The sequence below is a fragment of the Bradyrhizobium sp. HKCCYLR20261 genome (genome assembly GCF_051168435.1).
Taxonomy (GTDB): Bacteria; Pseudomonadota; Alphaproteobacteria; order Rhizobiales; family Xanthobacteraceae; genus Bradyrhizobium.
In genome coordinates, this window is sequence record NZ_JBNPUZ010000026.1 from 1 (window position 1) to 57045 (window position 57045).

At 65.5% G+C, this 57045-nt stretch carries 51 protein-coding genes (1 of these 51 only partly in view); 33 read left to right on the forward strand and 18 right to left on the reverse strand.

Annotated features, from left to right (window positions below):
• Both ACQR1L_RS33080 and ACQR1L_RS33085 read left to right on the forward strand, forming a co-directional pair.
• Window positions 1–597: porin (locus tag ACQR1L_RS33080; RefSeq protein ID WP_434862099.1), on the forward strand; the 597-nt coding region annotated here is incomplete at its 5' end.
• A 632-nt stretch (window positions 598–1229) separates the two neighbouring features.
• A complete protein-coding gene (locus ACQR1L_RS33085; protein ID WP_434862100.1) occupies window positions 1230–2324 on the forward strand; it encodes an alpha/beta hydrolase family protein in 1095 nt (364 codons plus the stop codon).
• A gap of 67 nt (window positions 2325–2391) precedes the next feature.
• On the opposite strand, the gene ACQR1L_RS33090 is transcribed toward ACQR1L_RS33085, so the two are convergent.
• A complete protein-coding gene (locus ACQR1L_RS33090; RefSeq protein ID WP_434862101.1) occupies window positions 2392–2931 on the reverse strand; it encodes a MarR family winged helix-turn-helix transcriptional regulator in 540 nt (179 codons plus the stop codon).
• A 383-nt stretch (window positions 2932–3314) separates the two neighbouring features.
• Between ACQR1L_RS33090 and ACQR1L_RS33095 the strand changes: the two genes are divergently transcribed.
• Window positions 3315–4808 carry a porin gene (locus ACQR1L_RS33095; protein WP_434862102.1) on the forward strand — a complete coding sequence of 498 codons (1494 nt, stop codon included), beginning with the start codon at window positions 3315–3317 and terminating at the stop codon, window positions 4806–4808.
• A 666-nt stretch (window positions 4809–5474) separates the two neighbouring features.
• Window positions 5475–6965, forward strand: a complete 1491-nt coding sequence (locus ACQR1L_RS33100; RefSeq protein WP_434862103.1) for a porin — start codon at window positions 5475–5477, stop codon at window positions 6963–6965.
• A 72-nt stretch (window positions 6966–7037) separates the two neighbouring features.
• Here ACQR1L_RS33100 and ACQR1L_RS33105 read toward each other — a convergent pair whose 3' ends face one another.
• Window positions 7038–9368: a transglycosylase SLT domain-containing protein gene (locus ACQR1L_RS33105; RefSeq protein WP_434862104.1), complete on the reverse strand. Its 2331-nt coding sequence runs from the start codon at window positions 9366–9368 to the stop codon at window positions 7038–7040.
• Between the two features lie 321 nt (window positions 9369–9689).
• Here ACQR1L_RS33105 and dapA point away from each other — a divergent pair, with 321 nt between their 5' ends.
• The 4 genes from dapA to ACQR1L_RS33125 are packed head-to-tail and all read left to right on the forward strand — an operon-like array spanning window position 9690 to window position 12154.
• Window positions 9690–10580 carry a 4-hydroxy-tetrahydrodipicolinate synthase gene (dapA, locus tag ACQR1L_RS33110; RefSeq protein WP_434862105.1) on the forward strand — a complete coding sequence of 297 codons (891 nt, stop codon included), beginning with the start codon at window positions 9690–9692 and terminating at the stop codon, window positions 10578–10580.
• 37 nt (window positions 10581–10617) lie between these two features.
• Window positions 10618–11034: a large conductance mechanosensitive channel protein MscL gene (gene mscL, locus ACQR1L_RS33115; protein ID WP_434862106.1), complete on the forward strand. Its 417-nt coding sequence runs from the start codon at window positions 10618–10620 to the stop codon at window positions 11032–11034.
• A 1-nt stretch (window position 11035) separates the two neighbouring features.
• A complete protein-coding gene (gene smpB / locus ACQR1L_RS33120; RefSeq protein ID WP_434862107.1) occupies window positions 11036–11509 on the forward strand; it encodes an SsrA-binding protein SmpB in 474 nt (157 codons plus the stop codon).
• A gap of 60 nt (window positions 11510–11569) precedes the next feature.
• On the forward strand, window positions 11570–12154 hold the full coding sequence (locus tag ACQR1L_RS33125; protein WP_434862108.1) for a peroxiredoxin: 585 nt from the start codon (window positions 11570–11572) through the stop codon (window positions 12152–12154).
• Window positions 12155–12581: 427 nt separating this feature from the next.
• Here the strand turns inward: ACQR1L_RS33125 and ACQR1L_RS33130 are convergent, their stop codons facing one another.
• Together ACQR1L_RS33130 and ACQR1L_RS33135 are read right to left on the reverse strand one after the other, a co-directional pair.
• Window positions 12582–13268, reverse strand: coding sequence for a uracil-DNA glycosylase (locus tag ACQR1L_RS33130; protein ID WP_434862109.1), 687 nt, complete (start codon window positions 13266–13268; stop codon window positions 12582–12584).
• Window positions 13249–13902, reverse strand: a complete 654-nt coding sequence (locus ACQR1L_RS33135) for an NYN domain-containing protein (RefSeq protein ID WP_434862110.1) — start codon at window positions 13900–13902, stop codon at window positions 13249–13251. The genes ACQR1L_RS33130 and ACQR1L_RS33135 overlap by 20 nt, the downstream gene beginning before the upstream one ends.
• 350 nt (window positions 13903–14252) lie before the next feature.
• Between ACQR1L_RS33135 and rpoZ the strand changes: the two genes are divergently transcribed.
• The 13 genes from rpoZ (at window position 14253) to ACQR1L_RS33200 (ending at window position 27507) form a co-directional block, all read left to right on the forward strand.
• Window positions 14253–14645 carry a DNA-directed RNA polymerase subunit omega gene (gene rpoZ, locus ACQR1L_RS33140; RefSeq protein WP_006612728.1) on the forward strand — a complete coding sequence of 131 codons (393 nt, stop codon included), beginning with the start codon at window positions 14253–14255 and terminating at the stop codon, window positions 14643–14645.
• 168 nt (window positions 14646–14813) lie between these two features.
• Window positions 14814–17117 carry a RelA/SpoT family protein gene (locus tag ACQR1L_RS33145; RefSeq protein ID WP_434862111.1) on the forward strand — a complete coding sequence of 768 codons (2304 nt, stop codon included), beginning with the start codon at window positions 14814–14816 and terminating at the stop codon, window positions 17115–17117.
• A gap of 97 nt (window positions 17118–17214) precedes the next feature.
• Entirely contained in the window at window positions 17215–17982 is a 768-nt protein-coding gene (locus ACQR1L_RS33150; protein ID WP_434862112.1) for a pyridoxine 5'-phosphate synthase, read from the forward strand.
• Window positions 17979–18398, forward strand: a complete 420-nt coding sequence (gene acpS, locus ACQR1L_RS33155; protein WP_434862113.1) for a holo-ACP synthase — start codon at window positions 17979–17981, stop codon at window positions 18396–18398. The genes ACQR1L_RS33150 and acpS overlap by 4 nt, the downstream gene beginning before the upstream one ends.
• Window positions 18399–18687: 289 nt before the next feature.
• The gene (lepB, locus tag ACQR1L_RS33160; protein ID WP_434862114.1) at window positions 18688–19449 is read left to right on the forward strand and encodes a signal peptidase I; all 762 of its coding nucleotides are present in this window, start codon (window positions 18688–18690) and stop codon (window positions 19447–19449) included.
• Window positions 19446–20540, forward strand: coding sequence for a ribonuclease III (rnc, locus tag ACQR1L_RS33165; RefSeq protein ID WP_434862115.1), 1095 nt, complete (start codon window positions 19446–19448; stop codon window positions 20538–20540). Before lepB ends, rnc begins: the two co-directional genes overlap by 4 nt.
• Window positions 20530–21456 carry a GTPase Era gene (gene era / locus ACQR1L_RS33170; RefSeq protein ID WP_434862116.1) on the forward strand — a complete coding sequence of 309 codons (927 nt, stop codon included), beginning with the start codon at window positions 20530–20532 and terminating at the stop codon, window positions 21454–21456. Before rnc ends, era begins: the two co-directional genes overlap by 11 nt.
• Before the next feature lie 2 nt (window positions 21457–21458).
• Window positions 21459–21839, forward strand: coding sequence for a hypothetical protein (locus ACQR1L_RS33175; RefSeq protein ID WP_434862117.1), 381 nt, complete (start codon window positions 21459–21461; stop codon window positions 21837–21839).
• Between the two features lie 271 nt (window positions 21840–22110).
• Entirely contained in the window at window positions 22111–22851 is a 741-nt protein-coding gene (recO, locus tag ACQR1L_RS33180) for a DNA repair protein RecO (RefSeq protein WP_434862118.1), read from the forward strand.
• A 270-nt stretch (window positions 22852–23121) separates the two neighbouring features.
• Window positions 23122–24870: a phospholipase D-like domain-containing protein gene (locus ACQR1L_RS33185; protein ID WP_434862119.1), complete on the forward strand. Its 1749-nt coding sequence runs from the start codon at window positions 23122–23124 to the stop codon at window positions 24868–24870.
• A 31-nt stretch (window positions 24871–24901) separates the two neighbouring features.
• Complete coding sequence (locus ACQR1L_RS33190) at window positions 24902–25951, forward strand: DUF2278 family protein (protein WP_434862120.1); 1050 nt, start codon at window positions 24902–24904, stop codon at window positions 25949–25951.
• A 151-nt stretch (window positions 25952–26102) separates the two neighbouring features.
• On the forward strand, window positions 26103–27089 hold the full coding sequence (locus ACQR1L_RS33195) for a glutathione S-transferase family protein (RefSeq protein ID WP_434862121.1): 987 nt from the start codon (window positions 26103–26105) through the stop codon (window positions 27087–27089).
• Window positions 27090–27096: 7 nt separating this feature from the next.
• A complete protein-coding gene (locus ACQR1L_RS33200) occupies window positions 27097–27507 on the forward strand; it encodes an ACT domain-containing protein (RefSeq protein ID WP_434862122.1) in 411 nt (136 codons plus the stop codon).
• 39 nt (window positions 27508–27546) lie between these two features.
• Here ACQR1L_RS33200 and ACQR1L_RS33205 read toward each other — a convergent pair whose 3' ends face one another.
• Window positions 27547–28590 carry a LysR family transcriptional regulator gene (locus ACQR1L_RS33205; RefSeq protein WP_434862123.1) on the reverse strand — a complete coding sequence of 348 codons (1044 nt, stop codon included), beginning with the start codon at window positions 28588–28590 and terminating at the stop codon, window positions 27547–27549.
• A 151-nt stretch (window positions 28591–28741) separates the two neighbouring features.
• On the opposite strand from ACQR1L_RS33205, the gene ACQR1L_RS33210 reads away from it, so the two are divergent.
• From ACQR1L_RS33210 to ACQR1L_RS33220, 3 genes are all read left to right on the forward strand, one after another.
• A complete protein-coding gene (locus ACQR1L_RS33210; RefSeq protein WP_434862124.1) occupies window positions 28742–30403 on the forward strand; it encodes an acetolactate synthase large subunit in 1662 nt (553 codons plus the stop codon).
• Window position 30404: 1 nt separating this feature from the next.
• Complete coding sequence (locus ACQR1L_RS33215) at window positions 30405–32006, forward strand: FAD-binding protein (RefSeq protein ID WP_434862125.1); 1602 nt, start codon at window positions 30405–30407, stop codon at window positions 32004–32006.
• 322 nt (window positions 32007–32328) lie between these two features.
• The gene (locus ACQR1L_RS33220; RefSeq protein WP_434862126.1) at window positions 32329–32952 is read left to right on the forward strand and encodes a glutathione S-transferase family protein; all 624 of its coding nucleotides are present in this window, start codon (window positions 32329–32331) and stop codon (window positions 32950–32952) included.
• Window positions 32953–32956: 4 nt separating this feature from the next.
• Here the strand turns inward: ACQR1L_RS33220 and ACQR1L_RS33225 are convergent, their stop codons facing one another.
• The 6 genes from ACQR1L_RS33225 to ACQR1L_RS33250 form a co-directional block, all read right to left on the reverse strand.
• A complete protein-coding gene (locus ACQR1L_RS33225) occupies window positions 32957–33745 on the reverse strand; it encodes an IclR family transcriptional regulator (protein WP_434862127.1) in 789 nt (262 codons plus the stop codon).
• Window positions 33746–33776: 31 nt separating this feature from the next.
• Window positions 33777–34538 carry an SDR family NAD(P)-dependent oxidoreductase gene (locus ACQR1L_RS33230; protein ID WP_434862128.1) on the reverse strand — a complete coding sequence of 254 codons (762 nt, stop codon included), beginning with the start codon at window positions 34536–34538 and terminating at the stop codon, window positions 33777–33779.
• Window positions 34535–36268, reverse strand: a complete 1734-nt coding sequence (locus ACQR1L_RS33235) for an FAD-dependent oxidoreductase (protein ID WP_434862129.1) — start codon at window positions 36266–36268, stop codon at window positions 34535–34537. Before ACQR1L_RS33235 ends, ACQR1L_RS33230 begins: the two co-directional genes overlap by 4 nt.
• 10 nt (window positions 36269–36278) lie before the next feature.
• A complete protein-coding gene (locus ACQR1L_RS33240; protein WP_434862130.1) occupies window positions 36279–37490 on the reverse strand; it encodes an ABC transporter substrate-binding protein in 1212 nt (403 codons plus the stop codon).
• A gap of 325 nt (window positions 37491–37815) precedes the next feature.
• Window positions 37816–38034, reverse strand: a complete 219-nt coding sequence (locus tag ACQR1L_RS33245) for a hypothetical protein (RefSeq protein ID WP_434862131.1) — start codon at window positions 38032–38034, stop codon at window positions 37816–37818.
• An 859-nt stretch (window positions 38035–38893) separates the two neighbouring features.
• Complete coding sequence (locus ACQR1L_RS33250; RefSeq protein WP_434862132.1) at window positions 38894–39724, reverse strand: alpha/beta fold hydrolase; 831 nt, start codon at window positions 39722–39724, stop codon at window positions 38894–38896.
• Between the two features lie 371 nt (window positions 39725–40095).
• Between ACQR1L_RS33250 and parC the strand changes: the two genes are divergently transcribed.
• Window positions 40096–42348: a DNA topoisomerase IV subunit A gene (gene parC / locus ACQR1L_RS33255; protein ID WP_434862133.1), complete on the forward strand. Its 2253-nt coding sequence runs from the start codon at window positions 40096–40098 to the stop codon at window positions 42346–42348.
• Window positions 42349–42615: 267 nt separating this feature from the next.
• A complete protein-coding gene (locus ACQR1L_RS33260; RefSeq protein WP_434862134.1) occupies window positions 42616–43590 on the forward strand; it encodes a cation diffusion facilitator family transporter in 975 nt (324 codons plus the stop codon).
• A gap of 12 nt (window positions 43591–43602) precedes the next feature.
• Here ACQR1L_RS33260 and chrA read toward each other — a convergent pair whose 3' ends face one another.
• Window positions 43603–44994, reverse strand: a complete 1392-nt coding sequence (chrA, locus tag ACQR1L_RS33265; RefSeq protein ID WP_434862135.1) for a chromate efflux transporter — start codon at window positions 44992–44994, stop codon at window positions 43603–43605.
• Window positions 44991–45809 carry a chromate resistance protein ChrB domain-containing protein gene (locus ACQR1L_RS33270; protein WP_434862166.1) on the reverse strand — a complete coding sequence of 273 codons (819 nt, stop codon included), beginning with the start codon at window positions 45807–45809 and terminating at the stop codon, window positions 44991–44993. Before ACQR1L_RS33270 ends, chrA begins: the two co-directional genes overlap by 4 nt.
• A gap of 196 nt (window positions 45810–46005) precedes the next feature.
• Here ACQR1L_RS33270 and dmeF point away from each other — a divergent pair, with 196 nt between their 5' ends.
• The 4 genes from dmeF to ACQR1L_RS33290 all read left to right on the forward strand — a co-directional run bounded on the left by dmeF (window position 46006) and on the right by ACQR1L_RS33290 (window position 49244).
• Entirely contained in the window at window positions 46006–46977 is a 972-nt protein-coding gene (dmeF, locus tag ACQR1L_RS33275) for a CDF family Co(II)/Ni(II) efflux transporter DmeF (protein ID WP_434862136.1), read from the forward strand.
• 36 nt (window positions 46978–47013) lie between these two features.
• Entirely contained in the window at window positions 47014–47418 is a 405-nt protein-coding gene (gene arsC / locus ACQR1L_RS33280; RefSeq protein ID WP_434862137.1) for an arsenate reductase (glutaredoxin), read from the forward strand.
• A 43-nt stretch (window positions 47419–47461) separates the two neighbouring features.
• Complete coding sequence (locus tag ACQR1L_RS33285) at window positions 47462–48721, forward strand: adenylate/guanylate cyclase domain-containing protein (RefSeq protein ID WP_434862138.1); 1260 nt, start codon at window positions 47462–47464, stop codon at window positions 48719–48721.
• An 88-nt stretch (window positions 48722–48809) separates the two neighbouring features.
• A complete protein-coding gene (locus ACQR1L_RS33290; RefSeq protein WP_434862139.1) occupies window positions 48810–49244 on the forward strand; it encodes a universal stress protein in 435 nt (144 codons plus the stop codon).
• Here ACQR1L_RS33290 and ACQR1L_RS33295 read toward each other — a convergent pair.
• Complete coding sequence (locus tag ACQR1L_RS33295) at window positions 49241–50467, reverse strand: MFS transporter (protein ID WP_434862140.1); 1227 nt, start codon at window positions 50465–50467, stop codon at window positions 49241–49243. The genes ACQR1L_RS33290 and ACQR1L_RS33295 overlap by 4 nt on opposite strands.
• A gap of 102 nt (window positions 50468–50569) precedes the next feature.
• Complete coding sequence (locus ACQR1L_RS33300) at window positions 50570–51361, reverse strand: class I SAM-dependent methyltransferase (RefSeq protein WP_434862141.1); 792 nt, start codon at window positions 51359–51361, stop codon at window positions 50570–50572.
• A gap of 198 nt (window positions 51362–51559) precedes the next feature.
• On the opposite strand from ACQR1L_RS33300, the gene ACQR1L_RS33305 reads away from it, so the two are divergent.
• Window positions 51560–52942 carry an Nramp family divalent metal transporter gene (locus ACQR1L_RS33305; RefSeq protein WP_434862142.1) on the forward strand — a complete coding sequence of 461 codons (1383 nt, stop codon included), beginning with the start codon at window positions 51560–51562 and terminating at the stop codon, window positions 52940–52942.
• A gap of 78 nt (window positions 52943–53020) precedes the next feature.
• Here ACQR1L_RS33305 and ACQR1L_RS33310 read toward each other — a convergent pair whose 3' ends face one another.
• From ACQR1L_RS33310 to hemB, 3 genes are all read right to left on the reverse strand, one after another.
• A complete protein-coding gene (locus ACQR1L_RS33310) occupies window positions 53021–53797 on the reverse strand; it encodes an arginyltransferase (RefSeq protein WP_434862143.1) in 777 nt (258 codons plus the stop codon).
• A gap of 88 nt (window positions 53798–53885) precedes the next feature.
• Window positions 53886–54431, reverse strand: a complete 546-nt coding sequence (locus ACQR1L_RS33315; protein WP_434862144.1) for an RDD family protein — start codon at window positions 54429–54431, stop codon at window positions 53886–53888.
• A gap of 171 nt (window positions 54432–54602) precedes the next feature.
• Window positions 54603–55655, reverse strand: a complete 1053-nt coding sequence (gene hemB / locus ACQR1L_RS33320; RefSeq protein WP_434862145.1) for a porphobilinogen synthase — start codon at window positions 55653–55655, stop codon at window positions 54603–54605.
• Between the two features lie 229 nt (window positions 55656–55884).
• On the opposite strand from hemB, the gene ACQR1L_RS33325 reads away from it, so the two are divergent.
• Complete coding sequence (locus ACQR1L_RS33325; RefSeq protein ID WP_434862146.1) at window positions 55885–56352, forward strand: DUF6163 family protein; 468 nt, start codon at window positions 55885–55887, stop codon at window positions 56350–56352.
• 360 nt (window positions 56353–56712) lie between these two features.
• Window positions 56713–57045: the 5' portion of a transcriptional regulator LdtR gene (gene ldtR, locus ACQR1L_RS33330; RefSeq protein ID WP_008962376.1), read on the forward strand. It continues 180 nt past the right edge of the window; 333 of the gene's 513 nt are visible here — the first part of the coding sequence; it begins with the start codon at window positions 56713–56715; its stop codon lies beyond the right edge, outside the window.

Here is a 57045-nt window from a genome sequence, read left to right on the forward strand (position 1 = left end):
TCGATCAAGAACATCCCGACCGGCCCCGGCGACACCATCAACATCCAGGGCGTCTACACCAACGGTGCGAGCCGCTATAACGCTCAGAGCCTGGTGCCGACCTCCTACGCGATGTACGGCGGCAGCAGCACGGCTGGCGTCTACGGCACGCTCGGCTTCGCTGGCCTGGCCGACTCGGTCTACACGACCGGTGGCGACCAGCAACTGACCACGACCTACGGCTTCCGTGGTGCTTACACCCACAACTGGAGCCCGTCCTGGAACTCGGCGATCTACGGTTCGTGGGCTGCCGTGTCCTACAACAACACTGCCAAGGGCCTGATCTGCGGCAGCGCGGCGATGGCTGGTCTGGCGGGCGCGGGCTTCACCTGCAACCCCGACTTCAACATCTCCTCGCTGGGTGTGATCACCCGCTGGACCCCGGTCAAGAACCTGACCTTCTCGGCTGACGTGGCCTGGACCAACCTGGACCAGAAGTACTCGGGCAACATTGCTTACCCGGGTTCGGCCACCGTCGCGAAGCCGGCTGGCGTGACCTACCAGCTCAAGGACCAGAACTCGGTGTCCTTGCTGCTCCGCGCTCAGCGCAACTTCTGATCCTGATCATCTGATCCGGTTCAAGAGCCCCCGGCAGGCAACTGCCGGGGGTTTTTGCTATTTGTGCTGGGACCTCGACGAACGAAACCCGGCTTGACGAGCTGCATGGCGGGGAGGCGCGTTGCCCAACGCGGCAGCTTTGGCCCTGTTTGTGCGCTGCAAATTCGATAGTCGAACGGCTTGGCGAGGGACGGTATTTTTTTGAAAAATGATGTTGAAAACAGGTGAGTTGATAAGCTAATTTTTGCTCGCCTGATATCTATCAGTCCCCGCAAGGACGACACTGCAACTGTAAGACTGACGATCCGATGTTAAACCCCAGGAAGCCTCTGGCGATGCCCCGCCGGGGGCTTCTTCTTTTCTGAGCGCTTCGCTTCTGGGCGTTTTCATTTCAGAGCGTCCCCGTTGACGTGCGTCATCGCGTCCGTGCGCGCCATCCCGGAACGGCGCCGAAACCGGCGTCAGGCCCCCGTCGCGAGATGCGGCACTGAGCCGCTGGCGTTGCGGCAGGGCTGAGGTTCGCAAAGCGAAAAATCCTGACACATGTGCTTGACCGGAAAACCCCGGATGGTCACGATGACCGTAAGATGACGGGGACATACACCGTCGCGTGAGTGGGGAATCAGTCCAAGATGAGTTCGGAAGGCTCTCTGGAAGTTCTGCGTCCGTGGTCGGAGCAAGAAGATCTGGCTGGTGTGATCACGCGTCTGCTGGAGGCGCGGCCGGACGGCCGGGCGGACTTGGCGGAATGTCTCGCCACCGCGCAGCGGATCGACGCCAGCGATGACGAGTCCTGGTATTGCGAGTGGATGGCCTGCGCGGACGGGATGAAGTCTGCTGCAAGCGATGCTGCCACCACTGGTGATTTTCAACTCGCGTTTCGCAAATGGTCCCGGGCGGTCGATTGCTATGAGGCGGCGGCTTGTCCGTTCAGCAGTTCCCGGTCGCACCAATCGGCCGCGCTGGCGCGCATGCGCGAATGTGCCCGCGACTTCCTGCGCTCGACCGACCCGCAAGGCGAGGTCGTGACGATTCCCTGGCGCGCCGACTATCCGCTCGAAGCTTATTTTCTGCCGGCGCGCGGCGAGGCGGGCAGGGCGCCGACCGTCATCTGCATCGGGGAGCCCGGCCGTCGCAAGGAGACGTCGCTGTTCAAGCTCGCATATCACGCGGAACAGCGCGGCCTGGCCCTTCTCGTCGTCGATCTGCTCGGGAGCGGCCTGGAATGCCGATTCGATGAGATCGTCGGCCGCCCCGATCTTGAATCGGCGATTGCGAGCGTCACGGACTACGTCACGTCGCGCGATGATGTGGACGACAGCCGGATTGCGATCCTTGCCGACGATTGGAGCTCATCCTTCGTCGCGCGCGGCATCGCCCTCGACCCGCGTTATGCGGCCGCGGTGTGCGACGCCGGCCTGTGGGACATTCACGAACGGGTCTTCCTGTCGCGCCGACTCGCCGGCAGTGCGCGCGGCCGGATGCCGATCGCGAGCGATGGCCTCGCGGCACGGCAGATTACGTGCCCGCTGCTGGTGACAGTGCCGGAACGCGGCTGGCTGCGGGCGGACATCGCGACGCGGCTCGTCGCGCAGATCAGGCGCGAACACCCCGACATCACGCTCAAAATCGTGTCGGGAGAAGGCGCTGCTGCGCTGGAGGCGGATGCTTTCGTCTTCGACTGGCTCGCGCGCCGCCTGGTCGCGCGTCCCCGCGTGGTGGGCTGACCCCGGCGCCGGTCCGGCGGCGGGCCTGACGACAGTTCGGGATTGTCGGTCGTGATCCGATCGGTCGTCAGAGACCCATCGTGAGTCGGGCACTGGCCTTTTCGAAGCGGTCCTTGAGACCGGCGAGCTTGTCCGTGAAGGTCGCAAGCTCGTGCGCGTCGAATTCCTCGAAGATGAAGCCGAAGATCTGCAACTGCTGCGTTTCGAGCTCGGCAAATTGTTGCGAGGTCTTGTCCGTCAGCGACATCAGCACGACGCGCGCGTCGTTGGCGGCGGGCTTCCGCTCCATGAAGCCCTTCTTCTCGAGCAGCTTCGATTGCGTCGTGACGAAGGACGGATCGACGTGCAGTCGCTTGGCCGCCGCATTCACGGCGACGCCTTCGCCCTTATCCAGCTCGGAGATCGCCATCAGGATCATCCATTGCGGCCCGCTGATGCCGATTCTCTTGGCCCAGAAGTAACGCAGCTCTTCCAGATGGACGTTGATGGTCGAGATTTCGCGGGCGAAGCGGAGGATGGCGTCGCGATTCTTCGGCGGATTTTCAGCCGTCTGCGGTTGCGCGTCCGTTTCCACAGGTGCGGCAGACATGTTCTTCAAGGGCGCCATTGCTCAGGAGATCCAGTACGAGACTCGACCCTAAAGAAAAAAAATCCGCAACAAAATCACTTATCTAGGAGGTAATCCGCAGAGCCCCTTGCGTTGCACAACAAGCTGCCTCGGTGTTGCCCTCAAGACACATTTCGGCTTCATTCAATTACCTGACTGCATAAACTATTTTGCTTACCGAATGAGCGAAGGCATAGTTCCTGACGACGGTGGGGGGTTACTCGATCGTCCCGTAACAGGTGGTTTCGCTTAAGTCCCTCGCGTGATGCGGGTGTGTCCGATGGCGCGAAGCGACTGAAGCGGTTTTTCGGGAGCGGAGGAAGCGGATCGTCCTGGGGGATCCTGGTCCGGTTCTTTCTCAAAAGAGCAACTTGGAGGTTTAAATGAAGACGGTTAAGAGCCTTGTCCTCGGCTCGGCGGCAGTTCTGCTCGCCATGTCCGCGGCTCAGGCGGCCGACCTTCCGATCAAGGCCAAAGCGGTCGAGTATGTGAAGGTTTGCTCCCTGTATGGTGCGGGCTTCTACTACATCCCCGGCACCGACACCTGCATCAAGCTGGGCGGCTATCTGCGCGCTGAAACCGCGTTCAACACGAACAGCGACTTCAACGGCGCGTTCAACGGTTCGGGCGGTGCCCGCAACCGCCTCAGCAACTACTACACCTCTCGCGCTCGTCAGGACCTGAACATCGACACGCGCACCGCGACCGAATACGGCGTGGTCCGCACCTTCGCTGACCTGACCTTCTCCTGGACCACCGGTGGCTTCGCCGGCTCGGCCCCGTCGGCCTACGGCGCGACCGACAACGGCATCGCGGGCGGCTCGCTCGGCGTGTACTACGCCTTCATCCAGTTCGCCGGCTTCACCATGGGTAAGGCCGTGTCGCAGTTCGACACGCCCTGGACCAACTATCCGGGCAACAACTTCGACGGTCTCGCCGGCGGCGGCGGCACGGTCACGGGTGTGAATCAGTTCACCTACACGGCTGATTTCGGCTCGGGCATCACGGCGGCGATCTCGCTGCAGGATGCGACGGCCTACACCCAGAACAACCTCTGGAACACGACCGGCAACACGGTTGCGAACTTCGTGACCGGCGTCTACGGCGCCCAGAGCTACGGCGGCAACGTCGCTCCGGACATCGTCGGTATGGTCCGCGTCGACCAGGCTTGGGGTCTGTTCCAGGCTTCGTTCGCTGCGCATGACAACCACACCGCCTACTACGGCGCCACCGAAGTCACCGGTCACCCGGCTGACAAGTGGGGTTGGGCTGCTCAGCTGGCCTTGTCGATCAAGAACATCCCGACCGGCCCCGGCGACACCATCAACATCCAGGGCGTCTACACCAACGGTGCGAGCCGCTACAACTTCCACAGCCTGCTGCCGAACAACTACGCCATGTACGGCGGCACGGGTAACCCGCTCGCCTACCAGAGCATCGGCATTGCTGGCATCGCCGACTCCGTCTTCGCGACGGGCGGTGAGCAGCAGCTGACCACGACCTACGGCTTCCGTGGTGGCTACACCCACAACTGGAACCCGGCCTGGAACACTGCGGTGTACGGTTCTTGGGCTGCTGTTCGTTACAACGACACGGCTCGCGGCCTGATCTGCAGCGGCGCGGTGCTGGCGGCGTTCGGTGCGGGCTCGACCTGCAACCCGAACTTCGACCTCGCCACCGTCGGCGTGATCACCCGCTGGACCCCGGTCAAGAACCTGACGTTCTCGGCTGACTTCGCCTACACCTGGCTCGACCAGAAGAACTCGGGCGTGATCGCTTCGACCGGCAACGCTGCCGCTGCCAAGCCGGCCGCGGTGTACGAGCTTAAGGATCAGCAGTCGGCTGTGCTGCTGCTCCGCGCTCAGCGCAACTTCTGATCGTCTGACGACGGTCTGACGAACCCCCGGCGGGCAACCGCCGGGGGTTTTTCTTTGTTTCATGGTTCGCTTCGTTTCATCGATGTCTGCGCGATCGCTGCCATCTGTCGAACCCCTCCGTGCTGTCGTCGAGATCCCTGCCGACGCCTGACGAGCGTTTCGCTTTCCCAGAAGCAACCGGAAGGTGCGGCGGCATCAGGCTGGATCTTCGCGACGGCTGTGTGGCTGCTCTGCTCACACATGCGTGAGAGCGACGACCCTGTGCCGTTCGGCGATCGCACGATTTGCTCACTGGACAGATATCGAACACATGGCGTGGCCGGCAGCGGGGCGCTGAACTTGTGGGTCATGGCGCATGTCGGCCCGCGTTGAGATCAATGCCGCTGCATTGCCGCCACAACCGCGACATGCATTCAGCGGTCGCGTGCACCGGGCACACATTAATCCGGAGTGTCGGATGCGGGCGTGCCGCGCCGTCGTCGCGCCACATGCATGATCCGGCCGGCCACGAGAATGGTCCGATAAAACACCAAGTTCGCCTCGCGATCGTTCCGAGTGCCACGCTATGCGCGAGCACTGTGGTGCAGCTGGAGACGGGCTGACCGTGGGGACGGTCGTTCGATGTCGAGCCGGGCCGGTCTGAACTGAGCAATTTTGGAGGTTAGTATGAAGACTGTGAGGAGCCTTGTTCTGGGCTCAGCGGCGACGTTGCTCGCCATGAGTGGGGCTCAGGCAGCCGACCTTCCGATCAAGGCCAAAGCGGTCGAGTATGTGCGGGTCTGCTCGATGTACGGCGCGGGGTTCTTCTACATCCCGGGAACCGACACCTGCATCAAGCTCGGCGGCTATCTGCGCGCCGAAGCCGGCTTGGGCACCAACACCATCTTCCAGAATGCCGTGAACGGCGCTGGCGGCGCTCGGAACCGTCTCAGCAACTATTACACGACGCGCTCGCGGGCCGACCTCAATATCGACACTCGCACCGCGACGGAGTACGGCGTCGTCCGCACCTTCTTCGACGGCGTGTTTCAGTGGACGGGCGGCACCACGACGGGCTCCAACCCGTCGACCTATACGGGTGACGCGATCGCAGGCGGCACGCTCGGCGTCTTCTATGCCTTCATCCAGTTCGCCGGCTTCACGATGGGCAAGGCCGTGTCGCAGTTCGATGCGCCCTGGGCGAACTATCCCGGCAACAATTTCGACGGTCTGACCGGCGGCGGCGGCACCATCACCGGCGTCAACCAGTTCACCTACACCGCCGACTTCGGCTCCGGCATCACGGCCGCGATCTCGCTGCAGGACGCGACGCAATATTCGCAATCGCAGATCTGGAACACGGCCGGGCAGACCGCGGCCGGCGTGATCACGGGCGCTTATGGCGCGTCGAATTTCGGCGGCAACGTCGCGCCCGACATCGTCGGCATGGTGCGTGTCGACCAGGCCTGGGGCCTGTTCCAGGCGTCCTTCGCGGCTCACGACAATCATGCCGCCTTCTTCGGCGGCAATGAAACCACCGGGCATCCGGCCGACAAATGGGGATATGCCGGCCAGCTCGCCCTCTCGATCAAGAACATTCCGACCGGTCCGGGCGATACGCTGAACGTGCAGGGCGTCTACACCAACGGCGCCAGCCGCTACAACTTCCAGAGCCTCGCACCGATCAATTACGCGATGTATGGCGGCACCAACGTGCCCGGCGCCTTCCAGAGCCTGGGCTTCGCCGGCGTGTCCGATTCCGTGTTCGGAGCCAATACCCAACAGCAGCTGACCACGACCTACGGCTTCCGCGGCGCCTTCACCCACAATTGGGATCCGGCCTGGAACACCGCGATCTACGGCTCCTGGAGCGCCGTGACCTACAACGCGACCGCCAAGGCCCTGATCTGCAATGGCGCCGGCATGGTTGCCCTCGGCATCACGCCGGCGAACTGCAATCCGGACTTCAACATCTCCACGGTGGGCGTGATCACGCGCTGGACGCCGGTCAAGAACCTGACCTTCTCGGCGGACGTCGCTTGGACCAGGCTTGACCAGAAGTTCACGGGGAATGCGAATGCGCCGGTGGCTGCGGCTGTGGCCAAGCCGGCGACGACGTATCAGCTGAAGGACCAGGATTCGGTCTCGCTGCTGCTGCGCGCCCAGCGCAACTGGTAAGAAGAGGCGAGTGGCGAATAGGGAGTAGCGAACAGGGGTTGACCGAGACGTCAGATCTCCGCTCGCTACTCGCTACTCCACAACAGCGCCGCGGCGCAGATCGGCTTCGATCTGCAGCCGCGAGCCGCCGCCGAAGCGGGCGCGATAGACCTGCAGATTCTCCATCACCCGCTGGACATAGTTGCGGGTTTCCGCGAACGGGATCAGCTCGACCCAGTCCACCGCGTCCACCTTGGGATCGCGCGGGTCGCCATAGCGCTCGACCCATTTCCGCACGCTGCCGCGGCCGGCATTGTAGGCCGCGAACGTCATGATGTAGGAGCCGCGATAGTCCTCGAGCAGGCCGCCGAGCTCGGCGGCGCCGAGTTGCGCGTTGTACACCGGGTCGGTCTTCATCCGGTTCAGGTCGAAGCTGACGCCGGCGCGCTTGCAGACATAGCGGCCGGCATCCGGCGTGACCTGCATCAGCCCATAGGCCTGCGCCGGCGACACCACCGCCTGGTTGAAGGCGCTCTCCTGGCGCGCGATCGAAAAGATCACGCTCTGCTCGACCTCGGGGCCGATCGAGCGGAAGGCGGGGATGCCGGACACCGGATAGGCGTAGTGGTCGAACGGCAGCCCGCGATTGAGCGCGGCCTTGCCGACCAGCAGCATCGCGCGCGCGTCGCTGTTGCGGCCCGCGATCTCCGCAAGTCCCACCAGCACATCGGGATCGCCATTGTCGCCCATGTCGGAGAAGATCGGGATCGCGACCTCGCCCTCGTCGATGTCGTACAGCAGTTGCACCGCGCGAACGACTTCGAGCCGCTCGATGCCGCGGCCCCGGCCGGTCGGCGCGGCGTTGAGGCCGAGCTGCGGCAGGCCGAGCTTGGCGCGTGCCAGCTGGCCGTAATAACTGGTCGACTGCTCCGCCGCCGATTGATAGGCCGCGCGCGCCTCCTGCATCCGCCCCATCGCCTCCGCGGCACGGCCCTGCCAATAGCCGGCCCGCGCCAGGGTCGTCGGATTGACGCTGCCGACGCCGATGCGGGCGAAATGCTGGGCGGCGGTGGCGGGATCGTTGAGAAAGCGCAGTGCGATCCAGCCGGCGGTGAATTCCTGCTCGGTCTTGTAGATGTCGCGGTTCGGCAGCGCCGCGTCGCGGGCGATCAGATAGGCGCTCTTGTATTCGCCGGTATCGATCATCTTGCGCGCCAGCAGCCGGCGCTCGATCCACCATTCGTCGAGATTGTGCAGCCGGCCGGGATCCTTCGGCGCGCTCAGCATCAGCTGCGCGGCTTCCGTGAACTTCTCGTCGCGGCGCAGGAGCTGGATGCGGCTGAAGATGTAGCCGGGATCGCCGTGGAGTTCGCGCGGCACCGCCTCCAGCAGGCTCTGGCTGTTGGAGGCCTTGCGATAGGCCGCGATCCGCGCCTTGGCGAGTGCGACATGCCCTGAGCCCAGCCGCCGCGCGGCGCGCATCGCCGCGTCGTGCTCGCTGCCATACAGCAGCGTGTCCATCCGCGCCTTGTGGTCGCCGCCGGACAACAGCGCGCCGAACTGGTCGAGCACGTTGTTCTCGGTCTCTTCCGACATCGCGTCGCTGCGCCAGGCCTCGCGCACCAGCCGTTCGGCATTGGCGCGGTCGCCGCGGTTGAGCAGGACGCGGGCGAGCGCGAAGCGGCCCTTGGCCGACAGCGGCGATTCGTTCTCGAACCAGGACCACACGACGGAATCATCGCGCTTGTCGTCCCACAGCGCAGCCTCGAGCCGGCGCCGCATGAAGGTCTGCGACGGCCAGCTGGGATTGGCCGTGATGAAGGCGCGATAGCGCTCGACACTCACATTGTTGTTGTCGCTGCGCAGGATCACCCATTCGGCGAGCTTGCGCGCGACCGGATCGGAGATTGCCTGCACGACCTGAGTCGCGTCGTCGGGCTTGCGCTTGCGCACGAGCTCGATGACGTTCTCCAGCGCCTCTTTGTCCGACTGCGAGGTCGATGCCGTCGCGGCGATCGCGGCCGGGACGGCCGGCTTCCGGGAGGCGGGCAGGGCGGCATGATGGCGCGGCGGCAGGCTGGCGGCCGGGGGCGGGGTGATGTCCCTTGGCGCCGGGGCCGACCGCGGCACGTCGCCCGTCGCCTTCGCGGCGGACTTGGCGTCCGCCTTCACCTCCGCGCGGGCATCCACCTTGCTTCTGGTCTCGGCCGTCTCGGCAGGCTTCGGAACCGCGCCGCGCGCGATCGGGCGCACCTTCGGCATCGGAACCTTGATCGGAGTCTTGGCGGTCGTCGCCTTGTCCTTTTCCTTGGCGAGAGCCAGATCGAGCGCCGGTCCGAGCGTCAGGCCGGCGGCCAAGGACACCGAGAGAGACACCGAAAGGGCGGTCGATCGCAATGCAGCGGCGCGGGCAGAAAAGGGCACGGCGTTCCTTTGCAACGGATGTCTACGATCCCTGACTAATGGGTCTATCGAAAAGGTGAACAAATCCTAAATGTGCAGGGAAGGATTGCAACCTGCGCCAACACCGGGGCGAAATCACGACCGAAGGGCGGCGTGAGGCTCCGCCAGCCGTCCGCCGCGTTCGCCATCTTCGACGGCGCGGGCGGCTTGGCCGGTCGGTTTGGCGGTCGAATGGTGCCTGTTGAGAAGGCAGGTCCGTCGCGGGCGGGCCTTCCGCCCCGTCGGCAGACCCGTTATGAAGTGCGTTCGTGCAGGGGCCAAAAGGCGTTTGGGAGGAGTTTCATGGCAGCCAAGACGAATTTCCGGGGCTCTTTCACCGCCTTGGTGACGCCTTTCAAGAACGGCGCGGTCGACGAGGCGGCGTTCCGGAGCCTGGTGAACTGGCAGATCGAGGAGGGCACCCATGGCCTGGTGCCGGTCGGCACGACCGGCGAGAGCCCGACGCTCAGCCATGACGAGCACAAGCAGGTCGTGGAGTGGTGCATCGCCGAGGCCAAGGGCCGCGTCCCGGTGATCGCCGGTGCCGGCTCCAACTCCACCAAGGAAGCCGTCGAGCTCGCCCAGCATGCCGAGAAGGCGGGCGCCGATGCCGTGCTGGTCGTCACGCCGTACTATAACAAGCCGACCCAGGAAGGCCTGTATCAGCACTTCAAGGCCATCAACGATGCGATCGGCATTCCGATCATCATCTACAACATCCCGCCGCGCTCGGTGATCGACATGTCCGTCGACACCATGAAGCGGCTGTTCGATCTCAAGAACATCGCCGGCGTCAAGGACGCCACCGCCAGCATGGTGCGGGTGTCGCAGCAGCGCGCGGCGATGGGCGAGGAGTTCAACCAGCTCTCCGGCGAGGACGCCACCATCATCGGCTACATGGCGCATGGCGGCCATGGCTGCATCTCGGTGACCTCCAACGTCGCGCCGCGGCTGTGCTCGGAGTTCCACACCGCCTGGCAGAAGGGCGATCTCGCGACCGCGCTGAAGATCCACGACAAGCTTATGCCGCTGCACACCAACCTGTTCATCGAATCCAACCCGGCGCCGGTGAAGTATGCGCTGTCGCTGCTCGGCAAGCTCGAGGAGAAGCTGCGCCTGCCGATGGTTCCGGTGTCCGAGCCGACCCGGATCGCGGTGCGCCAGGCCATGGTTCATGCCGGGCTGATCAACTGAGTCGGGCCGTTCTTTCACGTCTGATGGGGAGACAGACATGTTGAAGGAATTCCGTGAATTCGCGATGAAGGGCAACGTCGTCGACCTCGCGGTCGGCGTCATCATCGGCGCGGCCTTCGGCGCCATCGTCAACTCGCTGGTCGCCGATGTCATTATGCCGATCATCGGCGCGATCACCGGCGGCCTCGACTTCTCGAACTACTTCATCCCGCTGTCCAAGTCGGTGAGCGCCGGCAACCTCGCCGATGCCAAGAAGCAGGGCGCCGTGCTCGCTTATGGACAGTTCCTGACACTGACCCTGAACTTCTTCATCATCGCCTTCGTGCTGTTCATGATCATCCGGGTGATGAACCGGCTGAAGCGACTGCAGGAGAGTGAGCCTGCGGCGGCGCCGAAGCCTTCGCGCGAAGTCGAGTTGCTGACCGAGATCAGGGATCTCCTGAAGAAAGCCTGACGTGGCCGACAAGAACGAGCCCAAGATCACCGTCGCCGCCGAGAACCGCAAGGCGCGGTTCAACTATGCGATCGAGGACACCATCGAGGCCGGCATCGCGCTGACCGGCACCGAGGTGAAGTCGGTCCGCAGCGGCAAGTCGACGATCGCGGAATCCTATGCGGATTCACGCGACGGCGAGATCTGGCTGATCAACGCCAACATTCCCGAATATCTGCAGGCCAACCGCTTCAATCATGAGCCGAAGCGGCCGCGCAAGCTGCTGCTGCATCGCAAGCAGATCAACAAGCTGCTGGGCGCCGTCGACCGCGAAGGCATGACCCTGATTCCGTTGAAGCTCTATTTCAACGAGCGCGGCCGCGCCAAGCTCCTGCTCGCGGTTGCCAAAGGCAAGAAGCTGCACGACAAGCGCGAGAGCGAGAAGAAGCGCGATTGGAGCCGCGAGAAGGGCCGTCTGCTGCGGGCGCGCGGCTGACGCGCGTCAGCTGCTATCGCGCTTTCCGCGACGGTCCGCCCAGGCCAGGGAAGCGAGCCGATGAACCAGAAGAACCTGTTGAACGTCGACTGGAGCCTCATTCCGGCGCCGACCGATGATGGCGCGGCCGAGCATCTGGTGGGAATGACGCTTCCCGCGATCCGCCTGCGCGCCACCGACGATACGGTGGTGACGCTGTCGGACCTGCCGGGGCGCACCGTCATCTTCGCCTATCCGCGAACCGGAGAGCCGGGCAAGGTGTCGCTGGTCGAAGACTGGGACCTGATTCCCGGCGCGCGCGGCTGCACCCCGCAGGCCTGCAGCTTCCGCGACCTGTTCGGCGAGTTGAAGGCGGCAGGCGCCGCCCACGTGTTCGGCCTGTCGACGCAGAGCAACGCCTACCAGACCGAGATGGCGGCCCGTCTGCATCTGCCGTTTCCGGTGCTGTCCGACGAGATGCTCGAACTGACCCACGCGCTGCGTCTGCCGACGATGGAGATCGCCGGTCTCACCTTGATCAAGCGCCTCGCGATGGTCGTCGACGATGCGCGCATCACCCACGTCTTCTATCCGGTGTTTCCGCCGGACCGGAACGCGGGCGACGTGCTGGGGTGGCTGAAGGAGAATCGAGTCGCTGCGGCATGATTGTGCGAGGGACAGGGTAGGGTGGACAAAGCGGCCGCCGCAGGCGGTGGCGTGCCCACCATCAATGGGCGAACTCATCAGCAACATAGCGAGGCCGGCGCCATCGCGATGCAGCGTGGGACAGAGCGCGGTCGCGCCTTTGCCCACCTCACATCAAGAGCGCGTACTCCGTCTCAGCGCATACGCTGTCTAATACAGCGCCATCGCCCCTTGTGGGAGAGGGCATGTAGGAAAGCGCCGCGAGTTCGGTTCGGTGAGGGGTCTCTCTCCATGGGCGACGCTGGCGGAGAGAAACCCCTCACCCAACCGAGCTAGCGGATAAGCCGTACATGCCCTCTCCCACAAGGGGCGAGGGCGCATTCACGTGCACGTACTCGTGGCCTAAGCTTCAAGGGGAGGTTGCGAGCTTCAGGGCTGCCAAACCGACCTAGTCCATCTCCGCCTTCACGCGCGCGAACACGGCGTGGAACATCTCCGTGGTCAGCACACCGGTGTTCGTGTTGTAGCGTGAGCAGTGATAGCTGTCGTACAGCCTGACCGCGCCGGCCTGATGCACCGCGCCATGGCCGAACGGCGCTGTGGCAGCGCGCAAGCCCAGCAGCTTCAACAGTGTGTCATGCGAGATGCGGCCGAGCGCGACGATGCTGCGCAACCGCGGCATCGCGGCGATGGTGGCGCCGAGAAAGGCGCGGCACTGGTTGATCTCCGCTGGCAGCGGCTTGTTCTGCGGCGGCACGCAGCGCACGGCATTGCTGATCCGGCAATCCACCAGCGTCAGCCCGTCATCGGGCCGGGCCTCGAACCGACCGTTGGCGAAGCCGTACTTCAGCAGGGTGCCGTAGAGCAACTCGCCGGCATAGTCGCCCGTGAATGGCCGTCCCGTGCGATTCGCTCCCTGCAACCCAGGCGCGAGACCGACGATCAGAACGCGCGCGTCAGGATCGCCGAAAGACGGGACCGGCGCGTTGAACCACGACGGTTCACGTGCGCGCTGCGCCTCGCGGAAATCCACGAGGCGAGGGCACAGCGGACAGTCTCTGCCGGGATCTGTCGATGACGGCGCAGACGGCGCGGGCGCAGAGCCCGCTCGCCGCCTAGTCGTCGAAATCGTCATCGTTGCCGGTAGGCGCAGCGGGGGTGGGCGTGCGGGCAGGCGTCGTGGTCGAGCGCTGCAGGAATTGCGGCGAATGATGCCGCGGCTCGCGCGGCGCCGGACGCTCCGAGGGATCGCGGCCGAGCTTGGATTGCAGCTCGACGAGGTCGGTGAAGACGTCGGCCTGACGGCGCAGTTCGTCGGCGATCATCGGCGGCTGGCTCGAGATGGTCGAGATCACGGTCACGCGAACGCCGCGGCGCTGCATCGCCTCGACCAGCGAGCGGAAGTCGCCGTCGCCCGAGAACAGTACCATCTGGTCGATGTGCTCGGCGAGTTCCATAGCATCGACGGCGAGCTCGATGTCCATGTTGCCCTTGACCTTGCGGCGGCCGCTGGCGTCGATGAATTCCTTGGTCGCCTTGGTGACGACCGTGTAGCCGTTGTAGTCGAGCCAGTCGATCAGCGGGCGAATCGACGAGTACTCCTGATCCTCGATGATCGCCGTGTAGTAGAACGCGCGAAGCAGCGTGCCGCGGCTCTGAAATTCCTTGAGCAGGCGCTTGTAGTCGATGTCGAAGCCGAGAGTCTTGGCCGTAGCGTATAGGTTGGCGCCGTCAATGAAGAGCGCAATCTTGTTGGTCGAAGATGACATTCAGTGTCTCGCGTTCAGTTAGCTTCTGTTTTTTGGCGCGACTCCAGCCCGGTCGCGCATTCCAAGATACTTGCCAAGATTGCCGAGGCTCGTGCGGTGGTCGGGTGTGACGATACCGCAAACGGGGGTGATCGGGGCAACAAAGGCGCAGTTGTGATGACGCAATGAAGCGTTTTCTTGTCCAAAGCCCGTTCTGCGGCTCGGAAGGGCCCGCCAGCAAGGGTTAGGAATTGGTTACTCCTTGCCCGTTACTGAGACCAAGCGCCAGTTTAGTCTTGCGAAAACCGGTCAGTCTCTATAACTAGCCCAACATAATCAGCATATTAAGCACACAAAGGACCGGAGCGACAATGGCGCGCGTGACCGTGGAAGATTGTATCGACAAGGTAGACAATCGGTTCGACCTGGTCCTCCTGGCCGCGCATCGCGCGCGCATGATCTCGTCGGGATCACAACTTACAATTGACAGAGATAATGACAAGAATCCCGTTGTGGCACTCCGGGAGATTGCGGATTCGACCATTTCTCCCGAGGACTTGAAGGAAGAACTGGTGCATTCGCTGCAGAAGTTCGTCGAGGTCGACGAGCCGGAGCCGGACACCGTGCCTCTCATCGGCTCCGCTGGTGCCAGCGTCGACGCCGACGACACCGAGGTCGCTGTCGAGCGGATGACCGAGGAAGAGCTGCTGAAGGGCCTCGAAGGCCTCGCGCCGCCGGAAGAGCAGCCCGAAGAGGACGAGTGACAGCCCTATCATCGTTCGCGCGGCAGCGGATTAACTTGTGAGAATGTGAAGGCCCGGACCGTGTCCGGGCCTTTGCATTTGAACGTGATTCCGTGATTACCATAGGTGCGCGTCAGGCGCCCGCGTCGGGCGGATTCGGTCACGAAGATAAAGGTTTAGTCATTTTCCATGGCGGTTTCGGGCCACACACCCTCGCAGATGCAGGCGGCGGCCGAATCGGCCGCCGTGGCACCGCCGCCGCCCGCCGAGCGGCCACGGGCGCAGAAGCCGCGGTCCCGGATGATGCGGCAGTACGACCTCGTCGAGCGGGTCCGCTCCTACAATCCGGACACGAACGAGGATCTGCTCAATCGCGCATATGTGTACGCGATGAAGGCGCACGGCTCGCAAACCCGCGCCTCCGGCGACCCGTATTTTACCCATCCGCTCGAGGTCGCGGCCATTTTGACCGACCTGAAGCTCGACGACGCCACCATCGTCGCGGCGCTGCTTCATGACACGATCGAGGACACCGAGGCGACCCGCGCCGAGATTGATCGCTTCTTCGGGCCCGAGATCGGCGCGCTCGTCGAGGGGCTGACCAAGCTGAAGCGGCTCGAGCTGGTGTCGCGCGAGGCCAAGCAGGCCGAAAACCTGCGCAAGCTGTTGCTGGCGATTGCCGATGATGTGCGTGTGTTGCTGGTCAAGCTCGCGGATCGCTTGCACAACATGCGCACCTTGGAGTTCGTGCCGGAGGCGTCGCGCCGACGCATCGCCGAGGAGACTCTCGACATCTATGCGCCGCTCGCGGGCCGCATGGGCATGCAGGAAATGCGCGAGGAACTCGAGGATCTCTCGTTCCGCACGCTGGATCCGCAGGCCTATAGCGTAGTGATGCAGCGGCTCGATGCGCTCGCGGAGCGCAATCGCAACCTGATCGGGGAAATCGAGAGCCAGCTCGCACGCAAGTTCCGTGAGCATGGTCTGACGGCACGCGTGTTCGGCCGCCGCAAGCGGCCATTCTCGATCTGGACCAAGATGGAGCGCAAGTCCGTCGGGTTCGAGCAGTTGTCCGATATCTTCGGCTTCCGCGTGATCATGCCGGATCTGGAATCCTGCTACCGCGCGCTCGGTATCGTGCATACCACCTGGCCGGTCGTGCCGGGCCGCTTCAAGGACTACATCTCGACGCCGAAGCAGAACGACTACCGCTCCATACACACAACTGTGATCGGGCCGGGCAAGCAGCGCGTCGAGTTGCAGATCCGCACCGAGGACATGGACCAGATCGCCGAACTCGGCATCGCCGCGCATGCCTTCTACAAGGACGATCTGGCATCGCCTACCGAACGTCTGAAGCGCGAATCGAACGCCTTCGCCTGGCTGCGCCACACCATCGGCATCCTCTCCGAGAGTTCCAATCCCGAGGAGTTTCTCGAGCACACCAAGCTCGAACTGTTTCACGATCAGGTGTTCTGCTTCACCCCCAAGGGGAAGCTGATCGCGCTGCCGCGCCACGCAAATGTGATCGACTTCGCCTACGCGGTGCATACAGACGTCGGCAACAGCGCCGTCGGTTGCAAGATCAACGGCAAGTTCGCGGCGCTGTCCTCGGAGCTGCAGAACGGCGACGAGGTCGAGGTGCTGACCTCGGACGCGCAGTCGGCCCCGCCTTCGGCGTGGGAAACGCTCGCCATCACCGGCAAGGCGAGGGCGGCGATCCGGCGCGCCACGCGCACCGCGGTGCGCGATCAATACGCCGGTCTCGGACGCCGGATCGTCGAGCGCCTGTTCGAGCGCACCAAGCTGGAATATGCCGACGACAAGTTGAAAGGCGCGCTGCCGCGGCTGGCGCGCGCGTCGATCGAGGACGTGATGGCTGCGGTCGGCCGCGGCGAGATCAAGGCCTCCGACGTCGCCCGCGCGATGTATCCCGACTACAAGGAAGAGCGCGTCGTGCGCTACGGCGCCAAGAAAACGGCCGCGCCCGCGACTGCCGCCAAGTCGGCAGCGCCCGCGACTGAGCCGCATCGCGGTCCGTTCGCCATTCCGATCAGCGGTCTCAATTCCGGCCTGCCGGTGAAGTTCGCGCCGAACGGCGGGGCGGTGCCGGGCGACCGTATCGTCGGCATCGTGACGCCGGGCGAGGGGATCACGATCTATCCGATCCAGTCGCCGGCGCTGAAGGATTTCGAGGACGAGCCGGAGCGCTGGCTCGACGTGCGCTGGGACGTCGACGAGACCACTCCGCAGCGTTTCCCGGCGCGCATCCGGGTCGAGAACGTCAACGAGCCCGGCAGCCTCGCCCAGGTCGCGACCGTGATCGCCGAGCACGACGGCAACATCGACAACATCAGCATGAGCCGCCGCTCGCCCGACTTCACCGAGCTGACGATCGACCTCGAGGTCTACGACCTCAAGCATCTCTCGGCGATCATCAACCAGTTGCGCGCGAAGACCATCGTGGCGCGGGTCGACCGGGTGAATGGCTAGAGGGTGAATGGCTCATCTGCCGCTTTGGCGGCAGCGTTTGCTCTCATGATGCGCTAAACCAGCGGCCTCAATGATCGAGACCTTTGCGAGCCTGCCGATGTCCCACCCTCCGAAGCTTCGCCTCGGCGTCAATGTCGACCACATCGCCACCTTGCGGAATGCACGCGGCGGTCGCGCGCCTGATCCGGTGCGGGCGGCGTTGCTGGCCATCGAGGCCGGCGCCGACGGTATCACCGCGCATCTGCGCGAGGACCGCCGGCACATCCGCGACGATGACATGACCCGGCTGAAGGCCGAGATTTCCAAGCCGCTGAACTTCGAGATGGCGGCCACCGAGGAGATGGTGCGGATTGCGCTCGCGACCCGGCCGCATGCCTGCTGCCTGGTCCCGGAGCGGCGCGAGGAGCTGACCACCGAGGGCGGTCTCGACGTGGTCGGCCAGCACAACGCGCTGGCGCCGGCGATCGCCCGGCTGAGCGACGCCGGCATCCGGGTGTCGCTGTTCATCGCCGCCGATCCCGCGCAGATCGAGATGGCCGCGCGGCTGCGCGCGCCTGTGATCGAGATTCACACCGGCGGCTGGTGCGACGCCATCACCGACGGCCATCATGACAAGGCGGAGGCCGAGTGGCAGCGCATCGTCACTGGCGCGAAGCGGGCCTATGCCGCGGGACTGGAGGTCCATGCCGGCCACGGCCTGGATTATGCCACCGCCGAGCAGATCGCCGCACTGCCCGAGATCCGCGAGCTCAACATCGGCTACTTCATGATGGGCGAGGCGCTGTTCGTGGGCCTGCCGGCGACCGTGAAGGCGATGCGGGCGGCGATGGACCGCGGCCGCGCCCAGGCCGGGACCTCGGCATGATCATCGGCATCGGTTCCGACCTGATCGACATCCGCCGGGTCGGCGAGGTGATCGAACGGCATGGCGAGCGCTTCCTGAACCGCATCTTCACCGAGGCCGAGCGCGCCAAGGCCGAGCGGCGGGCCAAGAACGAGAAGATGGTCGTCGCCACCTATGCGAAGCGATTCGCGGCCAAGGAGGCCTGCTCCAAGGCGCTCGGGACGGGGATCCGCCAGGGCGTCTGGTGGCGCGACATGGGGGTGGTCAACCTGCCCGGTGGCCGGCCCACCATGCAGCTCACGGGCGGGGCGGCCGAGCGGCTGAAAGCGCTTGTTCCCGAGGGGCATGAGGCCCGCATCGACCTGTCGATCACCGACGACTGGCCGCTGGCCCAGGCCTTCGTCATAATTTCGGCGGTGCGCCGGGAGACATCTTGACGGCACCCGGGATGCCGGCGGGAAAACAAAAATGCGATCGTTTTCAGCGAGTTATGTAGTTTTGATGCGGCGATTGATTGCGCCGCCCCGCACAGTCGTCTAAAACCCGCCGGGATCGAACCGGCTGCTTCGTAGGCGGATTCTGGGTCAAACCGGAATTGGCCTTCACCACCAGAATCAGGACAGACTTCCCTCAAGCCGCGGAACGGTATTGTGTTCGCGGACGGAGGGGTGTTCGGCAAAGGCTGGCGAATCGTCGGACCATTCGCCAAAGGACATTGAAAGAGCGATGAGCGTGACCTCCGGAACCAAGACTGAGAGCGGCCTCGGTGAAACCGTTCGTGTCGTCGTTCATGCGCTGCTGATCGCGCTGGTCATCCGCACGTTCCTGTTCCAGCCGTTCAATATCCCCTCGGGCTCGATGAAGGCGACCCTGCTGGTCGGGGACTATCTGTTCGTCTCGAAATACTCCTATGGCTACAGCCACTACTCGATCCCGCTGTCGCCGCCGATCTTCTCCGGCCGCATCTTCGGCTCCGAGCCGAGCCGGGGTGACATCGTCGTGTTCCGCCTGCCCAAGGATGACACCACCGACTACATCAAGCGCGTGATCGGCCTGCCGGGCGACCGCATCCAGGTGCGCGAGGGGCTGCTGTACATCAACGACAAGCCCGTCCAGCGCGAGCGCCTGTCCGACTTCGTCGGCGAGGACCCGTGCGGCCAGCCGGACTCCACTGCGCGCGTGAAGCGCTGGAAGGAGACGCTGCCGAACGGCGTGAGCTACGAGACGCTTGACTGCGTCGACAATGGCTATGTCGACAACACCGCCGTCTACACGGTGCCGCCCGGCAATTTCTTCATGATGGGCGACAACCGCGACAACTCGACCGACAGCCGCTTCCTGAGCCAGGTGGGCTATGTGCCGTTCGAGAACATCGTCGGCCGGGCGCAACTGATCTTCTTCTCCATTGCCGAAGGCGAGCATGCCTGGGCGTTCTGGCGTTGGCCGGTGTCGGTGCGCTGGAACAGAATCTTCAAAATCGTGCGATGACCAACGACTCAACCGAGGTGCAGACCACGCAGGCCGCCGTTTCGAGCGCGCAACCCGGCACGGGTGCGATCGAGGCGACGCCGAAGGCCGCCTCGCGCCCGAGATCCGAGGTCAAAGCCGACATGCGGTCGGAGCCGAAGGCCGAGGCCCGGAGCGAGACCAAGAGTGAAGTTAAGAGCGACATCAAGGGTGAGGCGAAGGGCGAGCTGAAGAGCGAGCCGCGCAGCGACGCGAAGGTCGAGCCCGTTCCCGCGGCGCCGCCCCCGACTGAGGCTGACAGTGCCGCGCCTGCGGCCGTGGAGGCCGATGCGAAGCCGGGCAAGGCGAAGGGCAGCCGGCGCGCCAAGAGCGCGGGGACCGGCGCCACCAAGGGCGCAAAGGCGGCCGAGAAGGCCGCCAATGCCGCGATCGAGGCGCGCATCGGCCACCGCTTCGCCGATCCGTCGCTGCTCAGCACCGCATTCACTCACGTCTCGGCGCTGAAATCCGCCAAGAAGCGCGGCGACAGCTACCAGCGGCTCGAATTCCTCGGCGACCACGTGCTCGGCCTGATCGTGTCGGACATGCTGTACCGCTCGTTTCCGAGCGCTGACGAGGGCGAGCTGTCGAAGCGCCTGGCCGATCTCGTCCGCAAGGAGAGCTGCGCCGACGTCGCCAAGTCGCTCGGCCTGCTCGACGATATCAAGCTCGGGGCGGTCGGCGCCGGCGCCGGCGCGCGACTCCGCAAGTCGGTCCTCGGCGATGTCTGCGAGGCCGTGATCGGCGCAATCTTCCTCGACGGTGGCTATACGGCGGCCGCGGGCTTCGTCGAGCGCAACTGGACCGAGCGGATGCACAAGCCGCGGCGTCCGCTGCGCGACCCGAAGACCGTGTTGCAGGAATGGGCGCAGGGCAAGGGTCTGCCGACGCCGGTGTATCGCGAGGTCGAGCGCACCGGGCCGCATCACGACCCGCAGTTCCGTGTCGCCGTCGATCTGCCGGGCCTGGAGCCCGCAGAAGGCATTGGCGGCTCCAAGCGTGCGGCGGAAAAGGTGGCGGCATCCGTCATGATCGAACGCGAAGGCGTCAGCGGCGGCAGCAATGACGGCTGAAAAACAGGCCGGGCCGGCGGCCGCAACCCGCTGCGGTTTCGTCGCGCTGATCGGCGCGCCCAATGTCGGCAAGTCGACCCTCGTCAATGCGCTGGTCGGCTCCAAGGTCACGATCGTCTCGCGCAAGGTGCAGACCACGCGCGCGCTGATCCGCGGCATCGTCATCGAAGGCCCATCGCAGATCATCCTGGTCGACACGCCCGGCATTTTCTCGCCGAAGCGCAGGCTCGATCGCGCGATGGTCACGACGGCCTGGAGCGGGGCGCATGACGCCGATCTCGTCTGCGTGCTGCTCGACGCCAAGAAGGGCCTCGACGACGAAGCGCTGGCCATCATCGACAAGGCGTCGGGCGTCGCTCACGAGAAGATCCTGGTCGTCAACAAGGTCGACCTGGTGCCGCGCGAAAAGCTGCTGGCGCTGGTCGCGGCCGCCAACGAGAAGCTGTCTTTCGCCCGCACCTTCATGATCTCGGCGATCTCAGGCGACGGTGTCGACGATCTCAGGCGGGCGCTGGCGGAGATGGTGCCGCCCGGGCCGTTCCACTATCCCGAAGACCAGATGTCGGACGCGCCGATGCGTCACCTCGCGGCCGAGATCACCCGCGAGAAGATCTACTCGCATCTGCATCAGGAGCTGCCGTATCAGTCCACGGTCGAGACCGACAGCTGGACCGAGCGCAAGGACGGTTCGATCCGGATCGAGCAGACGATCTTCGTGGAGCGCGACAGCCAGCGCAAGATCGTGCTCGGCAAGGGCGGCACCACGATCAAGTCGATCGGCGCCCAGTCGCGCAAGGAGATCGCCGAGATCACCGGCGTGCCGGTGCACCTGTTTCTGTTCGTGAAGGTGCGTGAGAACTGGGGCGACGATCCCGACCGCTACCGGGAAATGGGACTCGAGTTCCCCAGGGAATGACGATGAGCGTGCCGCGCAACGTGTTGTGGTTCGAAGTGCTGCTCTACATCTCCTTGATGCTGGATGCGCTGTCGGTTGCCGTGTCGGACCGCACGCCCAGTCCCGAGATGACCGAGGCCATGCTCACGCAGCAGACGATCTTCAGCGGCGGCATGATCCTGCTGCTGCTCTATTTCGTCCACCTCGCCGCGCAACGCCGCAAGAACTGGCCGCGCTGGGTGTTGCTCGGCGCACTGGTCCTGTCCGTCATCGGACTGATCCAGATCATCAATCGGACGGGCATGACGCTCGATGCCGGCATCGAGGTCATTTCCTGCGCGCTGACGACGATGGGCCTGTACTACTCGTTCACCGGCGACGCGCGCGGCTGGTTCAACGCGTGACGCATCGGCCGTAGTCGGCAACGAGCAGCGCGCCCGCGGGGCTGGCGCACAAGCCGCCAAGCCGTCATTGCCAGCCACCCGGTCCGCGCGAAGCGCGGCCGGATGACAGGCTCCGCAAAGCAATCCAGAGTCGGATACGCAGCCCTGGATTGCTTCGCTTCGCTCGCAATGAGGGTGTTTGCGGCGGCAGTTCGCGCAGGCTACGTTGATTTTGAATGCGCGGCCGGCTTCAGGTTCAACCGCGTGTCAAATGAGTTGGGCGGTTCGTGAAATGGAATGGACCGATGACGGCATCGTGCTCGGTATCCGGCGCCACGGCGAATCCTCCGCCGTCGTCGAACTGCTGACGCGCGAACATGGCCGGCATCTCGGTCTCGTGCGCGGCGCCAGCGGCAAGCGCATGCGTCCGGTCCTGCAGCCGGGCAACACGGTGCGTGCGATCTGGCGGGCGCGGCTCGACGAGCATCTCGGCATGTACGCGATCGACGGGCTCACGTTGCGGGCGGCCGAGCTGATGTCCGTCTCGCACGGCGCCTACGGCATCACTCATCTCGCCGCCCTGGCGCGCCTGCTGCCGGAGCGCGATCCGCATGAGGAGATGTATCTGAGGCTCGAGCACGCGCTCGATGATTTCGCCGACGCCGGCGGCGCGGCCGTGCACATCGTCCGCTTCGAGCTTGCGATCCTGACAGAGCTCGGCTTCGGGCTCGATCTCGAGTCCTGCGCCGCGACGGGAGAGACCACCGACCTCGTCTATGTCTCGCCGAAGTCGGGCGGCGCGGTGTCGCGCAGCGCCGGCGCGCCCTGGGCCGACCGGCTGCTGCCGCTGCCGGCCTTCCTGCGTGACGATGACGAGGATCACGCGTGGTCCGACCAGGATCTGATCGACGGCTTTCGCCTGACTGGAATGTTCCTGCTGCGCCATGTGCTGGAGCCGCGCGGGCAGGGGCACTCGGACGCGCGCGAGGGATTCATCAACGCCATGAAGCGATCCCGTCCCGCTTTGCGCTGATGCGCGCCACGGTCCCGCCGGCAGCGCCCACGACGGAGCGTCGCTCGACTTGTCCTGAAGCCGATCCAGATACCGCCACGCTTGTGAGCTCGTTCACAGCCGTCTTCACATCGCTGACGTACAAGTGGGCGAACATGACGGTTGAGTATGAGCGTCGGATCATTTTCAAGTTGCGTTAGCAGCTGCTCGCGGTGAAGATCGTTGCCTGACCCGAGCAGCCTTTGAGCAACCCTCGGCGCGCTGCATTGCGACGGCAGGGACATTTTGATCATGAGCGATTTCGAGAACCGCGCGTTGAAGGACGGCTTCGCCTGCAAGCTCTGGCGCGGAGAGCGCATGACGATGATCGGCTTCGACGTGGCCGACCCGGAGCCTGACCTCGTCGGTTTCTCGATCGAGGTGAAGTCGCCGGGCGCGCGCGATTTTTCGCCGCTTCGCAACCGGATCGCCTTCTCCTATCCGCAAGGCGCGGATGCGGCGGTGAACGGCAACCGGAATTTTCCGTCGACCGAAGCGCCATTCCAGAAATTCCGCTGGATTCACTTTCCTTACCGCCCGAAGGACGGGACGTACACTTACCGCGTTGCCAAGCAGCATATGCGGGACGACGGTTCGCTGGTGCAGGGGACGGGCCTCGCGCTCGACATCGCGCAGAGCGCGGTGACCTATGATGGTCTCGTCGACATTGGCTTCACGCGCAATTTCGCGTCGTCGCAGGCCTATCGCGACGAGTTCGGCAACAATGCGGACATCATTCCCGCCGAGAGCCGCGACGGTCCGAAATTCAAGAAGCTCGATCTGACCAACAGCGCCGGAGAGAGCGTCTATGCCTGGCTGGGCTTCGAGGCCTATGACCTGCTGTTCGGCTTTCTGAAGGAGGCTCTGGCAGATCCAGGACTCACGCTCGACGTGATGGCCTATGATCTCAACGAACCTGACGTGATCGATCTGCTCGAACAGTTCGGCGATCGGCTGCGCGCGATCATCGACGATTCCAACGCCGCGGATAACCCCCACAAGGCGCCCGGCAGCGCGGAATCCCGCAGCGCCAAGCGCTTCCGGGACGCGGGCGCTGCGGTGGTCCGCACCCATTTCAGTTCGCTGCAGCACAACAAGGTGTTGATCACGCGGCGTGACGGCAAGCCTGAAAAAGTGCTGTGCGGCTCGACCAATTTCACGTTCCGCGGCCTCTACATCCAGGCCAACAACATGCTGGTGTTTCATTCGGCCGGCGTGGCCGAATTGTTCGGCCAGATGTTCGATTTGGCGTTCGAAGATGCCTCCGCGTTCCGGAAGGATGACTTCTCTAAGAAATGGCACGCGGTCCACTCGCCGGGCAAGCCGACCATCCAGCTCTGCTTCTCGCCGCATCAGGCCACCGACCTGTCGCTCAACCCGATCCGCGCGGCGATCGATCAGGCGACCTCGTCGGTGTTCTACTCGGTCGCATTCCTGAGCCAGATGGGGGATGGGCCGACCAAGGACGCGTTCGACCGGGTGATGGAACGGCCGATCTTCAGCTACGGCACGGTCGACAAGCGCGGTGCGCTGGAGTTGCGCAAGCCGGACGGCTCGATCGGCCTGGTCGATTTCTCCTATCTCGCGAGCAAGGCGCCGGAGCCGTTCCGGAGCGAATGGTCGGGCGGCAAGGGCCGCAACATCCATCACAAGTTCCTGGTCACCGATTTCAGCCTGCCCACGGCGAAGGTCTTCACCGGATCGAGCAACTTCTCGCCCAGCGGGGAGAAGGGCAATGGCGACCATCTCATCATGATCGAAGACCGCAAGGTCGCCACCGCCTATGCCATCGAGGCGGCGCGCGTGTTCGACCATCTGCAGTTTCGCAACCGCATGCGGGACGCCTTCAAGGGCAATACGGAGAAGCAGCGCTCCGCGCCGGCACCGTCGGCCATCACGCTGCGCAAGCCGACAGCGCTGTCGGGCAAGCCGGCGTGGTTCGAGCGCTTCTATTTCGAGAGCTCCCAGGCCGAACGCGACCGGCTGCTGTTCTCGGCTTGAGGCCTGTTCTGGAGAGTGAGGGAGACGAGTGATGCCTTTGAAGGACTATTCGCTTCTGAAAGGACGGCCCATCAACAACCGTCTCGCGACCGGCAGCAGCCCGCATTACCAGGTGCTGGTATCGGCCGATGGCGAGCTGTTCCGCATTGCCATCAACGTCCGCTCGCAGGACGGCAGCGAGGTCGAATTCCTGGTCCGCTCGCGTTTCGAGCATCCGATCGTCGAAGGCCTGAAGGGCGTCGCCGAAGGTTTCCATCCGTTGCAGAGCAAGCCTGGCGGCCTGGCGCTGGATTTCATCCGGGGCAATCTGATGCAGCCCTGGGAGCTGAAACCGCTGCCGCTGTCGGCGGCCGGTCCCGACAACGATCTCAACGAGAAGATCGATGCCTATGTCCAGCGTGCCATGTCGGACGAAAACGCCTTTGTCTACGCCTTCGGCGTTGCCTGGGGGCCGGAGAACAACAAGGCCGACCGGTATTTCGGCTTCAAGCCTGGCCGCGGCATCCACGACATCCATTTCAACCAGGGCAATCCGCCCGGCCGCTTCGCCAAGGACAATGGTCCCTGGCAGGATGGCGGACTGATCTTTGAATTCCCCGACCAGCAGCAATGGGTCGCGATCTTCCTGAAATTCCAAACCCAGGCATGGCATTCCGACGATACCAGCGGCGAGGTCATTCTGCCTGTTGATCCCGATCATCCCGACGCGCCGCATACCCCGCCGAACCGCGACCAGATTCCGCCGCTCGACGTGCCCGACGGGCTGGTGCGCATCATCGCGGCCTATGTCAACGACGTGCGCACGCCGGAGCATGAGACGGTGACCCTGCTCAACACCGCCGATGTCGACATCGCGCTCGACGGCTGGCAGATCAAGGACAAGCAGAAGAACACGATGCGGCTGACGGGCACGATCGCGCGCGGCGCCACCCTGGTGGTTCCGATCACCGCGCCGGTGGCGCTCTCCAACCGGGGCGGCATCATCACGCTGTTGAACGCCGATGGCGTCAAGGTGCACGGCGTGTCCTATACGCGCGAGCAGGCGGCCCAGCCGGGCCGCACCATTCCGTTCCAGTTCTGAGCCGCGCCTCGCCCCCGTGTCCTGCTCGACAGGACACGGGCAGCGCACTGGCGCGCCGCCTGGCCGGCGTGTACTCCTCTGATGCAGTTCGCCGCTGCGCGGGAGCTCAGTTGGGCTCCCCCGGTGCGGCGCCGATGTCGAGGAGAGCGTGATGGGACTTCTGGTCGACGGCCAATGGCACGACGTCTGGTACGACACGGCGGCCTCGGGCGGCCGCTTCGTGCGCAAGGATTCGGCGTTCCGCAGTTTCGTGACCGCGGACGGCAGTCCGGGTCCGACCGGTGCCGGCGGCTTCAAGGCCGAGCCTGGCCGCTATCATCTCTATGTCAGCCTGGCTTGTCCGTGGGCGCACCGCACCTTGATCATGCGCGCGCTGAAGGGGCTGGAGGACATGATCTCGCTCTCGGTCGTGCATTGGCTGATGCGCGAGCAGGGCTGGACCTTCGCGGACGGGCCGGGCGTCATTGCCGACTCGATCAACCACGCCCAGGTTCTGCACCAGGTCTACACGTCAGCCGATCCGCATTATTCGGGCCGCGTCACCGTGCCCGTGTTGTGGGACAAGCAGACGCGCACCATCGTCAACAACGAGTCCTCCGAGATCATCCGGATGCTGAACTCGGCCTTCGATGGGATCGGGGCGACAGCCGGCGACTACTATCCGCAAGCCCAGCGCGCCGAGATCGACGCCATCAATGCGCGCGTCTACGACACCCTCAACAATGGCGTCTACAAATGCGGCTTCGCCACGACGCAGGCCGCCTATGAGGAGGCGATCGGGCCGCTGTTCGCCACGCTCGACTGGCTGGAGGAGCGGCTGGCGACGCGCCGTTTCCTGCTCGGCGATGCCATGACCGAGGCCGACATCCGGCTGTTCACGACCTTGATCCGCTTCGATGCCGTCTATGTCGGCCACTTCAAATGCAACATCCGCCGCATCGCCGACTATCCGAATTTGTCGGCCTACACGCGCGATCTCTACCAATGGCCGGGGATCGCGGCGACGGTGAATTTTCAGCACATCAAGGGGCACTATTACGAGAGCCACCGCACCATCAACCCGACCGGCATCGTTCCGGTCGGACCGTTGCTGGACTTCACCGCGCCGCATGACCGCGCGCGCCTGGCGTCGTCCTGAGCCGGCGATGTCCGGCGAGCGGGCGCTCGACCAGCTGCTGCGGACCATGTCGCCCGAGCTGCAGGACCACGTCTTCGTGTTCTGCACCGTCCCCGGTGACGCCGATCTGTCCGCGCTGCCGGCGCCGCTGCTGCTGTTTCGCGAGCGCGAGGGGATCACGCTCGTGCTTCGCCGCGAGGACGCCGAACGGGCAGGGCTGCCGCATCTGTTCGCGTCTCGCCTGATCACGTTGAATGTCCATTCCGCGCTCGATGCGGTCGGCTTTCTCACCGCGATCACGGCGCGGCTCGCCCAGGCGGGCATCAGCGTCAACGCGGTATCCGCCTATCATCACGATCATCTGTTCGTGCCGGAGCACCGGGCCGAGGAGGCGCTCGCTTGTCTGTCGGCGCTGTGCCGGGCCGCGCGCTCGGCGTGAGGCGGCGAAGCCTGGCTGACTGCTCGTCCGCGCCTGCGTCTACGCGCCCACGCGCGACCGGCGGCGAACGGGCGCCGCCGGCTTGCGGCGCGGAGCTGCGCGTTTGCCGCGTCGAAGCGGACTTGCGACAGCGCGTGACCGGTGCGGCGGGATCAAGATGCGCGCGGCCTGCGCGCGCACCAGGTCCATCAGCATCATCGCCGCCGGTGACAGGGTCCGGCCCTTCAGGCGCAGAATGCCGAACTGCGCCAGCAGCAGGTCCGATGCCCGCGGCTCTTTCAGCTCGGCGACGTCGAGCCGGACCAATTGACCGGAGGCGAGCTCCTGGGTGAGCACCGCATCCCCTGAGACCAGGATGACGTCGGAGCGGACAACCATTTGCACCAGCAGGCCCGCATTCTCGGATTCGAGCGCGACGTCGAAGCCGCGTTCCCCCGGCGCCGCGATCAGCTCGTCCAGCCGCCGGCTGAATTCCGGGGGGAGCGAGACAGAGGCGAAGTGCTGGCCGGCGAGATCGCGGGCCTTGAGGTCTCGCCGGCCGGCCAGGGGATGCGTCGGGCGGCAGTAGAAATGCCCGGGCAGGCTGCCGAGGGGCTCGATCTCCAAACTGTCATCGGCGCGGATCTCGGTGGTGTGCGCCAGGAAGAAGTCGAGCTTCCCCTGGTGCAGCGCCTCCCTGAGGGCGCGCCAATTGTCCTGCACGACCGTGATGCGCACCGACGGATGGTCCGAATACAGCCGTGCCATGGCGTCCGGCAGCAGCGTCAGGCCCGTGAACGCGCCGACGCCGACCGTCAGCTCGCCGGCATCTCCCGAGCGTAACAGCCGCATCTCGCGACCGAGATCGTCGGCGCCCGACAGCAGCGCGCGGGCGCGCGCCACTAGCCGCTCGCCGACGGCGGTAATCTCCACCGAGCGCGAGCTGCGGTCGAACAGCCGCATTCCCGCACTGTCCTCCAAGCTCTGCAGGCTGCGGCTCAGCGCGGATTGCGTGACGTGTGCGCGCTTGGCGGCGCGGGCGAAATGCCGCTCTTCCGCGAGGTAGACCAGCTGCTGCAACTGCCGCAAGGTCGGCGTGTGCATTGATGCACCGAGCTCATTGATCCCGCCATAACAATTCATTGGATTTCTGAGGCGGTCAACCCCACAATGAGAGAAACAAATTGCGGGGAACGCCGGGGCGAGGCCGATCAGCTCGCGCTCGAGTCATGCGTCTCCCACTAAGAGGCTTTTCATGCCCAACGGCGCGCAAGCTCTATTACGGACCCTGGTCAATTCCGGCATTCGGGTCTGCTTCACCAATCCCGGTACGTCTGAAATGCATTTCGTCGCGGCGCTGGATTCCGCGCCGGAGATGCGCGCCGTGCTGTGCCTGTTCGAAGGCGTCGCGACCGGGGCGGCGGACGGCTACGCCCGCATGACCGGCATGCCCGCGGCGACGCTGCTGCATCTCGGCTGCGGCCTCGGCAATGGCCTCGCCAATCTGCACAATGCGCGCAAGGGCAAGGTGCCCGTGGTCAACATCGTCGGCGATCACGCGACCTATCACGTGCCATACGACGCGCAGCTGCAATCGGACATCGAGACCGTGGCGCGCAACGTCTCGCCGGGCTTCGTATGGACCTCCCAGGTGACGTCGGAGCTGTGCCGCGATGCGGTCGCGGCGGTGAAGGCGGCATGCTCCTGGCCGGGCCAGGTCGCGACCCTGATCCTTCCTGCGGACGTGTCCTGGGGCGAGGGCGGTGTGCCCGAGCCGGGGCCGGTGATCGAGCGCCCGCCAGCGGCCGATGACACGACCGTGCGCGCCGTCGCCGACACCATCAAGGCCGGGGGCCGCAGCGCTCTGCTGCTCGGCGGCACGGCGCTGCACGAGGAGTCGCTGGTGTGGGCCGCGCGTATTGCCGCGGCTTGCGACGTCAAGGTGTTCGCGGAGACCTTCCCGACGCGCATGGAGCGCGGCGCCGGCCTGCCGCATGTCGAGCGCATCGCCTATCTCGCCGAGATGGCGCAGGTGCAGCTCAAGGAGATCGATACGCTGATCCTGGTCGATGCCAAGGCGCCGGTGTCGTTCTTCGCCTATCCGGGCAAGCGCAGCTACCTGCCGCATGACGGCTGCAAGGTCGTGACCCTGTCGACGCCATCGCAGGCCGCCGATTGCAGTCTGGCCCGGCTCGCCAAGGCTCTCGGGGCCGACGGCGTCACACCGGCGGTGTCGGCGCCGTGGCGGCCGGGGCGACCGCGCGGCAAGAAGCTCACGGCGGAGAAGGTCTGCAAGGCCGTCGGTCATCTGTTGCCGGAAAACGCGATCATCGTCGATGAGGCGATCAGCTCCGGCCTGATGCTGCCGAAATTCACCGCCGGCGCGCCGCGGCATGATCTGATCACCTTGACCGGCGGCGCCATCGGGCAGGGGCTGCCGAATGCGATCGGCGCGGCGATCGCATGCCCGGACCGGCCCGTGATCGCGCTGATCGGCGACGGCAGCTCGATGTACACGATCCAGTCGCTGTGGACGATCGCGCGCGAGCGGCTCAACGTCACCGCCATCATCTTCAACAACGCGTCCTATTCGGTGCTGAATGTCGAGCTCGAGCGCGTCGGCGCCGAGGAGATCGGGCCGAAGGCGAAGGCGCAGCTCGACCTGCACGGTCCGGTGCTGAAGCTCGCGCAGATCGCCGACGGCATGGGCGTGCGCGCGACCCGCGTCAGCACGCCCGATGAATTCACCAGCGCGCTGAAGGGCGCGCTGGAACGGCCGGGCCCGCATCTGATCGAGGCCATGGTGCCGCCGGCGCTGAGCGGGCTCAAGCTGAAGCTGCTGCCGCATCTGTTGGGATCGCTCGACCGCATGCCGCTGCCGATGGCGCGCATGCTCAAGCGCAAGCTGGCGCCGTGAGATGAGCGCGATGCGGCAGGCCGATGTCGTCATCGCCGGCGGCGGTCTCGCCGGCATCGTCACCGCGCTGGAGGCGCTGCGCGCCGGCAAGTCGGTCGTGATCGTCGATCGCGACACGCCGGAGCGGTTCGGCGGGCTGGCGCTGTGGGCGTTCGGTGGCATGGCGCTGGTCGGCACGCCGTTGCAGGCGCGGATGAAGATTCCGGACACGCCGGAGATCGCGCTGCGCGACTGGATCCGGTTCGGCGAGCTCGACGCAAGCGAGCACTGGCCGCTGCAATGGGCGCGCTACTACGTCGAGCATTCCCGCGGCGAGGTCTACGACTGGCTCTCCTCGCACGGCGTGACCTTCATGCCCGCCGTGAACTGGGTCGAGCGCGGCCTCAGCGGCGACGGCAATGCGCTGCCGCGCTACCACATCGTCTGGGGCACCTCGCAGCGCCTGACGCGTGTCATGATCGATGCGATGCGCGCGGCTGACAATGGTGGCAAGCTGACGGTGCTGCATCGTCACCGCGTCGTCAGCCTCGACATTGCCGGAGGCACGGTGTCGGGCGTCGTTGCGATCAACGAAGCGACCGGCGCCGAGATCCGCGTCGCCGCGCCGCTCACGGTGCTCGCGATGGGCGGCATCAATGGCAGCCACGCGGAGGCGCGGGCGAACTGGGTCAAGGGACGGCCGCTGCCTGCGACGATGCTCAACGGCGCGCATCCGTTCGCCGATGGCAGGCTGCATCACCATGCGGCCGAGACCGTCGGCGCCGAGATCACCCATGCCGGCGAGATGTGGAACTACGCCGCCGGCATCCCGCATCCGTTTCCGCATTTCGACGGCCATGGCCTGTCGCTGGTGCCGTGCAAATCGGCGCTATGGCTCAACCATCGCGGCGAGCGCATCGGCCCGGCGCCGCTGGTGACCGGCTTCGACACCCATGATCTCTGCCAGCGCGTCGCGGCGCAGGAGGAGCCGTATACGTGGCATCTCCTGAACTGGCGTATCGCCGCCAAGGAGTTCGCGATATCAGGCGCTGAGCATAACTTACGCATCCGCGAGCGGCAGATGCCGATGTTCCTCAAGGAGACGCTGTTCGGAAATCATCGCCTGGTCCGGCAGATGCAGCGTGATAGCCGGCACTTCCTGGTCGACGAGACGCTGGCAGGCCTCGCCGCGAAGATGAATGCACTGACCGGCACGGATGACGTCAAGCCGGAGGTGCTGCAGGCCACGGCCGATGCCTTCGACGCGAACTTTAAGAACGGCGATAAGCTCCACAACGACGATCAGATCCGCCGCATCCTGCACGCACGGCAATGGGGCCCCGACAAGCTCCGCACCTGCAAGCCTGCGCCGCTGCAGATGAGCGGGGCAGGGCCTTACATCGCGATCCACATGCAGCTCATCACCCGCAAGAGCCTCGGCGGCCTCAAGACCGATCTGCAGAGCAGGGTGCTCGACGCGGCCGGCGCGCCGATCAGCGGCCTCTACGCCGTCGGCGAAGCCGCCGGCTTCGGCGGCGGCGGCGCGTCGGGCAAGCGCTCGCTGGAAGGAACATTTCTGCCGGGCTGCATTCTCACAGCAAGGGCCGCGGTGCGGGCCATGTGAGGAGCGCGGCGACGCCGGGCGATGGCCCGAGCACAAATCCGTCGTCCGCTTGAGCCCACATCCCTCCGCACGTCATTCCGGGGCGCCCGCAGGGCGAGCCCGGAATCCATGCCCACAGGCCGTCGTTGCTGGGCAAGATGGCCGTAGGCGTTTGTCTCGGTTCCTCAATTACGGTCGTGGTTATGGATTCCGGGCTCGCCCTGCGGGCGCCCCGGAATGACGATGGAGAGACGCTGTGCGGCCTCACGATTATTTGGCCGCCCCCTGTCGATCCGCCCCTCGTGCGTTCGTCTTCAAGGCACCAGCCATGGAGACCCCCGTCATGAAGATCTACTGGATCAAGGCCCAGGCCCCGCGCCGCGTGCTGGCGCTGGTCAAGCATCTCGGCGTGCCCGCCGAGTTCATCGACATCACGAGCGGACTCAAGACGCCGGAGTTCGCCGCGCTCAATCCCAACATGAAGGCGCCGGTGCTGGTCGACGGCGACACCGTGCTGTGGGAGTCGACCGCGATCATGGCGCATCTGTGCATCCGCGAGAGCTGCGACATGTGGCCGATGCGCAATCCGCAGGAGCAGGTCGAGGTGCTGCGCTGGCTGGCATGGACCGACAGCCATTGGAACCCGGCCGTCGCGCCGTTCTACTTCGAGCACATCGTGCGCAGGAATTTCGGTCTCGGCGCGCCGAACCGGGCGGCGCTGGTCGACAAGGTCGCGCCGCTGAAGACCTATGCGTCCGTGCTCGACGCCCATTTGCGCGCGCACAGCCACATCGCCTGCGATCGCCTCACCATCGCCGACTTCGCGGCGGCCTCGATGGCGGCGGATTGGCGCGAGGCGGAGATGCCGTTCGAGACATTTCCGAACGTCGTGCGCTGGCTCGACGGCCTGATGCGGCTGCCGGCCTGGGCCGAGCCGTGGCCGGAGCAGCGCTCCGCGGCTGCGTGAGCGTCTACGGCTGCACCGTGCCGTGGCCGAGCTGCTTGGAGATCTCGGCGGCGCAGGCGCGCAGCCGGTTCGCAAGCGGCGACTCCCAGCCGGCATCGAAGGTGCCGGCCGGCCCCATCGCGGTGATGACCAGCGCGATGTGGCCGGCGTGATCGAACACCGGCGCGGCGAAGGCGTTGACGCCGGGCAGCGGATCGCCCACGGCGCGGGCGAGGCCCTGCGCCCGCACCTCGGCAAGCATCTCCGCAACCTTCGGACTCTTCGGCGCGCGCTTCGGATTGTAGCCGACACCAAGATGATCGAGGCCCGAGTCGAGCGCGGCCTTGATCGTCTTCGGCGGCAGGAACGCCGCAAACGCCCGTCCGGTCGCGGTCTCCAGCAGCGCCATGATCGAGCCGACGCGCATCACGATGTGCACCGCGTGGCTCGGCTCCTCCAGCCGCACCACGGTCGGGCCGTTGGTGCCCCAGACCGCGAGCGACACCGCGTGGTCGATCGCGCTCGCGAGCGCGGCGATCTTCGGCGTGGCGATCCGCACCGCCGACAGCCGCCGCAGGCTGATGAGGCCAAGCTCGAGCGCGAGCGGGCCGATCTCGTAGCGGCCGGTGGCCTCATCCTGCTCGATCAGGCCGATGCGCGAGAAGCTGACGAGATAGGGATGCGCCTTGGCCGGCGGCAAGCCTGCCTCGCGCGCGAGGTCGCGCAGCATCATCGGCTCGCCGCTGCGCGCCAGGGCCTGCAACAAGGTGCCGCCGACCTCGATCGACTGGATGCCGCGGCTCTCTCGTCCCATGCTGTGATGCGCCCCCTGGTTCGGCTGCTGCCTACACCGCCAGGAAGCCGCCGTCGACCGGCAAGGTCACGCCGTTGACGTAGGACGCCATGTCGGAGACCAGGAACGCCACGGGGCCTGCGAGCTCCTCCGGCTGGCCGACGCGGCCGAGCGGGGTGCGGCTCATGAAGCCGGCGAGCCGCTCCGGATCGTTGCGGGTCGATTCCGTCATCGCGGTGGCGATCACGCCGGGCGCGATCGCATTGACGCGGATGCCGTCGGCGGCGAGCTCGCGCGCCAGCGCCTGGGTCAGCGACTTCACGCCGCCCTTGGACGGCGAATAGCCGAGCGTGTTGCTGATGCCGATGAAGGAGGCGACGGAGGCGATGTTGACGATCGTGCCGCGCGTCTCGCGCAACGCGGCGAGAAACGCATAGGTGACGTTGAACACGCCGTTGAGATTGACGTCGAGCACGCGCTGCCAGTTCTCGGCCGCGCGGGGCGAGTCGATATTCTCGCGAATGATGATGCCGGCATTGTTGACGAGGATGGAGATCGCGCCCATCTCGGCGCGCAGCTGCGCCGCCAGCGCCTTGCAGCCGGCGGCGTCGGTGACATCGAGCCGATGCGCCCACGCCTTGCGGCCGTGAGCGCGGATCTCGGCCGCGCAGCGCTCGGCACCCTCCAGGTCGATATCGGTGATGACGACGTCAGCGCCGCGGCCCGCGAGCCCGAGCGCGATGGCGCGGCCATTGCCATGCGCCGCGCCGGTGACCAGCGCGAGCTTCCCGGCCAACATCTGCTGATCGCTCATGCGGCGCTCCTGTGCTTGGCGCGTTCGGCGAGATGCCGGCCGGCAATGTAGCCGAAGGTCAGCGCCGGTCCCAGCGTGATGCCGGCACCGGGATAGTTGCCGCCCATGATGCTCGCCATGTCGTTGCCGGCGGCATAGAGTCCTTCGATCGGCTGGCCCCCGGCATCGAGTGCGCGGGCATGCTCGTCGGTACGGATGCCGGCGTAGGTGCCGAGATCGCCGATCACCATCTTGATGGCGTAGAACGGCCCGTCCTTGATCGGCGCGATGCAGGGGTTCGGCCCATGCAGCGCATCGCCCTGGTAGCGGTTGTAGGCACGCGAGCCCTTGCCGAACGTGGGATCCTGGCCGAGCGCTGCATCGGCATTGAACGCGGCGACGGTGGCTTCCAGGGACATCGCATCGATGCCGGTGACGCGCGCGAGTTCGGCCAGCGTCGCGCCGCGTTTGAGATACCCCGTGCTCAGATGATGGCCGAGCGGCATCGGGAACGGCGGCACGCAGCCGAGGCCGTAGCGGCGCAAGGAGCGATGATCGGTGATCAGGAAAGCCGCGATCTCGCGGCCGGGCTTGGCCGCCTTCACCATCGCCTGCACGAAATCGTGGTAGGAATTGCCCTCATTGGCGAAGCGCACGCCGTCGGCTGTCACCGCGATCACGCCGGGCTTGGCGCGGTCGATGAAGTGCGGCATCACGCCCTTGCTGCCGTCCTTGCGCGTGGTGACGGAGACCGGCACCCAGGCCGCCGCATGCGGCAGGCCATCCTCGACGCGGCCGCCGACGGCTTCCGCCAGCCGCAGACCATCGCCGGTGTTGCCGATAGGGCCCGGTGAAAAATGCTCCTGGCCGCTCGGCGCATGCGGAAACATCGCCTTGCGTCTCTCGACATCATGCGGGAAGCCGCCGCAGGCCAGCACCACGCCGAGCCGCGCATTGACCCGCACGCGCTTGCCCCGCCTCGTGACGACAGCGCCGCGCACGGCCTCGTCGTCGCGGATCAGCTCGGCCACCGGCGACGACAGCCACAGGGGAATGCCGAGATCGAACGCCGACTTCGCCAGCCGTCCCGCCAGCGCATTGCCATTGGTGAGCGTCATGCCGCGGCCATGGCGCAGCACGTCACGGGCATGTTTCGACAGCCGCTTGGCGACGTAGAACGCCGACGTCAGCGACTTCGTCGCGCGCATGAAATGGATGATCTCCTTGCCCGAGCCGAGCATCATGCCGAACACGGTGAGCTCGGGCAGGGGCTGGCCGAGATCCTTGATGTGCTCGCCGAGCTCGCGGCCGTCGAACGGCCGCGTCACCATCGAGCGGCCGCCCTGCGTGCCGCCCGGCGCCTCGGCGTGATAGTCCGGGAAGGTCAGCGGCATGTCGAACTTCAGCGCGGTCTTGCTGGTGAAGAAGTCTACCGCCTCCGGCCCCTTGGTCAGGAACGCATCCACGCGCGCCGCATCGTAGCTGTTGCCGGCCTCGTGGCGCAGATAGGTGCGCGCCAGCTCCGGCGGCTCGTCGATGCCCCAGGCCTTGGCCAGCGAGGTGCCGGGAATCCACAGCCAGCCGCCGGAGCGCGCGGTGGTGCCGCCGAAGCGCGGCTCCTTCTCGGTGACGACGACCCTCAAGCCGGCATGGGCGGCGGTGACCGCCGCCGACAGCCCGGCGCAGCCGGAGCCGACCACCAGCACGTCGCACTCATAGGTCTCGCCGTTGTTGGGACCAGCTCCGCTCATGCGCGTGCTCCTACTTCTTCAACAGCGGGCACTTGGATTCGGACACCGGCCGGAACGCATCCTCGCCCTTCACGGTCTTGACGATCTCCAGATAATCCCACGGCTCCTTCGATTCCGAGGGTGTCTTGACGCGGGCGAGATACATGTCGCGGATGACGCGGCCGTCCTCGCGCAGGCGACCGCCGTGAACGAAGGTATCCTCGATCGGCAGCTCGCGCATCTTCGCCATCACGGCCTTGGGATCATCGGTGCCGGCCGCCTTGATCGCTTTCAGATAATGCAGCACCGAGCCGTAGACGCCGGTCTGGATCATCGTCGGCATCACCTTGGTGCGGGCGTAGAACTTCTTCGACCAGGCGCGGGTGGCCTCATCCATGTTCCAGTACGACGCCGTCGTCATGTAGGTGCCCTGCGCGGCCTCGAGCCCGATCGCATGCACGTCGGTGTCGAACATCAACAGGCCGACCAGCTTCTGGCCTCCCTTGACCAGGCCGAACTCGCCGGACTGCTTGATCGCATTGTCGGTGTCCTGGCCGGCATTGGCGAAGGCGACGACGTCGGCCTTCGAGCTCTGCGCCTGCAGCGCGAAGGAGGAGAAGTCGGCGGTGTTGGTCGGATGCTTGACGCCGCCGAGGATGGTGCCGCCGAGCTCCTTGATGAAGCGGGCAGCGTCCTTCTCCAACTGCTGGCCGAACGCATAGTCCGCCGTGATGAAGTACCAGGACTTGCCGCCCTGGCTGATGACGGCCGACGTCGTCACCTTGGAGAGCGCGTAGGTGTCGTAGGTGAAATGCACGGTGTTCGGGCTGCACAGCTCGTCGGTCAGCGAACTCGCGCCGGGGCCGGACAGCAGCGCGATCTTGTTGCGCTCGTGCACCATGTTGTGCACGGCGATCGCGATGCCGGAATTGGGGATGTCGACGACCGCGTCGACCTTGCCGTTGTCGAACCAGTCGCGCACGATGGTGGTGCCGACGTCGGTCTTCATCTGATGGTCGGCGCTGATGATCTCGATCGGCTTGCCGAGCACGGTCGGCCCGAACTCCTCCACCGCCATTTTCGCCGCTTCCACCGAGCCCGGCCCGCTGTTGTCGCGGCCCCAGCTCGAGAGGTCGGTCAGCACGCCGATGCGCACGACGTCGTCCGACACCTGGGCCGAGGCGCTGGTCGCGATGAATGATGTGGTTGCCAGAAACGCGCAGGCGAGAAGTTGCCGTCGCATGAAGATCCTCCCCGGTTCGTCCGCTCTGTTGGCGGTGATGCCGTGAAGTTAGGCAATAGCGAATAGATTTGTCAATGACGAATGAGTGAGGTGCGGCCTGCGATGTGGTGAGGAGTGCGGGTCTTCGGGACAGCGCGGCCATTGCTCGCCGTCATTCCGGGGGAATCGACAACGCGCGTTCGCGCGTTGACGATTGAACCCGGAATCCAGAGATGATGGACGCAAGACAATCTCGGGATTCCGGGTTCAAGGCCTGCGGCCTTGCCCCGGAATGACTGGGGTGCGGCTGATCGTCGATAAAGTCAGGCTTACACGAACGTCCGGTCTACATGCGCGGCATGAGCTGCAATTCCAGCAGCGCGAGCCGCTGCATCACCGTGGGATCGCGCTCACCGGTCTTGGCGGTTCGCAGCACGGACTCGGCGAGCAGGGTGACGTGAGTCGAACTCACAGGCTCGGGCAGGGCGGCGACCGCGCCGTCGAGCGCCTGGGTCATCAGCGCGATCACGTCGGGTGAAAAGGCGGCGTCTGAAAAGTCCTTCATGGCAAGCTGTCCGCAGCAAGGGCTTCGGCTGATGATCGACGACGCGGTACGCTGCGATGCTCGACGAATGACACGATCAGTAACGCGCCGCGGCGCGGGCGGGTTCCCGGCTGGTGGTGCTTCGGATATGCAGAATCGGGCATCTCCCATGCGCAAACTGCCCGTCGAGCCAATCCGTCGCAGGCGCTTCGGCTTGTGTCGTCGGGCAAATCAGGCCGATCTTTCCCCACATCCCGCCTCACTTCGGAGGGGCGTTGCGCGCGATCGTCACGACACGCGAGGCGGGGAGCGGTGGCCTGTCGGCTCGCAGCGTGCCTTGTGTGCGTGGACGAACGAGTCTGGCAGGACGATGAAATCGCAGCGTCCTGGCGCCCCGATGCTGGCGTCAAGTCGGCGATGGATGCCCTCGGGCATCGCGCTGGCGACGGTGGCTAACAAGCCCGGACACCGGGGAGACTGCGTATAACTCGGAAGCCCATCGCGCAGGGAAGGCCGGGTCGTCCGGCTGACCCGTGGTACCTGCCGCCTGCATTCTTTCTCGCAGGCGGGCCACGGACCTCAGTCGAGGTCCGGCCTTCCCTGCGCCCTCTGTTTGGAGAGGGTGATGACTATTGATAGCTCGGGCGTGAATTGCGTCGCGAGAAGGAAGACACGCATGCCCCTACGCAAAGACTCGACCGAGTACGGCCAAATACTAGCCCAGGGCTCGTCATGCCCGGGCTTGTCCCGGGCATCCACGTCGTTCGGCGTGTGCGGTGCGGCGTGGATGGCCGGGACAAGCCCGGCCATGACGAACAAGAGTTGATGATATCCCGCCTCATCAGCACCGAGTGCTGCTTCAGCGACGGCGGTCTTGGAGCTACCCCTTGATGAACGCCAGCAGGTCCGCGTTGATCACGTCCGCATGCGTCGTGGCCATGCCGTGCGGGAAGCCTGGATAGGTCTTCAACGTCCCATGCTTCAGCAGCTTGATGCCGATGCGCGCGGAGTCGTCGATCGGAACGATCTGGTCGTCCTCGCCATGCAGCAGCAGCACCGGCACGTCGATCGCCTTCAAGTCCTCGGTGAAGTCGGTTTCCGAGAACGCCTTGATGCAATCATAGTGCGCCTTGGCGCCACCCATCATGCCCTGGCGCCACCAATTGCGGATCACGCCTTCGGAGATCTTGGCGCCGTCGCGGTTGAAGCCGTAGAACGGGCCGGTCGGGATATCCAGGAAGAACTGCGCGCGGTTGGCGGCGAGCGCGGCGCGGAAGCCGTCGAACACCTCGATCGGCAGCCCGCCGGGATTGTTCGCAGTCTTCAGCATGATCGGCGGCACGGCGCCGAGCAGCGCGGCCTTGGCGACGCGGCCCTTGCCATGCTTCGCCACGTAGCGGGCGACCTCGCCGCCGCCGGTGGAGTGGCCGACATGGATGGCGTCCTTGAGGTCGAGCTTCGCGGCAAGGGCTGCAACGTCGGCGGCGTAGGTATCCATCTCGTTGCCGGTCTCGGTCTGGCTCGAGCGGCCATGGCCACGGCGGTCATGCGCGATGACGCGAAAGCCCTTGTCCAGGAAGAACAGCATCTGCGCGTCCCAGTCGTCGGCCGACAGCGGCCAGCCATGATGGAAGACGATGGGCTGCCCCGAGCCCCAGTCCTTGTAGTAGATCTGCGTGCCGTCCGATGTCGTCACGAATCCTGAGCTCATGGGTCTGCCTTTCTGGTGGGAAATCGGGGGACGCTCCACGCGCAGGCGTGCGCCTTGCGAGGAGACGTGACATCAACATAGCGATGGCCGGTGACGTTCTCAGCAATACTGAGGTATGTGCGACACTGTCGCACCGTAGGCGGATCGGCGCGGGCTGCTCCATTGATGAGCTGACCGCCATCTCGCAGGAGGGGCTGAGCTGCTCGATTTCGTCGCGTTCCCAGGGGGGGCCGTGGCAGGTCCCTGCGAATCGCCTGGCGGAACCGGGCGACCCCATCGTTGCACCGCGGCCCGCGATCGCATAAAGCCTGTTCCCAAATCGTTCACGTTGGCTCAGGTCGTTGGGCTAACCCTCTGAAAGCTCTACGCTAATGGGAAAATCACTGATTCCGCCGGAGCCCGCGGAGATTCACGAGGTCGCGCTGCGCGAGGCGCTGGAGGAGCGCTATCTCGCCTACGCGCTCTCGACCATCATGCACCGTGCGCTCCCGGACGCGCGCGACGGCCTGAAACCCGTGCACCGGCGCATCCTCTACGGCATGCGGCTCTTGCGGCTCGATCCTGGCACCGCGTTCAAGAAGTCGGCCAAGATCGTCGGCGACGTGATGGGCTCGTTCCATCCGCATGGCGACCAGGCGATCTATGACGCAATGGTGCGCCTCGCGCAGGATTTCTCGTCGCGTTATCCGCTGGTCGACGGCCAGGGCAATTTCGGCAATATCGACGGCGATAATCCCGCCGCCTACCGCTACACCGAAGCGCGCATGACCGATGTCGCGCGGCTCTTGCTCGAAGGCATCGACGAGGACGGCGTCGAGTTCCGGCCGAACTATGACGGCCAGTCGAAGGAGCCGGTGGTGCTGCCCGGCGGCTTCCCGAACCTGCTCGCCAACGGCGCGCAGGGCATCGCGGTGGGCATGGCGACCTCGATCCCGCCGCACAATGCCGCCGAACTGTGCGACGCCGCGCTGCATCTGATCGAGAAGCCCGACGCCAAGTCGCGCGCGCTGCTGCGCTGGGTGAAGGGCCCGGACTTCCCGACCGGCGGCACCGTGATCGACTCCAAGGAGTCCATCATCGAGGCCTACACGACGGGGCGCGGCTCATTCCGCGTCCGCGCCAAGTGGAAGCAGGAAGAGGGCAACCGCGGCACCTGGATCGTCGTCATCACCGAGATCCCGTATCTCGTGCAGAAGTCGCGCCTGGTCGAGAAGATCGCCGAGCTCCTCAACGAGAAGAAGCTGCCGCTGGTCGGCGACGTCCGCGATGAATCCGCGGAAGACGTGCGGCTCGTGATCGAGCCGAAGTCGAAGAACGTCGATCCCGCGCTGATGATGGAATCGCTGTTCCGGCTCACGGACCTCGAGAGCAAGATTCCGCTGAACCTCAACGTGCTGATCAAGGGCAAGATTCCGAAGGTGGTCGGCCTCGCCGAGTGCCTGCGCGAATGGCTCGACCATCTGCGCGACGTGCTGCTGCGGCGCTCGAACTATCGCAAGAAGCAGATCGAGAACCGGCTGGAGATTCTCGGCGGCTATCTGATCGCCTATCTCAACATCGACGAGGTGATCCGGATCATCCGCACCGAGGACGAGCCGAAGCCGGTGTTGATGAAGACCTTCAAGCTCACCGAGGTGCAGGCCGAGGCGATCCTCAACATGCGCCTGCGCTCTCTGCGCAAGCTCGAGGAAATGGAGATCCGCACCGAGGACAAGAACCTGCGCGGCGAGCTGAAGGGCATCAACGAGCTGCTCGGCTCCGAGCAGCTGCAGTGGGCCAAGGTCGGCGAGCAGGTCAAGACCGTGCGCGACATGTTCGGGCCGAAGACGCCGCTGGGCAAGCGCCGCACCAATTTCGCCGATGCGCCCGAGCACGATCTCGCCGCCATCGAGGAGGCCTTCATCGAGCGCGAGCCGGTCACGGTGGTCGTCTCGGAGAAGGGCTGGGTGCGTACGCTGAAGGGGCACGTCGCCGATCTGTCGAACCTGCAGTTCAAGACCGACGACCAGCTCGGCCAATGGTTCTTTGCCGAGAACACCTCGAAGGTGCTGCTGTTCGCGACCAACGGCAAGTTCTACTCGCTCGATGTCGGCAAGCTGCCGGGCGGCCGCGGCCATGGCGAGCCGATCCGCATGTTCATCGACCTCGACCAGGACGCCTCGATCGTCTCGATGTTCGTCACCAAGGGCGAGCGCAAGTTCCTGGTCGCGGCCTCCGACGGCCAGGGTTTTGTGGTCAAGGAAGAGGACTGCGTCAGCAACACCCGCAAGGGCAAGCAGGTGCTGAACGTGACGGCGCCGGCGGAAGCACGCGCGATCTGCACGGTCACCGGCGATCAGGTTGCGGTCATCGGTACCAACCACAAGATGGTGGTGTTCGGCCTCGACCAGGTGCCCGAGATGGCGCGCGGCCGCGGCGTCCGCCTGCAGAAATACACCAGCGCGCAGCTGTCCGACGTCACGACCTTCGAGCAGAAGCAGGGCCTCGCCTGGAAGGACTCTGCCGGCCGCGACCAGGGCCTGAGCTGGAAAGACCTCGCCGACTACCGCGGCAACCGCGCCGACGCCGGCCGCATCGCGCAGGGCCTGCCGAAGTCGAACAAGTTCAACCGGCCGATCGAGTGAGGCGGGCAGAGTGACGATCGAACACCTCTTCGGTCTGCCGCTCACCACGACCGCAAAAAAGGTCGTCGTCCCGGGCAAGTCCCGCGCGCGGAGCGCGTGGGGCGCCGACCCAGGACCCATAACCACAGGATATGGGAAGGGGCAGGCTGGAGCGACGCGCCTGCGCACCGATTGCCGCCGGTGGTTATGGGTCCCGGCGTTCGCCGGGACGACAGCTGAGCCAATGATCAGCACCGCGTCGTAGGTTGTCAGCTTGTAGGTTGTCAGATGGCGCACTCACACCAACATCACGACGACCACGATCAAGACCATCTCCATGGTCACTCCCACGCCCATTCTCACTCCCACTCCCACGCCGGCCACAGCCATGCGCCCACCAGCTTCGGCACGGCGTTCGCGGTCGGCGTCTCGCTCAACACCGCCTTCGTCATCGCCGAGCTCGTGTTCGGCTACGCCGCCAACTCACTGGCACTGATCTCTGACGCCATCCACAATCTCTCTGACGTGATGTCGCTGCTGCTGGCCTGGGGCGCGCTGTGGCTCTCGGGACGCCGCCCGACCGACCGCCACACCTACGGCTATCGCCGCGCCTCGATCCTGGCGGCGCTGATCAATGCCGGCCTGCTGCTGCTCGTGGTCGGCGGCATCGCGGTCGAGGCGTTCGACCGCCTGCGCAATCCGGGCGAGGTGGCCGGCGTCACCGTGCTGTGGGTGGCCGCGCTCGGCATCGTCATCAACGGCGCGACCGCGATGCTGTTCATGCGCGGCCGCGACAGCGACCTCAACATCCGCGGCGCGTATCTGCACATGGCGGCCGATGCCGCCGTGTCCTTCGGCGTCGTCGTCGCTGCCGCCATCACGATCTGGACCGGCTGGCTGTGGGTCGATCCGGTCGTCAGCCTCGTCATCGCGCTCGTCGTGCTGCTGAGCGGCTGGGAACTCGCCCGCGACAGCGTGAATCTCGCGCTCGACGCTGTGCCGCGCGACATCGCGCTGCCGGAGGTGCGCGACTATCTCGCGTCGCTCGACGGTGTCAGCGAGGTGCACGATCTCCACGTCTGGGCGATGAGCACCAACGAGACCGCCTTGACGGCGCATCTCGTCTGCCCCGACGGCACCGACGACGCGTTCCTGCACAAGGTCTGTGCCGAGCTGTCACGGCGCTTCAAGATTCAGCATTCCACCCTGCAGATCGAGGCCGATGGCAAGCCGTGCAAGCTGGCGCCGGCCGACGTGGTGTGAGATCGCGATGCGTCAGCTCCAGCCGGCCAGCCTGATCAGCACACCGGCGGCGCATGACGCAGCAAGCACAGTGAGCATGCCGAGCTTGAAGCGGAGGATCGCGAGCGCCGCAGCCAGCGACAGCAGCAGCGCGGCGCCGTCGACGCTGGACAGCACGGGCGCATCGAAGTCGAGACCGAAGCCGCTCACCGGCACGGTCTGGCGGAACAGCGTATGCAGCGCGAACCAGATCGAGAGATTGAGGATCACGCCGACCACCGCCGCCGTGATCGCGCCGAGCGCACCCGCAAGGCCCTTGTTGCCCCGCAGTCGCTCGATATACGGCGCGCCGACGAAGATCCACAGGAAGCAGGGCGCGAACGTCACCCAGGTCGCGAGCAGGCCGCCGAGTGTGCCCGCGATCAGCGGCGACAACGATCCGGGATCGCGCGACGCGGCGACAAAGCCGACGAATTGCAGCACCATGATCAGCGGCCCCGGTGTGGTCTCGGCCATGCCGAGCCCGTCGAGCATCTCCGGAGGGGTCAGCCAGTGATAGTGTTCGACCGCCTGCTGACCGACATAGGCGAGCACCGCATAGGCGCCGCCGAACGTCACCATCGCCATCTTGCTGAAGAACAGCGCGATCTGGCTGAACGTGCTGCCGATACCCGTCACCGCGACGATGGCGGCGACCGGCACCAGCCACAGCGCGAGCCAGACCAGCGCGGTGAGCAGCGTGCGCCGTCCATTCGGCCGGGCGTGCTCCGGCAGGGTCTCGCCGAGCGCACTGTCGCCATCGCCATTGCCGCTGGAGCCATGGCCCGCCGCGGCGAATTCCGGCCGGCCGGCGCGAGCGCCGAGATAGCCGATCAGTCCCGCGGCGATGATGATCAGCGGGAAGGGCACCGCGAAGAAGAAGATCGCGATGAACGCCGCTGCCGCGAGCCCGATCATGACGGTGTTACGCAACGCGCGGCTGCCGACGCGCACCACCGCCTGGATGACGATCGCGAGCACCGCCGCCTTCAGCCCGAAGAACAGCGCCTCGACGAACCAGACATGGCCGAAGGCGACGTAGATCCAGCTCAAGGCCATGATCGCGATGATGCCGGGCAGGATGAACAGCCCGCCGGCCATCAGGCCGCCGGCCGTCCGGTGCATCAGCCAGCCGATATAGGTCGCGAGCTGCTGCGCCTCCGGTCCGGGCAGCAGCATGCAGTAGTTCAGCGCATGCAGGAACCGGCTCTCCGAGACCCAGCGCTTCTCGTCGACGATGATCCGGTGCATCACCGCGATCTGCCCGGCCGGGCCGCCGAACGACAGCGACGCTACGCGCAGCCAGACCTTGAACGCCTCGGCAAAGCTGACGCCGTGGCCGGCGTCAGCTTTGGTGGGGGCAGTCGATGAGACCAGATCGGTCATGGCTTCACCTTGCTCGTCGGCCAATTGTGCGACTCGGTAGTCGCGTCGCGACACCAGCGATAGAACGCATCGTAGAGTTCAAGGCCAGCCTCGAGTTGGGCGAGGTCGTCATCGTAGATGCGCGACAGCCCGAGCGAGGCGGCGAGCAGGCCGGGCGCTTCGGGGCTGAGATCGAGCCGCGCCGTATCCGCGGCGCGGACGATCGTGGCCAACCGTTGCAGGGCAGGCGTGGTGAGAGAGAATTCCTCGATCATCACATCGAAGGTGCAAAGCTCTCCGCGATGGCTCCAGAAGGTGTTTTCGACGTCGAACGGCGCCGCCCCGAAGCGCTCGCTCACGGCGATGACCTCGGATGGCGCAACATAGACAAAAACCGCCTGCGGATCGACGAACCGGCGGATCAGCCAGGGGCAAGCGATGCGATCGATCTTCGGCCGTGCGCGCGTCACCCAGACCGTTCGTCCGTGGTCGTCGCGCGGCGGCAGCTTGGACATCGGCACCAGCGGCAAACCGGCTGCCTTCCAGGCCTCGAAGCCACCCTCGAGATTTTCGGCCGAGGCCTTGGCCACGCGAAGCCAGGCCGCAGCGCCATGCGAGAGTTTGGCGCCGCGCTGGCAGATAACGATCACCGAACGGCCGGCGAACTCCGAACTCCATTGCGCAGCCGTCAAGGCGTCACGTCGGATGGCGCCGGGAAGGAGCCTTGGATCGGCGCTGAAATCCTCGTCGGTGCGTACGTCGATGAGGATGGGTGCGTTCGGGGTTCCGATCAACCGGCTCAGCTTGTCGGGAGAAATCGATGCGAAGGATGACATGATGCGTCCTCGTGCGAAAATGACGGGACGCGATACTTGGGCATGTCGCCTCGTGGGGAGATCGCGAAGTCCCCATGGGAACATTACAGCGGAACCGGTCTGCGCTGTCAATCGCGACAGGGCGGTCGCTTTGTCCTGTGATAAGTTCGATGCCGCGCACGGCGGTGCGCGCCGGGACCGATGAGGAGAACGATAGATGCCATCACAAGCCGATCATTGGGCCCACGATCACATCTTTCTCGGCGCGCAGCACGAGCGCAACGAGCGCCGTACCTGGTTCGTGGTCGGGCTGACCCTGGTGATGATGGCCGGCGAGATCGCCGCCGGCTCGCTGTTCGGATCGATGGCGCTGCTGGCGGACGGCTGGCACATGGGCACCCACGCGGCCGCGCTCGGCATCGCCGGGCTGGCCTACCTGTTTGCCCGCCGCCACGCCCGCAATCCGTCCTTCACCTTCGGCACCGGCAAGTTCGGCGAGCTCGCGGCGTTCTCGAGCGCGATCATCCTGCTGATCATCGCGGTCCAGGTGGCCTATGAGAGCGTGATCCGGCTGCTGCGTCCGGAGCCGATCGCCTATGGCGAAGCGATCGCGGTCGCCGTCCTCGGCCTGCTGGTCAATCTCATCAGCGCCTGGATGCTGGCCGATTCACACGAGCATCATCATCACGGCCATCGCCACCACGCCGGCCACGATCATCACGGCCATGATGACCATCACCACGACCATCATGACCATGGCCATCACGACAACAATCTGCGCGCGGCCTATCTGCACGTGCTGGCGGACGCAGCGACCTCGCTGCTGGCCATCGGCGCGCTCGTGATCGGCATGGTCCTCGGCTGGAGCTGGGCAGATGCCGCCGTGGGCCTCGTCGGCAGCGCGGTCATCGCGAGCTGGGCCTATGGCCTGATCCGCGATGCCGGCGCGGTACTGCTGGACGTCAATGGCGACCGGCGGCTGGAGGCCACGATCCGGGCGCGGCTGGAGGCGAGTGGCGACCGTGTCACCGACCTGCATCTCTGGCAGGTCGGGCCCGGTCACCGTGCGGTGGTGGTTTCGATCGTTTCCAATGCGCCGCTGGCGCCCGCAATGTACAAGCAGCGCCTGCGGGACCTGCACGGTCTCAGCCATGTCACGGTGGAGGTGGAGCACGGCTTGCACGTCTGATAACCACGTCTTTTATCTCACGGATGGACTGCCTCGATGACCGTTACGATTTTTCACAATCCTGCCTGCGGCACGTCGCGCAACACGCTGGCGATGATCCGCGCCTCGGGCGAGGAGCCGGATGTCATCGAATACCTGAAGACGCCGCCGAGCCGCGAGCAACTGGTGGCGCTGATCAATGCGATGGGCGTCACGGTGCGCGACGTGCTGCGCGAGAAGGGAACGCCGTTTGCGGAGCTCGGCCTCGCCGATCCCAAATGGACCGATGACCAGCTGATCGAGGCGATGCTCGTGCATCCGATCCTGATCAACCGGCCGATCGTCGTGACGGGCAAGGGCGCGCGGCTGTGCCGCCCCTCGGAGCTCGTCCTCGACCTGCTCGACCATCCCGTCGCCTCGTTCACCAAGGAGGATGGCGAGGTGGTGAGCAGGACGACCTGAAGCCCACCACAACCCCGGTGTGACGCGTTGGTGAGTTGACCCCATGGACACGGCGACCCGTCTCGAAGTGATCAATTGGCTCACGGCGCAGGGCCTCACCGGCGTGCCGGAGAATGAAATCCTGCGCGGCTTCTGCGAGCGCTGCTGCGCGGCCGGGCTCGAATTGTCGCGCAGCCTCACGATCATCGACACGCTGCATCCGATCTTCGAGGGCCGTGGCTTCCGCTGGAACGACAGCAACACCAACGAGCCCGACAGTTTCGAATACGGCTCCAGCAACGAGGGCGAGGCGGCCCAGAATTGGCGGCGGTCGGTTTTCCATCACATGCTGGAGAGCGGCGACGATGAGTTCCGCATCGACCTGCTGAACGCGGCGCATCTCGATTTTCCGGTCATCGAAGAACTGTCTGCCCAGGGCCATAAGCACTACGTCGCCTTCGTGCATAGATTCGGCGAAGCCGGCACGCTCGGCCAGATGGACTGCTTCTATTCAAATTGGCTGACGCGCCGTCACGACGGCTTCACCGAGGACCAGATCGGCGCCTTGCGCGACCTGATCCCGCTCTTGGCATTCACGATCAAATCGGCGCAGCAGGTCGACATCGTGCGCACGCTCGGCCGGGTCTATCTTGGCCGTGATGCGTCGGAGCAGGTTTTGCGCGGCCGCATCTCCCGCGGCGTCACCGAGCGCATCAACGCAGTGCTGTGGTTCTCCGACCTGCGCAGCTCCACCGCGATTTCGGAGAGCATCTCGCCCGACGAGATCATTCCGCTGCTCAACGACTATGCCGAAGCCTCGATCGAAGCGATCTACGAATCCGGCGGCGACGTGCTGAAACTGATCGGCGACGGCGTGCTGGCGATCTTCACCGGCGACATGGCAACCGCGCGGCAGGCCGCGCTGCGCGCCGAGCATCGCTTCCGCCTGAACATCCTCAGGCTGAATGCAAGGCGGAGCGGGGAGGGCAGGCCCGTGACCACGGCCTATGTCGGCCTGCATGTCGGCGAGGTGTTTTATGGCAACATCGGCAGCGAGGACCGGCTCGATTTCACTGTGGTGGGACCGGCTGTCAACGAGGTCAGCCGCATTGCCTCGATGTGCCGCTCGGTCGACCGCGAGTTGCTGGCGTCGTCGGAATTCTGCGCGGGTCTCGACGATGAGGGCCGCCGCTATCTGGTGTCGACCGGCCGCTACGCGCTGCGCGGCATCGGCCGCGCGCAGGATCTCTACACGCTCGACCCGGAGATTGCGGCGAGCCAGCCTGCGACGCGCGCTTATGAGAACTACCTCGAACAAGGATGATCAGCGGACGAGATGTCGCACTCTTGACCCACGTCAATGCCCAGCAGAGCGGAGTCTGCCCAGCATCATCGGCCGGGAGATGACGCACATGTACACGCATATTCTGCTGCCGACCGATGGCTCCGACCTGTCCCGGGCCGCGATCAAGCACGGCGTCGCGCTGGCCAAGGCGACCGGCGCGAAGGTCACCGCGCTGGTGGTGTCGACGCCGCTGCATTCCCTGGTCGTCGATCCGCACGCCGCGACCAAGGCGCTGGCGCAATACAAGTCGCTCGTGGCCGACCAGACCGCGAAATATCTCGACCACGTCAAGGATGATGCGGAGCAGGCGGGCGTCGCCTGCGCCACGCTGTGCGTCGAACACGACAAGCCCTATGAGGCGATCGTCGAGACCGCGCGCAACGAGAACTGCGACCTCGTGCTGATGGCCTCGCACGGCCTGCGCGGCGTCTCCGCCCTTCTCGGCAGCGAGACCCTGAAGGTGCTGACGCATTCGACCGTGCCGATCCTGGTCTATCGCTAGGCCGGTTGGGGCTCCGGTTGCTGGGCGATCGTGACGGCGGGCGAGACGAGGATGACGAGCGCCTGCAGGCCGAACACGGCGGCGGCGAGATAGAGGCAGGCGTCGGCGCCGTAATGGCCGCCGACGATGGCGCCGAGCAGCGAGCCCAGCGGGCGGGCGCCGTAGCTGAGGATGTTGATGGCCGAGACCCGCCCGAGCAGTCCGGCCGGCGTCACCGCCTGCCGCAAGGTGGTGGTCGAGATGACCCAGAGGATCGGCCCGGCGCCGAGCATGAAGAAGCTCAACGCCGCGAGATAAGGAGAAGGAACGAATGTCGTGAGCGCCATCACCAGCGCCGCGACGAAGCCGGTGACGGGGCCGAGCCCGATCACCGTGCCGAACGGCAGACGTCGCATGATCCGCGTCGCGAGCAGCGCCCCGCACACCATGCCGGCGCCGAACATCGACAGCACCGTGCCGACGCCGCCTGCGGACAGGCCAAGCCGGTGAACGGCGTAAGGGACGAACACGGCGAGCAGGAGGAAGTGCGCGGTGTTGAAGACGACCTGGGTGACGAACACCGGCCGCAGCAGGGGATGATGCAGCACGAACGCCGCGCCTTCGCGGATGTCGGCCAGGGGGTGGCGGCGCGGCATGGGGACGCGAGCGGGCTCGGCAATGCCTCCGAGGCAGAAGGCTGCGATCAGCGACAGCGCCGCGGCCGCGCCGAAGGCCAGCGCGCCGCCGATCCAGCCGACGAGCATGCCGCCGAGCGCCGGCCCGCAGGCAAAGGCGATGGTGCGGGCGAGTTCGATCCTTGCATTGGCGCGCGCGAGTTCGCTTGGCGGCACCAGGCTCGGCACCAGGGCCGGCGCGGCGACGCTGAACACCACCGTGCCGCAGACGGCTGCGAAGCCGAGCGCAGCCAGGAGCCACAGCGTGAGCATCCCGGCCGCGAAGGCCAGCAGGATCGCGAGCAGCGCAAGCGCGCGCATTGCCTCCGCCGCAGCCATCAGCCGCCGTCGCGGCATGCGGTCGGCGAGCAATCCGGCGGGAATGGCGAACAAAACGAACGGCGCCGTCAGCGCCGTCTGCAGCAGGCCGGTCTCACCCTCGCCGACACCGAGCGCCAGCACCGCGACGATCGGTGCGGCGGCAAGCGCGATCTGCTCGGCCGATTGCGCGGTGAGATTGGAGAAGGCGAGCCGATGAAAGCTGGCGGGCAAGCGGAGCGGGAGGGGCATGAGACAACCTGGCATGAGGAGGCCGTCATCATCCGCCGCAGGTCACCTCGCGCCCACCCGCTTTCCGATCAGCCCGCGCCGCGGTGTCAGACTCGCGCCGATCTAAGCCGCACTCGGTGCTTCCTCCAGGCCCCATTCCGGCGGCAGCGTCTTGAACGCGAGATGCGTGCCCGAGTTCAGCGGCGCCGTTTTGAAGCCGAACTTGTTCCAGGCCAGCGCCAGCGCGTGCTTGGTGTAAATCGAGATGTGCCCGTTGCGCGGCCCGACGTACCACCAGCCCATGCCCTGGGTGTCGAAATCGTCGGGCTGCGTCAGTGTCGAGTAGAACACGCCGCCCGGTTCGGCCACGCAGGCCGCAATGGCTCCGATCGTCGCCAGCGGATCGGGCACGTGCTCCAGCGTCTCGAAGCAGGTCACGAGGTCGAACTTCCCCTCGGGGCGCGCCGCGTGCTCCGGCACCATTGGGTCGTAGGTCACGGCCTCGCCGAAGCCGTGCGCGCGCAGGCCGGCGCAGAGGACATCATTGCCGCCGCCATAGTCGAGCACGCGCATGCCGGCCTTGTGCGGCCCCCAGAAGCGGGCAATGGCCGCAGCGTTGTCAGTCGGCCGCTTGATCCGATAGTCTGGATCCACCGCTTCATAGCCGTCGTTATAGATGTGGGTCCTGAACTGCTCGATGCTCCAGTCGTCGAATGCGTCCGTGAACAGAAATCCGCAATCGGCGCAGCGCCGGTAGTAGATCGGCACGCCCGACAGCGGCGCGTTGGGCACATGCGCGATCTGGCAGGGGCGGTTCATGTCGACCACGCCGAACAGATTGGCAGGACCGTCACAGATCTTGCAGGGCACGGGCGCGTTCGAGATGGGCCGGAGACCGAGTTGAGTAGACAGCATTTTGAATTCCGTGAATGGGGCGACGGCTCGCGCGGCGGCCATGGCTCTGCCTTCGACCAGAGACGAATCGGCATCAGCGGGCTGTCCCGATGATGAAGCGCGGCGCGAACTTTGCCAGCGTCGGCTGGCCGATCGGCCTCTGCAATCCGCTTTTGCAAATAAGTTGCATTAAAGGTCGGTTTCGTTCAGGATGATGTCATGGACGCAAAATCGTCAGACCTCTCGCAACTGCATGCCATGGTTCCCCCGGGTGACAGCCTGATGACGGGAGGTTGGCGCAACGAGCGGGGTGACCCGTCGCTCGGCGACATGTTCGCGTCCGTGCGGACTACCGCCAAGGGCTCGCTGTGGCGCAAGCTGATTGCGTTTCTAGGCCCCGGCTATCTGGTCGCGGTCGGCTACATGGACCCCGGCAATTGGGCAACGTCGCTCGCCGGTGGGGCCAAGTTCGGCTACATGCTGCTGTCCGTCGCCTTGCTGTCGAATTTGATGGCGATCGTGCTGCAGTCGTTGTGCACGAGGCTTGGCGTCGCCACTGGCCGCGATCTCGCCCAGGCGTGCCGGGATTCCACGCCTCGCTGGGTCTCGATCCCGCTGTGGCTGTCGGCCGAGATCGCCATCACGGCCACCGATCTCGCCGAGGTGATCGGCACGGCCATCGGTCTCAGCCTGCTGTTCGGGCTGCCGCTGTCGATCGGCGTCTGCGTCACCGCGCTTGATGTGTTTTTGATCCTCGCGCTGCAGGCCTTCGGCTTTCGCTGGATCGAGGCCTTCGTGGTCGCTCTGCTCGGCGTGATCGCGCTCTGCTTCGCGATCCAGATCGGGATGGCGCAGCCGGATTGGGCGGGGGTGATGAAGGGCTTCGTGCCGAGCAGCCAGCTGCTCGCCAATCCCGAGATGCTGTATCTGGCGCTCGGCATCCTCGGTGCGACCGTGATGCCGCACAATCTGTACCTCCATTCCGGCTTGGTGCAGACCCGCGGCTATGGCGACAGTCCGGCGGAGAAGCGTGAGGCGATCACGCTGTCGACGATCGACTCGACGGTGGCGCTGTGCCTCGCGCTCACCATCAACGCTTCGATCCTGATTCTCGCGGCGGCCACCTTCCACCGCACCGGCCAGCATGACGTCGCCGAGCTCGACCAGGCGCATTCCTTCCTGGCCCCGTTGCTGGGCTCGACGCTCGCGCCAACCTTGTTCGCCATCGCGCTGTTGTGCTGCGGCCTCAACTCGACGATCACCGCCACCTTGTCAGGCCAGATCGTGATGGAAGGCTTCCTGCAGTGGCGGATCGCGCCATGGCTGCGCCGGATGATCACCCGCATGATCGCGATCGTGCCGGCTGTCGTGGTGACGATCTGGGCCGGCGAGAAGGCCACGGGTCAGCTCCTGATCCTCAGTCAGGTCGTGCTCAGCCTGCAACTGCCCTTCGCCATCGTGCCGCTGGTGCTGATCACCGCGAGCCGCGCCAAGATGGGGCAGTTCGTGGCGCCGCGCTGGCTGACGGCCATCGCCGCGGTCATTGCGGCCGTCATCATCGCGCTCAATGCGAAGCTGGTGTGGGATCTGGCGACGGGATGATGAGAGGCGAATGGCGAACAAAGGGTAGCGAATAGGGAAACGGAATAGCTCTATTCGCCAATCGCTATTCGCCCGCTTTCACTCCTGCGGCTCCGGTGCGGTGCCGCCCTCGGCGTCGATGCGGAGCCAGCCCGCAGCCGCCAGCCGCTGCTGCGGCAGGTAGCGGCTCTTGTAGTCCATTTTCTTCGAGCCCTCGATCCAGTAGCCGAGATAGACGTAAGGCAGACCCTGCCGCCGGGCTCTGGCGATGTGATCGAGGATCATGAAGGTCCCGAGCGAGCGCGTCGTCTCGGATGGATCGAAGAACGAGTACACCATCGACAGCCCGTCGCTGAGCACGTCGGTGAGGGCCACGGCGATCAGCTCGCCGCCGCGGGCGTTCGGTCCGTTGCTCAGGTTGCGCTTGCGATATTCGATGATTCGCGTTTCGACGTGGCTGTCTTCCACCATCATGGCGTAGTCCAGCACCGTCATGTCGGCCATGCCGCCGTGGCGGTGACGCTGGTCGAGATAGCTGCGGAAGATCGAATATTGCTCGGAGGTCGGAACCGCGCTGCGCTGCTCGCCGACCAGATCGGAGTTGCGCGCGAGCACCTTGCGGAAGTTACGAGAGGGCCGAAATTCGTTGGCGATCACCCGCACCGACACGCAGGCGCGGCACTGGTCGCAGGCCGGCCGGTAGGCGATCGACTGGCTGCGGCGAAAGCCGCCATGGGTCAGGAGGTCGTTGAGATCGGTGGCCTTGTCGCCGACCAGATGCGTGAAAACCTTTCGCTCCTGCCGCCCGGGCAGATACGGGCAGGGCGATGGCGCAGTCAGGTAGAACTGCGGGGTATCACGCGAGTGCTGGGTCAAGGAACGTCGTGTGCCTCCGAGGCGATATCAGACAGAATTGCGCTCCGGAGACGACCGGTCAATCGCTTTTGATGCGACGTGCGATGTCTCACCACGTCCGTGCGGCCCCGGCGAGCTGGGCCCGCGCCGACGTGTTGATCACGACGGTGCCGAGCACGAAATCGTGCAGCAGCCGGCGGCGGCCATTGAACAGTCCGACCAGCAGGACGAACGGCGACAGCACCGACACCGAGATCCAGAAGCACACCGCGTGCACGGCACCGAGCACAAAGTAGCCCGGCGCGCCGTACCAGGTTCGTACCTCCAGATCCATGACCCGCATGCCGACCGTCGCCGAGTTCGGGCCGCCGATCGTGGCGCCGTAGTAGACGATCGCCCAGATCACGGAGGCCGGCGACACCAGCCAGAACAGCGCCCAGCCAAGCCCGAGCGTGACCACGCCGAACAAGGCGATGAAGATCACGGCCAGAATGACCGGGACGGACAGGACGAGCAGGTCGATCAGGAAGGCAATCGCCCGCCGTGTCAGCACGCCGCGGAACAGCTCCGGCTGCTGGTAGGGATCATAGGCGTGCGGTCTGATCCCGGCTCCGCCGCTGCTCCAGCCGCCATTGCCTGGGCCCGTATACGCCATGGTTGTCCCCTCCAGAACTGGCCAACAGGACATGGGAACAGCGCGCGCGCTTGCAAGGGGCAATCCTTGCAACGCGCGCGGCAAATTTCCGGCGTTTCAGCGACGCGTGTGGCGGGCGCGACCAGCGAAGCGGCTTCGAGCGCCGGCGGTCGAATTGCGACGGTCCAGGTCTCACCCCTGACGGCGCAGCCGCTCCGCCGCCTGCGGCGCGAAATAGGTGAGGACGCCATCGGCGCCGGCGCGCTTGAAGGCCAGCAGGCTCTCCATCATCGCCCGATCGCCGTCGATCCAGCCATTGTTCGCGGCTGCCGCGATCATCGCGTATTCGCCGGACACCTGATAGGCAAACGTCGGCATGCTGAAAGTGTCCTTCACACGCCTGACGACGTCGAGATAGGGCATGCCCGGCTTGACCATCACCATGTCCGCGCCTTCGGCGATGTCGAGCTCGACCTCGCGCAGCGCCTCGTCGGTGTTGGCGCTGTCCATCTGATAGGTGCGCTTGTCGCCGCTCAGCGTCTTGGCCGAGCCGATCGCGTCGCGGAACGGGCCGTAGAACGCGGAGGCGTATTTGGCCGCATAGGCCATGATCTGAACGTCGAGGAAGCCTGACTGGTCGAGCGCCTGGCGGATTGCGCCGACGCGGCCGTCCATCATGTCCGACGGCGCGATGATGTCGCAGCCGGCTTCGGCCTGGACGAGGGCCTGGCGGACCAGCACCGCGACGGTTTCGTCGTTGAGGATGCGGCCATCCCTGATCAGGCCGTCGTGTCCATGGCTGGTGAACGGGTCGAGCGCGACGTCGCAGAGAACGCCGATCTCCGGGAATTCCTTCTTGATCGCCTTCACGGCCTGGCAGACCAGGTTGTCCGGATTGCAGGCCTCGGACCCGTGCTCGTCGCGCAGCGATGGGTCGGTATAGGGGAACAGGGCGATGCAGGGGATGTCGAGCTTGGCCGCGCGCTCGGCGTCGCGCACGATCTCGTCGACGCTCAGCCGTTCCACGCCCGGCATCGAGACCACGGTGCTGCGGACGCGGTCGCCTGCCACGACGAACAGCGGCCAGATCAGGTCATTGGTGGTCAGAACGTTCTCGCGGACCAGTCGCCGCGCCCATTCGGCCTTGCGATTGCGACGCGGCCGGATGGTCAGATCGAGCGCCGGAGCGGAGGGATTGTGCGCGACATCGCGCAGTTCGATCGGGCGCCCGAATTTGATCGCCATGGGGTGCTGGCTCCTTGAGCTGGCCGGCGAGCCGGATTTTGATTTGTTGTAATTCGAACAATCTGTACCACTTTGCACGTCGCGCGTCACTTGACCTGACGCAAGCAGCCCGGTTGATTTCCGGCCCGGTTGGTTTCACGGTGCCGCCAGGCCAAGGAATCGCCATCCTTCCGGTCTTGAGAGGCCTCGATGATCCCCTTGACGACGTGCCAGTTCTGCTCGAGCGCCCATGCCTGAGATCCCCTCGGCGCGAGATCTGGCGCGCGACAACACCGCCATGTCGGTCGCGGCCCTCTCCTCGGACCGGCGCGAAAGCGACGACAATGTCTGGACGCGGCGTCTGGTGCTGTTCCTGCGCGTGATGGCGATGCTGTCCATCGCCAAGGGGCTCTATCACTGGGCCCAGGTTACGGGCTTCATCGGCGGCGAGGACGAGGCGTTCGAAAACCAGCCCATGGCCTGGCAGGCTGCGACCGTCTATTTCGCCGTGATCGAGCTCGTCGCCGCGGTCGGGCTGTGGCTGGCGACACCCTGGGGCGCCGTGGTGTGGCTGACCACCGTGGTCTCGATGGCGGTGATCGAGCTGATGTTCCCGGGCATCTATGGCGGCAACCTGCTGGTGGTCGCCGGCGAGGCGGTCATGCTGGCCGCGTATCTCGTGCTGGCCTGGATGGCGGCTCGCGAGCGGCCACCGTAGGTGGTGGGCTGCAATCCTTGCACGGCATAAATCTTTTCAGCGCGATGCAAGTAATGTTTCGAACACCTTAAGACCGCCTGCCACAGCTGTTACAGAGACCTTAGCGGCGCTACCCAGGCGTGTTTTGGAATGCGACAGGTGGATGAAACGAAGCGAGAACATGGCGTCTCCACCGTCAACGGACTCTTGCGAAACCCTCTGTAATTACTGAATTAAAAGACGATTCACTCTCCGCGATTCATTCTCTCTTTATGCTCTTATTTAAGGCGATCTTCAAAGCACGCCCCTTAAGTTCGCTCTATCAGACGGGACACAAGTTTCGTCGAATAAGTCGACAAAAACGACGACAGGGGAAGTGTCATGATGAAAGCCGTTGCGACGGCCGTGGAGACTGCTGCGCCCGGCCAGGGTGGCACCGTGCAGTCGCTGTATCTGGAAGCATTGACGCTGGTGGAGCGGCTGCATCGCCGTCTGCTCGACGTCATCAAGGACGAGTTCGACCGTCGCGGTCGTTCCGACATCAATTCGGTCCAGGCGCTGCTGCTCTATAACATCGGCGACAAGGAGTTGACCGCGGGCGAGCTGCGCACGCGCGGCTACTATCTCGGCTCCAACGTCTCCTACAATCTGAAGAAGCTGGTCGAGCTCGGTTTCCTCGATCACCAGCGCTCGCGCGTCGATCGCCGCTCGGTC

Coding starts and splice junctions, on each gene's coding strand:
- ACQR1L_RS33220 (WP_434862126.1), top strand. CDS start 32,329: ATGAAGATCTACTGGATCAAGGCCCAGGCCCCGCGCCGCGTGCTGGCG.
- ACQR1L_RS33325 (WP_434862146.1), top strand. CDS start 55,885: ATGCCTGAGATCCCCTCGGCGCGAGATCTGGCGCGCGACAACACCGCC.
- arsC (WP_434862137.1), top strand. CDS start 47,014: ATGACCGTTACGATTTTTCACAATCCTGCCTGCGGCACGTCGCGCAAC.
- ACQR1L_RS33210 (WP_434862124.1), top strand. CDS start 28,742: ATGCCCAACGGCGCGCAAGCTCTATTACGGACCCTGGTCAATTCCGGC.
- lepB (WP_434862114.1), top strand. CDS start 18,688: ATGAGCGTGACCTCCGGAACCAAGACTGAGAGCGGCCTCGGTGAAACC.
- ACQR1L_RS33285 (WP_434862138.1), top strand. CDS start 47,462: ATGGACACGGCGACCCGTCTCGAAGTGATCAATTGGCTCACGGCGCAG.
- ACQR1L_RS33125 (WP_434862108.1), top strand. CDS start 11,570: ATGAACCAGAAGAACCTGTTGAACGTCGACTGGAGCCTCATTCCGGCG.
- ACQR1L_RS33085 (WP_434862100.1), top strand. CDS start 1,230: ATGAGTTCGGAAGGCTCTCTGGAAGTTCTGCGTCCGTGGTCGGAGCAA.
- ACQR1L_RS33245 (WP_434862131.1), bottom strand. CDS start 38,034: ATGAAGGACTTTTCAGACGCCGCCTTTTCACCCGACGTGATCGCGCTG.
- hemB (WP_434862145.1), bottom strand. CDS start 55,655: ATGGCGATCAAATTCGGGCGCCCGATCGAACTGCGCGATGTCGCGCAC.
- ACQR1L_RS33250 (WP_434862132.1), bottom strand. CDS start 39,724: ATGAGCTCAGGATTCGTGACGACATCGGACGGCACGCAGATCTACTAC.
- ACQR1L_RS33270 (WP_434862166.1), bottom strand. CDS start 45,809: ATGTCATCCTTCGCATCGATTTCTCCCGACAAGCTGAGCCGGTTGATC.
- ACQR1L_RS33150 (WP_434862112.1), top strand. CDS start 17,215: ATGTCCCACCCTCCGAAGCTTCGCCTCGGCGTCAATGTCGACCACATC.
- parC (WP_434862133.1), top strand. CDS start 40,096: ATGGGAAAATCACTGATTCCGCCGGAGCCCGCGGAGATTCACGAGGTC.
- mscL (WP_434862106.1), top strand. CDS start 10,618: ATGTTGAAGGAATTCCGTGAATTCGCGATGAAGGGCAACGTCGTCGAC.
- ACQR1L_RS33295 (WP_434862140.1), bottom strand. CDS start 50,467: ATGCCCCTCCCGCTCCGCTTGCCCGCCAGCTTTCATCGGCTCGCCTTC.
- ACQR1L_RS33175 (WP_434862117.1), top strand. CDS start 21,459: ATGAGCGTGCCGCGCAACGTGTTGTGGTTCGAAGTGCTGCTCTACATC.
- ACQR1L_RS33230 (WP_434862128.1), bottom strand. CDS start 34,538: ATGAGCGATCAGCAGATGTTGGCCGGGAAGCTCGCGCTGGTCACCGGC.
- ACQR1L_RS33300 (WP_434862141.1), bottom strand. CDS start 51,361: ATGCTGTCTACTCAACTCGGTCTCCGGCCCATCTCGAACGCGCCCGTG.
- ACQR1L_RS33090 (WP_434862101.1), bottom strand. CDS start 2,931: ATGGCGCCCTTGAAGAACATGTCTGCCGCACCTGTGGAAACGGACGCG.
- ACQR1L_RS33225 (WP_434862127.1), bottom strand. CDS start 33,745: ATGGGACGAGAGAGCCGCGGCATCCAGTCGATCGAGGTCGGCGGCACC.
- acpS (WP_434862113.1), top strand. CDS start 17,979: ATGATCATCGGCATCGGTTCCGACCTGATCGACATCCGCCGGGTCGGC.
- recO (WP_434862118.1), top strand. CDS start 22,111: ATGGAATGGACCGATGACGGCATCGTGCTCGGTATCCGGCGCCACGGC.
- ACQR1L_RS33195 (WP_434862121.1), top strand. CDS start 26,103: ATGGGACTTCTGGTCGACGGCCAATGGCACGACGTCTGGTACGACACG.
- ACQR1L_RS33240 (WP_434862130.1), bottom strand. CDS start 37,490: ATGCGACGGCAACTTCTCGCCTGCGCGTTTCTGGCAACCACATCATTC.
- dapA (WP_434862105.1), top strand. CDS start 9,690: ATGGCAGCCAAGACGAATTTCCGGGGCTCTTTCACCGCCTTGGTGACG.
- rnc (WP_434862115.1), top strand. CDS start 19,446: ATGACCAACGACTCAACCGAGGTGCAGACCACGCAGGCCGCCGTTTCG.
- dmeF (WP_434862136.1), top strand. CDS start 46,006: ATGCCATCACAAGCCGATCATTGGGCCCACGATCACATCTTTCTCGGC.
- ACQR1L_RS33135 (WP_434862110.1), bottom strand. CDS start 13,902: ATGTCATCTTCGACCAACAAGATTGCGCTCTTCATTGACGGCGCCAAC.
- era (WP_434862116.1), top strand. CDS start 20,530: ATGACGGCTGAAAAACAGGCCGGGCCGGCGGCCGCAACCCGCTGCGGT.
- ACQR1L_RS33205 (WP_434862123.1), bottom strand. CDS start 28,590: ATGCACACGCCGACCTTGCGGCAGTTGCAGCAGCTGGTCTACCTCGCG.
- ACQR1L_RS33315 (WP_434862144.1), bottom strand. CDS start 54,431: ATGGCGTATACGGGCCCAGGCAATGGCGGCTGGAGCAGCGGCGGAGCC.
- ACQR1L_RS33260 (WP_434862134.1), top strand. CDS start 42,616: ATGGCGCACTCACACCAACATCACGACGACCACGATCAAGACCATCTC.
- rpoZ (WP_006612728.1), top strand. CDS start 14,253: ATGGCGCGCGTGACCGTGGAAGATTGTATCGACAAGGTAGACAATCGG.
- ACQR1L_RS33290 (WP_434862139.1), top strand. CDS start 48,810: ATGTACACGCATATTCTGCTGCCGACCGATGGCTCCGACCTGTCCCGG.
- chrA (WP_434862135.1), bottom strand. CDS start 44,994: ATGACCGATCTGGTCTCATCGACTGCCCCCACCAAAGCTGACGCCGGC.
- ACQR1L_RS33130 (WP_434862109.1), bottom strand. CDS start 13,268: ATGACGATTTCGACGACTAGGCGGCGAGCGGGCTCTGCGCCCGCGCCG.
- ACQR1L_RS33095 (WP_434862102.1), top strand. CDS start 3,315: ATGAAGACGGTTAAGAGCCTTGTCCTCGGCTCGGCGGCAGTTCTGCTC.
- ACQR1L_RS33200 (WP_434862122.1), top strand. CDS start 27,097: ATGTCCGGCGAGCGGGCGCTCGACCAGCTGCTGCGGACCATGTCGCCC.
- ACQR1L_RS33215 (WP_434862125.1), top strand. CDS start 30,405: ATGAGCGCGATGCGGCAGGCCGATGTCGTCATCGCCGGCGGCGGTCTC.
- ACQR1L_RS33145 (WP_434862111.1), top strand. CDS start 14,814: ATGGCGGTTTCGGGCCACACACCCTCGCAGATGCAGGCGGCGGCCGAA.
- ACQR1L_RS33235 (WP_434862129.1), bottom strand. CDS start 36,268: ATGAGCGGAGCTGGTCCCAACAACGGCGAGACCTATGAGTGCGACGTG.
- ACQR1L_RS33185 (WP_434862119.1), top strand. CDS start 23,122: ATGAGCGATTTCGAGAACCGCGCGTTGAAGGACGGCTTCGCCTGCAAG.
- ACQR1L_RS33100 (WP_434862103.1), top strand. CDS start 5,475: ATGAAGACTGTGAGGAGCCTTGTTCTGGGCTCAGCGGCGACGTTGCTC.
- ACQR1L_RS33305 (WP_434862142.1), top strand. CDS start 51,560: ATGGACGCAAAATCGTCAGACCTCTCGCAACTGCATGCCATGGTTCCC.
- ACQR1L_RS33190 (WP_434862120.1), top strand. CDS start 24,902: ATGCCTTTGAAGGACTATTCGCTTCTGAAAGGACGGCCCATCAACAAC.